This is a genomic window from Lachnotalea glycerini, assembly GCF_003201285.1.
In the GTDB taxonomy this organism is placed as follows: Bacteria; Bacillota; Clostridia; order Lachnospirales; family Lachnospiraceae; genus Lachnotalea; species Lachnotalea glycerini.
The window spans coordinates 57,672-102,322 of the sequence record NZ_QICS01000014.1 but is presented as its reverse complement, the minus strand read 5'-3'; the positions used below and the strand labels follow the sequence as shown (position 1 = coordinate 102,322).

Here is a 44,651-nt window from a genome sequence, read left to right as displayed (position 1 = left end):
ATGATAACAAGAGTTATGACAACTGCCCAGATTATAAGATAGGGAAAGGCTGCTATCAGCTCAATCATTAAGCTTCGAAATCCTTCTTTAATTGCATAAAGATTGTTGGAAAGCTTGATTTTGATTTCTCCCGCAAAGGACTTGGTTTCTGCCGGTGTTTCTCTATCTACCTCTGTGATATCAATTCTTACTGTACTATAATTCACTAAGTTATCGTAGGTACGAACTTGGGACTCATTGCTTTCAATCTCATAGCGAACCTGTGTTAACTGACTTTGAATTGCAATAACATCCTCCATTTTTGTTGCATTTTCCAACAGACCTAACAACGTTTCCTGCTCAAGTCTTAATGCTTTTAAATGACTTTCAAGATCGACATATTGCAAAGTTACATCCGTGGTTTGTTCGCTTATATGAACTACATTTCCCTTTTCTTTTACAGTTGTCACAAAGCCTTCTAATTGCTCTGCCGGAATCCTTGCAACAAGATAACCGCTGCGATCGCTTTCATATAGATAACTTCCTCCACTTACATCTGAACTTTCCACATAACCGTCAAGTTCTATAATCTGTTTGTTTAGTTCTGAGATAAATTCATCAAAGGTTTTTGTCTCTACCGACATACTGACGTCCTTAATCAGCTTTTGACCAGATACCTGGCTGGTACTGCTTGACACCTCTTGTGAACTTTCAATACCGGCTGCACCGGTCCCCGCATCAGAATTGGCTTCTATCGTAGCCGTGTCTTTGGTATTAATGCTATCTGACTCATTTAGCGCTGATTCTTCTAGCATAATATCTGATTTTGCATCTGGGGAACTGGATGTACTTTCGGTCTTTATTATTTGACTTGCATTGTCATTGCTCTGTCTATCTGTGATGAAAGCAGTCATTCCTATCCTTATTCCAAGTATTAAAATTGCTGCGCCTGCAACATAATAAATTTTTTTTCTGATACCATAAATCAACATGAACTTTTCCTTTAATTTTTCATGTCTTATCAGTACGCTCATTTTCTTTTTGAATTTTTCAGAGGGCGTATACTGTTTTTTTATTTCCTTATCACTTGGTATAAGCGCATTATCCTTTTGCATACATTCTTCCAATGCTTCTCGTAATTTATCATTGCTGTGATGCATTTTGTTCCTCCTCCTTCTTCAGAATTTCCATTAATTTCTTTTTACCTCTATAAAGTCTTACATTGACAACTTTTGGTGTGACTTTAAGAAAATGAGCAATTTCTTTATCCTTAAGCTCATAAAGATATTTATACTCAAATACAACACGATATAAATCCTCAAGCTTACCTATTGCATTTACAAGCTTCTCATGCTGCTCTTTTTGTATGTAATCCTCTAACAAGTCCTCTTTGCTTTCACCAAGTATTTCCTCCTCGAATTTTGCCGTGTTCTTATCATTCTTTCGAATCATATCAATCGCTTTACTTTTAACAATAGTTGCTACAAAATTTCTCGTTCTGCTACTAGAAACGTTATCTATTTTATCTAAATGTCTGGTAAGAGCCAAAAAAGCCTCTTGTACTGCATCCTCTGCTAAATGCTTATCCTGTAATATCTCATTTGCCACATACCACATAAAATATTGATAAATTTCATAGACTTGTATAAACTTACCTTTTTCCTCCTCTGTTTCTATCATAGAAAGATACATCTTTTTACCTCCACTCATATCTTTTATAGAACATTTTACGCTTTATTATTTATTATAATAAAGTATTTTCTTAATAAATGAAAGATTATTAGTAACTATGAAATGACTAAATAACTACGATTAATGTTATATTAATTATAACGTAAATACTTTTTAATTTACTACAACATTCACAAATAATTTGATTTTATCAAAGCAAACACTCGTTCATGAGATCCGCAGATACTTTGCATACTAAATGCTGTCACGTAGTAACATCTTCCTTATACATATCCTGCGTAGAATGCTAGTATATAAGAACCTTATGCTTAAAAGAATGTAGGATAAAATAATAGTTGCATTAAATATTATCAATCAAATTGATTAAATTTAGTACTGGAAGAATGAAATTGATTGTGTTATGATAGTTTCAACACAAAATACATTTCAACGCTATATGATAAAGGTTATGAAGAGGAGTATTACTTATTATCTGGATTGCAGAGAGTCACTGGCCGGTGTAAAGTGACAGACAGAATATAAGGAACTAGCCTTGGAACTTCTATTCGAAATTACGTTATAGTAAGAGTAGTTTTAGACGGGATCCACCGTTATATGGAACGGATATAAGCCAAATGGCCGTATCTATTAAGTGCATATGTTATTCGGTGATTCTTTTCACTGAAAGCTATGAATTAGAGTGGTACCGCGAAAGCAATAAGGTCTTTCGTCTCTATGCTGAACAATCAGCAACATGAGACGAAGGACTTTTTTATTTCATAGGAAATACCTTGCTGTTAACGTAAAAAAGTTTGATTCCTATGAAATAAAAACACAATGCGCACGAATGCAAGTGGAAATGTCACTGCGTTAACAGCATTCGACCGCTTTGTTCTTTGGTGATTTCCATAATAAGAAAAGAAAAGAGGATATCTATTATGAAAACTTGCAAAAAATATGAAAAAGGATATTTTATGCCGCCTAATATTTCCTATGACTGGGTAAAAAAAGATTCTGTTGAAAAAGCACCTATCTGGTGCAGCGTCGACTTAAGAGATGGAAATCAGGCTCTAATTGAACCAATGAGTCTGGAAGAAAAATTAGAATTTTTTCAATTATTGGTTCATATCGGCTTTAAGCAGATTGAAGTTGGCTTTCCTGCTGCTTCTGAAACAGAATATGAATTTGTCAGAGCTTTAATTGAAAGAAATATGATTCCGGATGATGTAACCATACAAGTTTTAACACAAGCCCGAGAGCACATTATAAAAAAGACCTTTGAGGCATTAGAGGGTGCTAAAAGCGCTGTTGTACATGTATATAATTCTGTTTCGGTTGCACAAAGAGAGCAGGTATTTAAAAAGTCCAAAAAAGAAGTTAAGGAAATCGCTATCAAAGGTGCCAAAATGTTAAAAAAGCTTGCCAAAGAAACGGAAGGAAATTTTCAATTTGAATATAGCCCGGAAAGCTTTCCCGGCGCTGAAGTTGATTATGCACTTGAGGTATGCAATGCAGTCCTTGATATTTGGAAACCAACCAATAATCAAAAGGCCATTATTAATATACCTACTACCGTAGAAAATGCAATGCCTCATGTCTTCGCTGGTCAAGTAGAATACATGCACAAAAATCTTAAGTACCGCGAAAATGTCATTTTGTCCCTTCATCCACATAATGACCGCGGTTGCGGAATCAGTGATGCGGAATTCGGTTTATTGGCTGGTGCAGACCGTTTAGAAGGTACCTTATTTGGAAACGGAGAAAGAACGGGCAATCTTGATATTATCACAGTTGCTATGAATATGTTCTCTCACGGCGTAGATCCAGAGCTTGATTTTAGTAATCTGCCAGAAATTGCACAGGTATATGAACGTTTAACCCGCATGCATGTATATGAAAGACAGCCCTATTCAGGAGAATTAGTATTCACAGCCTTTTCAGGCTCTCATCAGGATGCTATAGCAAAAGGCATGGCTTGTCATGAAGCTCAGGCTGATGACAAATGGAATGTTCCATATCTTCCGATCGATCCAAAGGATATTGGACGCGCTTACGACTCAGATGTCATTCGCTTCAACAGCCAGTCTGGAAAGGGTGGTGTTGGCTATATTCTGAAAAATAGTTATGGTATTGTAATGCCTGATAAGATGAAAGAAGAAGTCAGCTATCTTGCCAAAAGCGTATCAGATAAGGAGCATAAGGAATTAACGCCTCAATGGATCTACGAAATCTTTACCGATGAATATGTAGATGTTCCGTCTACCTTTGCAGTTGATGAATGTCATTTTAAACAAAAAAATGGAATTCAAACTGAAGTTACAGTCTTTCATAAGGGAAAAAAGGTCATAATAGGCGGAATTGGAAACGGCCGTCTGGATGCTGTCAGCAATGCCTTAAAGGAATACTTTGGTTTTGAATATGAATTGGCAGATTATGCAGAACATTCCTTAGCGCGTGGTTCTTCTTCTAAGGCAATCTCCTATGTGGGAATTACCGATAAAGAAAATACCTACTGGGGCGTGGGCGTAGATGATGATATTATAAAAGCTTCTGTTCAGGCTTTAATCACTGCTATTAACAGGCTTTTGGCACACACTGGAAACCATAGTATTCAGGAGGAACGTGCCCGGGAAATGCAGGAATTTATTAAAGAGCATTATAGAAATATTACCCTGCAATCTATGGCTGAGCATTTTCATTTGACTGAGCCATATTTATCTAAATATATTAAGGATAAAACAGGCGAAACATTTGGAAATCTTGTTAAGGATTGCCGATTAAACAAGGCTTGCAGTATTCTAAAAACCAGCAATATGCTTGTCGAGGATATTTCAAATATGATTGGTTATGAAAACCCCGAGCATTTTATACGAGTGTTTAAGACCAAGTATGGACTGACACCAATTCAATATAGAAAATCCAAATAATTATTTAAGACCAAAACGTAAATTGTTTCACTTAAATTTACTTTTTGGTCTTTTGTTTGTTATTTACTATATAAATGACCTATTAATAGGTTAAATCAGAATTGATATATTACTTCCAACGGTCTGGGTCTGTTCCTCTTTTTTCTTCTCTAATTTCTGTTCTTCCTTTTCCTCTTTTACTTTTTTCTCTTCTTTATCTTCTTTTTCTTCTACCTCTTTATCATCTTCAAGAGCGTTCGCTTTTTTATCCAATACTTTCATACTGTCAAATAATGCTTTGCCCTCATCACTGATTTCCAAAGTAGCACTTGTTTGTGTGCCATCGCTATCATAAACAGTTGATTCTTCAGAAGAAGAATCGTCAGAAGAAGTACTGTCCACCTTTGATTGGTAATTTTTTATCTTCTCTTGAATATCTTGTATTTTTTGTTTCAGTTCAGTTTGCTTATCGATATCACTTTCCGTTTGTAATTGAGCTTCATAGGTATCTAACTTAACCTGCAATTGATTGATTTTAGTTTCATACTGACTGCTGCCAGAACCTGAACCTGCTGATGTTTGATTGATTGATATACTCATTTTATATTCCTCCTTATCACATTGAATTATCTGAATATATTATAGTATATTTTTCCAGTTAATGTATAAACTTCACGCAACATTCAGAAAACAAACACATTTCAATCAATTAAGAGCTATTCTTTCGTATAATATTCTCTAATTTTCTGATTCAATTGTATTGCAAGGCGTTTATCGCGCTGTAGATTAACAAACCAAATTGTTGCAAAAATAACCAATATCATAACCAGTATTGCAAGCATCATATCAATTCGATACCAGTAAAACCATTCATAAAATATTCCGAATCCTATCACTATTAAATTAATATAAAAATAATGCAATACAGTTCGAATCACCAATTGCTTTTTTGACCAACTATCCTTGAAATCGTTATGTTTATTAATATAAAATAAATTACCGAAGCTGCAAAATAGAGAAACAGAAAGAATTTCCCATAAAATATCAACTGATAAGTCAGAATTTTTCCAAAATATTTTGATATATACTGCCGTTGCAAATACGACTGCTGTTGTTACATAAACAAAGGTATTTAAAATGGATTTTATTTTACTCATTCTGAAATACTTCCTTTCTTTATTGCTTCTATAAACCAAATCTTTGTTTTAAGTCAGATACATATTGTCTGGATATGATAACACGCTCTTTATTTTTTAATATTGCTTCAAAACGTCCATTAAAAGCAGGATTGATGCTTTGCACCTTAGAAAGATTAATAATGATTGATTTGGATGCCCGAAAAAAATCAGTCTGATAGAAATCTTTCTCTAGCTCATATAACTTTTTCTTTGTTTCATATACCTTTTGTTCACAATAAAGAAAAACCTTATTATCCACGGCTTCAAAATAGTAAATGTCTTTTGGCTCAATCATAGAAATTGTACCGTCTTTCATTCCTACTACTTTTCCTTTTTCTAGCTTTAGATTATAAATTAACTTTAAAAGTGATTCATCTAACTCCTTACATCGAATGAGAATCATATCCTCTTCATTCGGTTCTCTGTCTTCTATAATAATTTTCACCGATGTCTTCCTCTCTTTGGTAAAATGTTGACTATTTAATGATTCATCATAGATTTGGTTAACGTTCCTTTAGTGTACGTTTCTTTAAAAGAATGCTAGAAATACTTAACGCAATTATACCACATAATAGTAAATATGCGATTTGAAAACCTGTTGAAAAGAACTTTTCTTTATATTCTACTGTAATTCCCATATAAAGCTGATATTCACTACTAACCTCCTTTGGAAGCCCAAAGAAAGTTTTTTCTAATACGAACTTGGTACACACCCTTTGCATTAAGGATGTGCCATGTAATACAGGAAGGCATTTTAAAACATTTTGTACTGCTTTTGGCAGCATTCCCATTGGAAGATAGATTGCACCAATGAATCCAACTAAGGTTCCCATTATGGTTCCTAAGGCTGACCAAGCACTGACACTACGAACAAATAAAGCTGCCAAAAATAAAATACTGGAATAAACAAATACATTTGCAACAATGAGGCATAGAATTCTTCCAATCTGCCCTATCGTAAAAACAAATGATCCTGTTATATAAAGATAACTCTGTGCTATCAAAAGAGTTAAAATGCACATAAAGCCTGCCATAATCATAGCTGCTGTTACATAACCAATTGCTATTATACTACGATTCATTGGTGCCACGTAAAAGCTGGCAATACGGTTTTTCGCCTCATCCTCAACCATTAGCCCAATCATGGTTAAGCTTACCGTTAATGAATTAACTACTAACAATCCGCCAATTGTCCAGGCCTGAATTAAATTGGTAGCATTTTGCAAATCTAATTTTTTATCCCTTACTCCTCCATAATGGTTGAGTAAATCAACAATATTATCACGATTCATATTTCCTAAGAATAACATCATCAAACCTATTACAATCACCATAGATAATAGCGAAAAAAATACTGCTGTACGATCTCTAATATATAGTAAAATATTTCTTTTAATTAAATATCCTGTTGCTCTCATCCTATCATCCTCTCTTTCGCTAGTTTCCCGCGTTTTTCAATTCTCTGCCTGTCACATTAAGGAACACATCATCCATCGAACCTTGTATCACTTCAAACCCACTGATTCGTCCCTTTACCTGATCAAGCAGTGAAAGTGACTCTAATGTATTCGTCAGTGATATAATGATACTTTCCTCCCGCTTTTTAAATAAGATATTATTTTCTCGCAGCATTTCTTCTAAGGAGGTTCCCTGCTTTGGAATCAATCTTAAATGATCCCTTGCAAATTGCTCTTTTAAAGAAAATGGCGTACCAAATTGTTTACGCTTTCCTGCATCAATAATTGCAATGTGAGAAGCCTTTGCTGCTTCTTCCATGTAATGTGTGGTAAGAAACACGGTCATATTTCTCTCTTGTCTCAATCGTTTTATAATTTCCCATACATTTTTTCTAGTAGCGGGGTCAAGACCTGTCGTCGGCTCATCCAGAAATAATATTTCAGGCGCATGCATTAAAGCTCTTGCAATTTCACACCTTCGCTTTTGTCCTCCAGATAACTTTTCAAAGGGTCTGTTTAAAATGTCCTCTAAGGCTAAAAATGAGCTGACCTCATTTAGATTCTGCTTGAGTTTTTTTTTATTTTTTTCATATAAAGCACCCCGTATCAAAAGATTTTCTTTTACACTAAGCTTATCATCCAGACAATTATTCTGATAAACAACTCCTATCTTTTTTCGGATTTTCTCATCCTCCTTACCAAGCGTATACCCGCAGATTTTTACGGAGCCGCGTGTGGGGGGATACAATGTACAGAGCATATTAATTGTGGTTGATTTCCCCGCACCATTTACTCCAAGAAATCCAAACAATTCTCCCCTTTCCACCTTAAAACTAATGTCATCCACTGCCTTTACAGTTCCAAAATGTTTTACAATATTATCAACTTCCATAATGACTGCCATCTTACTTTTCCTCCTGTTCGTATTCATGAAGATATTCTTAATTGCAATTAACTTTCTCATAAATGATTATATGGAATATTATTTTCTTTTCAAGATAACTAACTGTAAGTTGCTTATTTGAATAGGTTAGTTGCTTATTTGCTATACATATTTCCTTTGAAGAGATCAAAAACAGCCGACTTTTAATTGTAAAAATCGACTGTTTTTTATACTCATTTATTTTATTCTTTTACTTACAGATTCGTGTACCCCATCAAATCGCAGTCTACTTCTCTTGCTGCCTCTCTGCCTTCTCTGATGGCCCAAACGACCAAAGATTGTCCTCTGTGCATATCTCCAGCCGTAAATACGTTGTCTACATTGGTCTTGTATTTCTCATTCTCAGTTGCTACATTGGTTCTTTCATTAACGTCAACTCCAAACGCCTTTGTAACATATTCCTGACTTCCCATAAAGCCTGCCGCTATTAATACAATATCGACGTCAATTGTATATTCACTGCCTTCAATTTCTGCCATATTCATGCGTCCTGTCGCTTCATCTTTTTTCCATTCAAGCTTTACTATCTTTGCCTGACATACGCATCCTGCTTCATTTACAACAAATTCCTTTACTGTGGATTGATAGATTCTTGGGTCTTGTCCAAATACTGCGATCGCTTCTTCCTGTCCATAATCGGTTTTGCAAACCTTTGGCCATTGAGGCCATGGGTTCAATTCAGCTCTTGAATCTGGAAGCTTTGGCATCATTTCTAATTGAATAACCGATACTGCTCCATGACGAATGGAAGTTCCGACACAGTCATTTCCTGTATCTCCACCGCCAATAACCAGAACCTTTTTATCCTTTGTTGTAATATAATTGCCATCTTTAAGTTCTGAGTCTAGCAGACTCTTAGTCGTTGCCTTTAAAAAATCTACCGCAAAATAAATCCCCTTTGCTTCTCTTCCTGAAACTTTTATATCTCTTGGATTTGACGCTCCGCAAGCTAGTATAACTCTGTCATAGTCCTTAAGAATCTTATTGGCTTTATAGTTTCCTCCTATATCGGCATTGACTACAAATTCAATTCCTTCCTCTTTCATAATATCAATCTTGCGATCAATAATATGTTTTTCCAACTTCATATTTGGAATCCCATACATAAGCAATCCACCAATACGGTCATTTCGTTCAAATACCGTGATCTGATGTCCTCTACGGTTTAGCTGGTCTGCTGCTGCCAGACCGGCAGGTCCTGAACCGATAACTGCAACCTTTTTACCAGTTCTTACTCTTGGTGGATTGGCCTTTGCATATCCCTTTTCATATGCACTTTCAATAATACCATATTCATTTTCCTTAACGGATACCGGTTCATCGTTCAAACCGCATGTACATGCAGCCTCACAAAGTGCCGGGCATACTCTTGCAGTAAACTCAGGAAAATTATTCGTCTTAGCTAAGCGATTATATGCTTGTCCTAAATTATCTGTATAAACTAAATCATTCCATTCCGGTATTAAGTTATTTAAAGGACACCCCGTTGTCATTCCCATTAAAGTCATACCTGATTGACAAAAAGGAACCCCGCATGCCATACATCTTGCACCTTGAATTTGCTGCTTTTCCTTGGATAGAGGAATATGGAATTCGTTAAAATTCTTAATTCTTACCTTAGGTTTTACTACTTCACTTGTCTCTCTCTTATAATCCATAAATCCTGTTGGCTTTCCCATTTCGCTATCCTCCTATCCTCTTGTATTTGCATAAAAAGCTTCTATTTGTGCCTGTTCACTGCTAAGACCCTTTTCTTCCATTTGCACAATTGTCATAAGCATACGATTGTAATCATGAGGTATAATCTTTTTAAATTTAGGAAGATACTGACCAAAGTGATCCAATACCAACTTACCTTTTTCAGAATTAGTATAAGCTACATGTTCCTTTATCATATCTTTCAATTCTAATACATCGTATTTTGAGGTAATTTCTTCAATCGAAACCATTTCCTTGTTAAGTTTTAAATACAAGTTACTTTCTTCGTCAAGAACATAAGCTATACCACCACTCATACCGGCGGCAAAGTTCTTTCCAGTCTTACCAAGCACAACTACTCGTCCGCCTGTCATATATTCACAACCATGATCTCCAACCCCTTCAACAACTGCATTGGCACCTGAATTGCGTACGCAGAAACGCTCTCCTGCCACTCCATTTATAAAAGCTTTCCCGCTTGTAGCTCCATATAAGGCAACATTACCTATTATGATATTTTCATCCGGCTTGAATTTGATTCCTCTTGGAGGATATACAACCAACTTACCGCCTGACAAGCCTTTTCCAAAATAATCGTTGCTGTCACCTGTAAGCTCCAGTGTAAGTCCTTTTGGTATGAAAGCACCAAAGCTTTGACCACCTGCACCATAACATTTAATCGTATACGTATCTTCCTCAAGTGTATCTTGATAAAGTTTTGTAATCTCCGATCCAAATATAGTACCAAAGGAACGGTCAGTATTTTTAACATCGATTTCAATACTTCTTTTTTGTTTATTCAATAAAGCTGGTTTTAGCTTTTTCATAAGAACTTTTTCATCCAATGTCTTTTCAAGTTCAAAATTAAATACTTTTTTAGGATCAAAAGTGACCTTTTGGCCTTCCACCGCATATGGATTGTTTAGAATTCTTGATAAGTCAACCTTTTTTGCTCTCTCATTCGTTACTTTATCATTTACCTTAAGCAAATCTGCCCTTCCTACCAGCTCATCTACACTACGTATGCCAAGCTTGGCCATATATTCTCTTAACTCTTGCGCTATAAATTGCATAAAGTTGATAACATACTCCGGTTTACCCTTAAAGCGCTTTCTAAGTTCCGGATTCTGAGTTGCTACGCCTACGGGACATGTATCCAAAGTGCATACTCTCATCATAATACAGCCCATTGTTACAAGTGGCGCTGTTGCAAAACCAAATTCCTCTGCACCCAGAACCGCTGCAATGGCTACATCTCGTCCGCTCATAAGCTTACCATCTGTTTCGATTGTAACCTTATTACGTAACCCATTATAAAGCAAAGTCTGATGTGTTTCTGCCAAACCAAGCTCCCACGGCAGTCCTGCATTCTGGATAGAGCTGGTAGGTGCCGCACCTGTTCCTCCGTCATATCCTGATATTAAAATAACCTGTGCTCCTGCCTTTGCTACGCCTGCTGCTACAGTACCTACTCCCGCCTCTGATACAAGCTTTACAGATATTCTGGCTTCCGTATTAGCGTTCTTGCAATCATAAATTAGCTGTGCTAAATCTTCAATGGAATAAATATCATGATGAGGAGGAGGTGAAATAAGTCCCACACCCGGGGTTGAATGCCTTGTTTTTGCAATCCAAGGATAAACCTTTCCTCCCGGAAGATGTCCTCCCTCTCCTGGTTTCGCTCCCTGCGCCATTTTAATCTGTATTTCTTTTGCACTTACTAAATATCTGGAGGTAACACCAAAACGTCCTGAAGCCACCTGTTTAATTGCTGAACATTTATTGATGCCGTCTGTTCCCTGGCTAAGTCTTTCCAGACTTTCACCGCCTTCTCCACTGTTTGACTTGCCTTGAAGCCGATTCATTGCAATTGCCAAGGTTTCATGCGCCTCCTGAGAAATAGATCCATAAGACATTGCACCTGTTTTAAAACGCTTTACGATAGATTCCGTATCTTCTACCTCATCAATTGAAATTCCTTTCTTTGGATAATTAAAATCAATGAGTCCTCTTAAGTTCACAGGTTCAGTTTCTTTATTAACAAGTGAGGTGTATTCTTTAAACAATTGATAATCCCCACGTTTCGTCGACTCCTGCAGAAGATGTATTGTTTGAGGATTATACAAATGTTCCTCTCCACCACTTCTCATTTTATGTCTGCCTACGCTGTCCAAAGTTAAATCTACTTCCAACCCTAATGGGTCGAAAGCTTGAGAATGTCTTTCATCAATGTCCTGTTCAATATCCTTTAGTGTAATACCACCGATGCGTGTTACTGTATCCGTGAAGTATTTTTCAACCACCTCATTACTTATGCCGATTGCTTCAAATATTTGTGAGCCTTGATATGATTGAATGGTTGAAATACCCATTTTCGAAGCAATCTTTATAATGCCATGCAAAACTGCATTATTATAGTCGTCAACTGCTGCGTAATAATCCTTGTCAAGCATCTTGTAATCGATTAACTGCTTAATCGTTTCCTGTGCCAGATACGGATTGATTGCACAGGCTCCATAACCTAATAAGGTGGCAAAATGGTGCACTTCTCTTGGCTCTCCACTTTCTAAAATCATAGCAACACTGGTTCTTTTCTTTGTCTTTACCAAATGCTGTTGAAGTGCCGACACAGCTAACAATGACGGAATTGCAACATGATTTTCATCCACACCACGATCAGAGAGTATTAATATATTTGCTCCTTCTCTATGTGCCCGATCCACTTCAACAAATAATCTTTCTATTGCTCTTTCCAGCTTTGTATTTTTATAATAGGAAATTGGAATAACTTCTACCTTAAAGCCTTCTACATTCATGTTCTTAATCTTTAATATATCTGTATTAGTGAGAATGGGATTATTTACCTTAAGTACATGACAGTTTGAAGCTTTTTCCTCTAAAAGGTTACCATCCTCTCCTACATAAACTGTTGTTGATGTTACAATTTCTTCTCGAATAGCATCAATTGGCGGATTCGTAACCTGTGCAAACAATTGTTTAAAGTAATTAAATAATGGCTGCTGCTTGCTTGATAATACCGGTATCGGAATATCAATTCCCATTGCAGCAATTGCTTCCGAACCATTCGCAGCCATAGGTATAATGGAATTTTTAAATTCTTCGTAAGTATACCCAAAAGCTTTCTGTAGTCTGGAGCGCTCCTCTTTCGTAAATTCAGGAACTCTTTGATTCGGTATCTTTAATGATTTTAGTGAAATAAGATTACGGTCTAACCATTCACCATATGGCTGCTTACCAGAATATTGCTCCTTTAAATCATCATCATCAATCACAACACCTTTTACCGTATCTACTAGCAGCATTTTACCAGGGCGAAGTCTTTCTTTCATCACAATTTTAGTTGGATCGATATCTAACACTCCCACCTCTGAGGAGAGAATTAAATAATCATCATCGGTAATAAAATATCTCGACGGTCTTAAACCATTTCTATCAAGTATCGCACCCATCATATCTCCATCTGAGAATAAAATAGAGGCAGGACCGTCCCATGGCTCCATCATAGTGGAATAATACTGATAGAAATCTTTCTTTGTCTGTGTCATATTCTTATTATTTGCCCAAGGCTCCGGGATTGTTATCATAACGGCAAGTGGTAAATCCATACCGCTCATTACTAGAAATTCTAATGCATTATCAAGCATGGCTGAATCCGAGCCTGAGCGATTGATAACAGGCAGTACCTTATGAAGCTCACCCTTTAAATAACCTGTCTCCATCGTTTCTTCGCGCGCAGTCATTTTATCTACATTGCCAATGATTGTATTAATTTCACCATTATGTACGATAAATCGATTCGGATGTGCTCTTTCCCAACTTGGGTTTGTATTCGTACTAAAACGGGAATGTACCGTTGCAATCGCAGATTCATACTCTTTATTTTGTAAATCTTCAAAGAACAAACGAAGCTGTCCAACCAAAAACATACCTTTATATACAATTGTACGACTTGATAAGGAAACCACATAGGTATCATCATTACTTTGTTCAAATACTCTGCGTATAATATATAGTCTTCTATCAAATTCAATTCCTTGCGCTATCTTTCTAGGTCTTTTGATAAAGCCCTGCATAATACATGGCATACACTCTAATGCTTTATGACCTAATATTTCCTTTCGAATTGGAACCTCTCTCCAGCCCAAAAATTCCAGACCTTCCTTTTCGACAATAATTTCGAACATTTTTCTTGCCTGATTTCTCTTAAGCTCATCCTGCGGAAAGAAAAACATACCGATTCCGTAATCTCTTTCTTCCCCTAAATTAATTCCAAAAGATTTCATTGCTCTCGAAAAAAACTTATGAGATATCTGCAAAAGTATTCCAACACCATCTCCGGTTTTTCCTTCGGCATCTTTACCCGCTCTATGCTCTAGATTTTCTACAATTTTCAACGCATTTTCAACTGTTTCATGTGTTTTAAGTCCTTTAATATTAACTACTGCACCAATACCACAATTATCATGTTCAAATCTAGAATCATATAATCCGGCTTTTTGGCATTTGGGACATGCTCTGTGATTATCCATTGTCATACCTCGTCTTTTCCTCAAAATTCTACTGCATTTTTGTTTTTACTAATATACTACATTTTTTTTGAGTTGTAAATAATAAATTTTTGTCAATTGTCAGATTATTTGATAATTTAATACTCATGCATATAATTATCTGTCTATTAAAACTTTCTATATGATTTTAGTCTTAATTTGCAAACAATTTTCTATGTGATTTTATCTTCAATTTTTATTTAAAACGCATTAAAAAAGCACGTTTAGCGTGCTTTTTATGAATGACAGTATTTTTTAATAAATATTTTTCAATATTATTGAAAAGACTCTATTTCCTTTTCTTCCTTCGCTTTCTCTGTACGAAAAACCTTTGTTTGAATCACGATAACCATAACAATACAAATTATAATTTCAATCACAGTACTCAAATATATGTTTAAATTATTGACATAAAGAAAGTCAAAAATTCCTGTCTCTACTGAAAGAATAGATACTAAATTAGCAAACATATGAGCAAGAATTGGTGCAAGCAGTGTTTTATATTTATCATAAATAAAAACAAATAGCAAACCTACTGAAAATGCATAGATTCCCTGCAATACATTACCATGATAAATTCCAAAAAATAAGCTAGACAGCAGCATAGCTGGCATCTTACCCACATACACGTACAGCCTTTTAAATACCATACCTCGAAATAAAAGTTCTTCAATAATCGGTGCCAAGATAACTGCAGCCAGTATCTCCATGACTATATTGCCTCCATACAAAACCTCCTGTACCTTAAGAAATCCCGGAAATATCTCATCCAGTTTTGTAATTGAAAGCAACTGATTGCATCCTAAACAAGCACTGGCTGCAGCAATGAAAATAAAACCATACAATCCAACACTGCCTTTTTCATACTGAACGTTTTCCTTTGTCCTGTCTTTTTTAAACAAAATATAAATAATTGGTATTGTTATTGCTGCTGATAATGCAGTGAGCATCATAGAATTTCTATAAAACAAAGTTATCACTTTTTCCTGCATTCTTACATTGCTTACGACTTCACCACTGTTTACCATTTTAATTCCCATTAGGAATGCAGCTACAGCCATAAATACGAAAGTAACTACATTTGTAATAAGAAAATATATCCCTACAGGATAAATTACTTTCCATAACTTTATAAAAATATTTTCTTTCTTCACTTCTTTTCCTCCATCTTTCATCCATTCTACTAACCTCACGTTTATTATATACTTTCATGCTTAAAAAGCCAAATCTAATTTGTTTTATACAAGCAATATCATTCCTATATGTTTAAGAGTTATCAAAACAAGTATAGAAATAATATGCAATAGCTTGTATAATCTTTTATAAACAAATGAATACTTAAATTAAATTATTTTGATACAGGAAAAAGGAGATTACGTATGTTGAAAATAGGTTCTCATGTGAGTATGAGTGGAAAAGATATGCTTCTGGGTTCAGCCAAAGAGGCTATTTCCTATAACGCCAATACTTTTATGGTTTATACAGGTGCACCACAGAATACACGCAGAAAAAATGTAGAAGATTTAAATATTGAAGCTGCAAAAACCTACATGACGGAGCATAATATAGATGAATTTATCATTCACGCCCCTTATATCATTAACCTTGCAAATAGCATTAATCCGGATATCTTTGAGTTAGCCGTTAATTTTTTATCTCTAGAGCTTAACCGTACCGCTTTAATGGGCAGCCATATTCTTGTTCTTCACCCAGGCTCACATGTCGGAGCCGGCAACGAGGTGGGAATCAAACAAATTGTCTCTGGCTTGAATGAAGTCCTATCTTCAGACAAAAGCTGCTATATTGCGCTTGAAACAATGTCTGGAAAAGGTTCTGAGTTAGGCCGCTCTTTTGAAGATCTCGCGCAAATATATGACGGAGTGAAACAAAATGACAGGCTTCGTGTTTGTTTTGATACTTGCCATGTACACGATGCCGGCTATGACATAGTTCATGATTTAGATGGGGTACTAGAGCAATTTGACAGGCTAATTGGTAAGGGTCAAATTGCAGTGTTTCATATTAACGATAGCAAAAATCCTAAAGGAGCCAGAAAAGACAGACATGAAAACATTGGCTTTGGCCATATAGGCTTTGAGGCACTTTCAAAAGTGGTACATCACGAGGCCTTTTACCATGTGCCAAAAATTCTGGAAACACCTTATATCCCGCTTTCCGATAATTCCAAAAAATCATTTCCTCCATATAAGCATGAAATAGAAATGTTACTAAACAAACGATTCAATCCTAATCTGAAAGAAAATATTATTACAGATTATTTATCAATCAAATGATTTGCTTTTTGTAAATGAAAATACGTGCAAAGATAAATATAATAGCAAAATAAACAGCGCTGCTTACCACTGCCATTGTATACTGGCTGACATCCTGACCCATATTCAGGCCGGTAATGGCGTTGACAATTCCATATAAAATAAAATCAAATGGCAGCTTAAAAATCTCAACCAACTTATAGATAATAAAACTATCTATAAACATATAATACAAAAAACCAAACAGCAGACCCGCAATGGTATTATTGACAGCAATGGTAACACAAGATACTCCCATTGAATATACCGATAGAAGTAAAATCTGGCATAAAATATACCATATTGTGTGGCTGTTTGCTCCCAGCCTTGCATTATCATACAGAATGAAATCAGCAATAAAGACTGAAATAATTATAAATATAATCGATATGGTATAAAATAAAATCGAACAAACCAAATGAGCCAGATATATTGTATTATGCTTAGACAACACCCCTGACAGATTTTTAATATAACCATTTTTAACATATTGATTGGATAAAATAACAATTTGCAAAACGCCAATCAACAAAATATTCCCGTTTTGGATGCTTATTATAATATTATCCATTACACTGTTTGTTGCCCTTATATCGTCAAAGGGAATTTCTAAAACAACTGATAATAAAATAACCAGTAAAAATAAAATCCAAGTACTCCTACTCTTAAAGCTTCGATATATATCCATTTTAATCAAACTAAGCATACTTTTCTCCGATCAATTCCAAAAATAAATTTTCATAAGAGACTTCTCCATATTTTATACCATCTATTGGTATACATTTTTCAGCGAGCATTTTATTTAAAGCTCTGACTTCTAAGGTTTTATCCCTGATAACCACCTGATTAGTATGTATATCATAATCATTGAGCTTCAATTGATTCAGTAGTTCAATGACATCTTCCACTTGGTCTGTCTCAACTTCAATGCAACGCTCCATGCGCTTTTGTAATTCCTCTTTCGTTGCCTCCAAGACTATTTTACCATTATTGATAATTGCGTATTTATCGCCTATCTTAAATAATTCATCCAAAATATGACTTGAAACCATAATGGTTTTGTTAAATTCGTTTTTTAGCTTCAAAATTAGTTTTCTTACCTCTACGATTCCTTGTGGATCCAATCCATTGATTGGCTCATCTAAAATTAAGATTTGAGGGTTTCCCACCAATGCAAGCCCGATACCTAGTCTTTGTTTCATCCCCAATGAAAAATTTTTTACTTTCACCCTTTTACTACCAGATAAACCTACTAGATTTAATATATTATGTAATTGTACATCATCTGAAAGTCCGAAAGCCAGACTTTTTAGTTTAAGATTTTCAAAACCCGTCATATCATAACATAAGCCAGGTTCCTCAATCAGGGTACCTATCGAATTTATTTTATCATATTGTATATTGATATCACCCGAAGTCGCTTTTATAAGTCCTGATATTATTTTCAGCAATGTAGTTTTTCCTGCACCATTCTTACCGATCACTCCATAAACCGTACCTGCCTCAACCTGAATACTCACACTGTCTAATGCTTTAAACTTCTTATACTGCTTTGTTATATTATTTGTTATGATTGTATTTTCCATAGTAACTCCTTTTCTAAAATCGGCTCTTTATAAACATAAACACAACACCAACAATAAGAAAAATAATTACCTCTTTTATCATCTTAAGAATCTTTTCCTTGTTATTCATTTTACTACCTCCCTATCCCACTCCATGGACGATACATATGTACGTAAGTTTCATAATATATGATTTAATCTCTATTACAATATTTATTACATTTAAATTGATAGAGGATGAAGCTAATACATCCAACCAGCGCGAAAAGTCCACACTTGAATAAAATGTTAATACTTAATGTATATATAATACTAAATATTGCTACAAGAAATGCAGTTTCCAAAATTAAGTTTATTATAACTTTCGTTAGTACTCTAAATCGTTTAAAAAAGTCTTCCTCGTACCAACATATTAAATTAAAAAATGTTATTCTAAATGAAAAAATATATAAACAATTCACTAATATAGCTAATAAAGCCAAGCACAGCTCAATGCTTTCAATTACAGTCAATGGATTAAAGATCAAAATAATAGTTCCATATATAAAGGTTAAAACTGATGTATTAAATAGTGAAAACCAATATTTATGATTAATAAAAGCTGATTTTGTAATACCTGAAAGATAAAAAATTTCTTTTTTTTCTTTTTCTGCTGAAATATTTTCTATTGTAATTTGTAAACCCGAAATTAATATAAATGTTAAAAGAAGAATATAAACTGAATTAGCACCTACTTTATTTTTGCTGGACAAAACAGAAATTATATATATGATAATAGTAATCAAAATATACTTCAGTCTGTCGAAATCTCTTAAAAAGACTTTTTCATCTTTCCATAGCCAGAACCAACGCATGTTATGAGGCTGCCATACTCTATTAAACATTCGCTTAGTATTCTTATATCCAACTCCATTTACATAGTAAGTACATCGAAACAAATAATATGCAAGCATATATGAAAATAAAAAAATCAATAAAACGCAATTGCATTTTACTAATGTATAGCCGGTAATTAAGCTATCAAATTGAATACTTTGTAACCATGAAGTATTCCCTTGTAATAAGCTTCCTATAATAAAAAAAATAATAATTTCCTGTATTCCAATGCCGAGCAAAATAACTTGATAAACATTGTTCTTCATTAAAATATACAAAACAAGTTCAAATAAAATATAAACGATATTAAAACAAACAAGTAACATAAATACTCCGAAAAAATAGCTAAAACCTGAAATCTTCAAAATTCTTATGGTGGGTATAAAAATGGTTAATATTGCGATAACGGGTAAAACAGTACGCGCAATTTGTTTTAAAAAATTCCAAGCAAAACACTCGAATAATGAAATTGGTGCTAAAAATAAAATATCAAACTCCTTATTAAAAATAAAGTATTGATATACCCTTAGCGGTAAATATGTTATGCAATAAAATATTAAAATAAAAAAAATAATTCTAGAAAAAAACAGTTGCGAAAAGTCAATAAATTTTTCGCTTATATAAGTCATACCACAGATAGAAATAGCATATAGAAAGGCAGCTAAAATAATGCAAATAGAACCCCATTTTCCGGTCAGTCTTTTAAATTTGCCCTTTAATATTATAAATTGTGTTTTAATAAGCACTATCATATTTTGATACATCCTGTTCTATACTTTCAAAATAGAGCTGCTCCAATTGTCTTTGCTCACCCTTTAGTTCAGAAAAAGTTTGTATAATATTTCCTTTTCGCATTATAATTGCATCTGTGCAAATAGTATTTGCTGCATCCAAATCATGCGTTGAAAAAAGTACCAAACGCTCTTCTTTTTTCACAAACTCATTAAGATATTTCTTGAATTTTTTTATTATTCCGGGGTCAAGAGCTGTGAAAGGTTCATCAAGAATCAGAATTAGAGGATTATGCACCAACGCACATATAATTGATATTTTCTGCTTCATACCCTTTGAATATTTGACAATGATTTGATCCTTATCCTCATAAATTCCAAATAAATCTAGTAATTCATAAATATACTCGTTCTCTACTCTTCCATATAGACCAGATATAAACTGAATTTGCTCAAACCCGGTCAGGCTTTCATAAAGATTTGGAACATCTGAAACATATCCCAGTTTTTTTTTGAGCAGAACATTTTTATTAAGTTCAATTCCATCATATAGAATTCGTCCACATGAGGGTTTAAGCAGACCCAAGGTCATTCGTATTGCGGTAGTCTTACCTGCACCATTTTCCCCTAAAAAAGCATAAATATGATTGGCATCCAGTCTCAAATCCCGAATAACCACTTCAAAATTCTTATCATATCTTTTATGTACATTATCATAGACTATCACTTGAGTAACTCCTCTTCTTGATTATTATGAAATAGCTGTGAATAACTTTGTGAATAAGTGTCTCACATTTATGTCAATCACGATGCAGTCTGCTTAATTAAATAATATACCTGGAGCATCGACTAAGGTCAAATGCCCCAAGTATATATTAACAAGATGCATCTATTATGTAGATAATTTTAGTAGCCTAACAGTTGTAAAATATACTGAATTGCCTGCCAAAGTCCCATTTCTGCAATATATTTAGCTACTGTAGTCCAGTTTTCTTTCACATATGTTGTAAGTGCAGCAAGTGCCTTAGCGCCATACTGTGCAAGAACCTGTAATGCTTTTTTAAGAATTTCTTTTATTACTGTTGCCATTAATATCTCCCCTCTCTAATTAATGTACGTTATTCCATTATATAATTACAAAATTCAAAAAATTTCGTAATTATAAATGTTATATGTATTAATTAATACTATTATATGGCCATAAATACATGATACTCTTTTTATTTTGATAAATCAATATATTTTTTGTATTTTTATGTTTTTTTTATAAATTATTTAAATTATATTTTTTATTAGTTAATTAATGTATATTATTTGACATTTTAACTTATTATTCGATATTTTTACTTAATTTTAAAATTATAAAATAATTTCATTGCATAAAATGTTGTAACTAATGCATCATTCTATAGGAAAAACAAAGCGGACAAGTCCGCATCAGCTTTTAATCCCTCACTCATGAGCGACTTGACCGCTTTGCCGCGCCGAATGCTGTTACGCAGTGACATTTTCCTCTTGCATTCGTGCGCATTGTGTTTTTATTTCATAGGAATCAAAGCTTTTATACGTTACCACAATAAGGTCATTCCTATGAAAAAACAAAGCAGACAAGTCCGCATCAGCTTTTAATCCCTCACTCATGAGCGACTTGACCGCTTTGCCGCGCCGAATGCTGTTACGCAGTGACATTTTCCTCTTGCATTCGTGCGCATTGTGTTTTTATTTCATAGGATTCAAAGCTTTTATACGTTACCACAATAAGGTCATTCCTATGAAATAAAAATTGCTATCTATAATAGTTACCTATAGTAATATTATAAATAGCAATTCTACCTTAAAATTTATTAGATAGAAGCAATATCAATTAATGAAAGCTCCTGCTCATTGGCATGCTCTAAGCTAGTCAAAAGAGCATTAGCTGTATCCAATGAAGTCAGGCAATGAACTCCTGTTTCAATTGCATTTCTTCTGATTAAAAATCCGTCGTTGCTCTTCGCCGACCCTTGCGTGGGGGTGTCGATCACAAGGTCAATCTTGTGCTCTAATATTAAGTCTAGAAGATTTGGAGATTCCTGCTCTATTTTATTAATCTTAATAGCAGAAATTCCGTTTTCATTCAATATCTGGCAGGTACTTCTTGTAGCATAGATTTTATAGCCTAACGCTTCAAAACGACGTCCTACTTCAATTGCTTCTATTTTATCTGAATCCTTTACCGTAAGAATAATTTGTTTATGTTTTGGCAAAATAATGCCCGCTCCAATAAAGGCTTTATATAAGGCTTCATTAAATGTCTTGGCAATTCCCAAGACCTCACCGGTTGATTTCATTTCAGGTCCAAGGCTAATTTCTGCTCCCCGTATTTTTTCAAAGGAGAATACCGGCATCTTTATAGCAAAGTAGTCTGCTTCCGGCTGTAATCCGGATTGATAGCCCAGTCCTTTAATGGTATCTCCAATAATTACTTTCGTAGCAAGCTTAACAATCGGAATACCTGTAACCTTGCTGATATAAGGTACCGTACGGCTGGAGCGAGGATTTACTTCGATTACATAAACTTCATCATTACTAACAATAAACTGAATATTAATCAAACCTCGTACATGTAAGGAACGAGCCAGACGCCTTGTGTATTCCTCAATTACCATTTTAATTTTCTTGCTTAGGCTCTGTGCAGGATATACCGAAATACTGTCTCCAGAATGTATGCCGGCCCGTTCAATGTGCTCCATTATTCCCGGTATTACTATATCCTCTCCATCACATACTGCGTCTACCTCGATTTCCTTTCCTACCAAATATTTATCCACTAATACAGGGTGCTCTTGAACAGTTCTATTAATTATTGTCATAAACTCTCTTATGTCATCATCACTGATAGCAATTTGCATACCTTGACCACCAAGCACATAAGATGGACGAATCAATACCGGATATCCCAATTCATTGGCAGCTTTCAAAGCCTCTTCTATTGTAAATACCGTTTTACCTGCAGGTCTTGGAATACAGCACTCCTCCAAAATCTTATCAAATAATTCTCTATCCTCTGCTGCATCCACATCTTCTGCAGAAGTTCCAAGTATCGGAACACCCATTTTCATTAATGCTTCGGTAAGCTTAATCGCAGTTTGTCCGCCAAATTGAACCACTGCTCCGTCAGGATTTTCAAGATTAACGATATTTTCCACATCTTCAGGTGTTAATGGTTCAAAATAAAGCTTATCTGCAATATCAAAGTCTGTACTCACTGTCTCTGGATTGTTATTAACAATAATTGTTTCATAGCCCTCTTCTTTGAACGCCCAAGTACAATGAACTGAGCAGAAATCAAATTCAATACCCTGCCCAATTCGAATTGGGCCAGAACCAAGTACAAGTACTTTTTTCTTCTTTTCCTTGTCCTTAATCACTTCATTTTCACTTCCAAATACAGAATAATAATATGGCGTGGTTGCTTCAAACTCTGCGGCGCAGGTATCAACCATCTTAAATACCGCTATAATATCATTGTCATATCTTAATTTCTTAATTTCTTCCACATCTTTACCAGCCAATTTTGCAATAACCGTATCCGGAAATTCCAGTCGTTTTGCCTCTTTCAAGATATCAACTGTAAGTTCATCACTGCCAAGCTTTCCCTCCATCTCAACCAATATTGCAATCTTATCAATGAACCAATTATCAAACTTTGTGATCTCATGAATTTTTTCATAGTGAAATCCACGTCTAACTGCTTCGGCAATTACAAAAATTCTTCTATCATCAACAACTGAAAGCAGCTCTTCAATCTTGTCGTCTGACAATGTTGCATATTCCTCGCAAATCAAGCTGTCTACATGCTGTTCCAAGGAGCGTATCGCTTTCATTAATGCACCTTCGAAATTATTGCAGATGCTCATAACTTCTCCAGTTGCTTTCATTTGGGTGGTAAGGGTTCTTTTTGCATGGATGAATTTATCAAACGGAAGTCTTGGAATTTTTACTACACAATAATCCAGTGTCGGTTCAAAGCTTGCATAAGTCTTTCCAGTAATGGCATTCTTGATTTCATCTAAAGTATATCCTAACGCAATTTTTGCGGCAACCTTTGCAATTGGATATCCTGTTGCCTTAGAGGCTAAGGCGGAAGAACGGCTCACACGCGGATTAACCTCTATTACACAATACTCAAAGGTATCAGGATTTAGTGCATATTGCACATTACAGCCTCCAGTTATTTTTAATTCGCTAATGATATTGAGAGCCGATGTTCGAAGCATCTGGTATTCTTTATCACCCAAGGTCTGCGATGGAGCCACTACAATACTGTCACCGGTATGAACTCCAACCGGATCAATATTTTCCATATTACAAACTGTAATGCAGTTTCCTAACCCATCTCGCATTACTTCATATTCAATTTCTTTCCAACCTGCAATGCAGCGTTCAACCAAAACCTGTCCTACACGGCTTAATCTAAGTCCATTTGTTAAAATATCAATTAACTCTTCTTCATTATCAGCGATACCACCGCCGCTGCCTCCCAATGTATAGGCCGGACGAAGAACAATTGGATACCCAATTGTGTTGGTGAAGGCAATCCCATCTTCTACATTATTTACTACCATAGAAGCAGCACAAGGTTCTTTGATTTTTTCCATTGTTTCCTTGAATTCTTCTCTATCCTCTGCCTTTTTGATTGTTTCTGGCGTAGTTCCAATTAATTTAATATTATGTTTTTCAAGAAAACCAGATTCTGCAAGCTCCATTGCCAGGTTAAGTGCAGCTTGTCCTCCAAGAGTTGGCAACACACTGTCTGGTCTTTCCTTTAATATAATCCCCTCAACTACTTCTATCGTTAATGGTTCAATATAAACCATGTCTGCAATGTCTTTATCTGTCATAATGGTTGCAGGATTAGAGTTAACAAGTATAACACTGACCCCTTCTTCTCTGAGCGAACGGCAGGCCTGCGTTCCGGCATAGTCAAATTCTGCTGCCTGTCCGATTATAATCGGTCCCGAACCAATTACGAGTACTTTTTTAATATCTGGATTCTTAGGCATCTTTCTTAACCTCCATCATCTTAATAAACTTGTCAAACAGGAAAGAAGAATCCTGTGGCCCTGGACACGCTTCTGGGTGAAACTGTACCGTAAATATATTTTTGTTAAGATATTCAAGTCCTTCTATCGTTTTGTCGTTTACGTTTACAAAGCTTATATTAGCAATACCTTCCGGCATCTTATCTACGTCTACTACATAACCGTGATTTTGTGAAGAAATATAAACCCGTCCTGTGCTTAAATCTTTCACCGGATGGTTTCCTCCTCTGTGACCATATTTCATTTTATGTGTATCTCCGCCAGTAGCCAATGCCATAAGCTGATGTCCTAAACAAATTGCAAAAATTGGGATATTGGAATTATATAATTCTTTTATTTCCTGAATGATGCTTTCGCAGTCCTTTGGATCACCTGGTCCATTTGATAACATAATTCCATCTGGATTAGCTTTGATAATTTCAGCGGCTTTTGTTAATGCTGGATATATCGTGACTTCACAGCCTCTGTCATTTAAAGATTGAGCGATATTATTCTTTGCACCTAAATCCAAAAGTGCTACTTTCTTGCCTTTCGCTTTTAATACTGATTTTTGATTGCAAGTAACTTTTTCAACCACTTTACCTGCCTTATATCTTTTCAGTTTCTCCACTATTTCGTCTATATTATAACTTTGGTTGGTGGTAATGCAGCCATTCATAGTGCCCTTTTCTCTTAATATCTTTGTAAGAGCTCTCGTATCAATTCCTGCAATTCCAGAAATATCCTGTTCCTTCAAGAAATTCTCAATACTGTCTTCGCTTCTGAAATTACTTGGCAATCTCGATAATTCACGAACAATATATCCATCCGGCCAAGCTCTTTTCGACTCCATGTCCTCTCGGCATATACCATAATTTCCAATTAGAGGATATGTCATAACCACTGCCTGTCCTGCATAGGAGGGATCAGTTAACACTTCCAAATATCCGGTCATTGATGTATTGAACACGATCTCACTTATCACTTCTTTGGTCGCCCCGATAGACTGCCCCTCAAACACGGTTTTGTCTTCTAGTATTAGAAAAGCTTTCATTAATACCACCCTTAATCCTTTCTTATTTGCGAAAGCATATTTATACATTTTAATGCATATTATGCATTTATACAAAAAAAAAATACCGTTTTTAACGCATTTCTTTTTCATATTTTCGCTAATTATACAATTTCACTCAAAGCTGACAAATTCAGCCAGCTCTCTCAACAATCCTATTTTACATCTGAAAAGCACTGTTTATGCACTGTTGAGTAATTCTTGACTCTGCATATCTTGTTATACTGCAAAACCTCAAATTTTTAAAATTCTATCACATTAGCAAACTTTTTTCAACCTTTTTTATAAATATTTTTTTCTACTTCAAGTAAAAACTATTTTTTTAATAGCACACCCTGTAAAAATATTCTTTTTTCACAAAGCGTACTATTAAATTTCTTAGTCTTTGAAGTTCATCTTATTACATTGATTTATGTGTCAAACTAATTCTGCAATTCTTGATACGCCTACATAAATTTCAGATATTTTATACCACGTTGGATAATCTACAATACCATTTGGAGGTAATCCAAATACGCCTTGAAAGGCCTTAACCGCATCATCCGTTTTGGGTCCAAATATTCCATCAACGGGTATGGTTGGAAGGGAAGGATATGTTCCTGCAATCGTATTTAGAAATTCCTGCATTTGTCTTACACTGTCTCCACTTGAACCCACCTGCAAATTATATCCGGGCCATGAGGATGGAACCCCTGATATTTCCTCTGCACTGTTAATATACATATTATCACCATAATAGTATCTTAAAATATCGATTGGCATATAACCTTGACTGCCCAAATCCTTAGACCCCCACTGTGATAGCCAATTCGGACAGGTTACCCTGTTTCCGTCACAATATTGAGTCAGAATTGGCTGCTTTACGTTAGGTCTTGATAAATAATTACTAAATAAACTATCAACTGCCATTGATATCTCATTAAATATATTTCTTCCTCTCATCCACTTATGATCAAATGCCGTAGAGGAGGTAATGGTGAAATCAAATCCTTTGTTTCGATACCATTCCGTATATACTCTGTTTAATGTAAACGACATGATTGCCAGCACGTTTGCTTCAATCGTCGAAGTCGGCCATGTTGCATAAATTTCACTGCTAGCCACATTTTTAATGTAATCCTTGTATTTTACATAGTAGTTTGCTGCCGTAGGATCAGTCGGAACACCATCATGTACAATTACATATTCAGGTATTACTACTTTGCTTAAAACTATTTCACCACTTTCATTCACCGGCTTTATCTCCGCTTCTGCTATTTTAGGAGGATATTCACCATATAAAGTATGTGCCGGTATCACTATATTGTCCTCCATATTTTTAGGTTCAAGAGGCCGTAACCTAATCTCTTGTATGGCATTTGTGTCCGCAAGTATTTGTGTTCCTGATACTACAATTGATTCAAATCCTTTTGCTTCAACCTGTAAAGTATACTCAGAATATGGCTGCATTGCAGAAGGTTCTAAACTATAATCGATTGGTGGGGCGTCTAATGAGACAGTATCACTTTGCCCCGAGTCATTCGTATTCAGCTGTTCTATGGTACCGGTTGGATTACCCGTATAAGATATTTTAATAACTGCATCTTTTATTGGCCTAAGTCCAGTTTGAGCTGTTACTATTACCTTCAATGTTCCTTTATCAGTGGCTGTATCTTGTGCTATTCTTAAGGATTTATTCCTCATAAATTCTCCATTTGCCTAAATACTGGCACAATAATATTTAGCATTATTATATGTTGCAGTCTTGATTTTGACAATACTCATTACTTGTTTTATTGTAGACTTCCACATTACTTGCACGTGCATTCAGCTTCATGGCATAAATCACTCCTGTTACTATGACAGCAATAATTGCAATGAGTAATATAACTATATTTATTTTATTTCTAGGATTTTCTATTTCACCAAATTCGTTTTTCTTCATAAAAGCACCTCAAAAAGCATTTTCTATTTCATTCTACGATTTCAAACTGAATTTTAACATTAATTTGTGTATTTTTTTTTAAAACCATTATATGATTTTATTACGATTTAATTAAGATACGATACAGAAAACACTTTTCTCTACAGAATCTCCATTTACTTTTCTTCACAAATGTTTCTTATGATAAAACAAGAAAATTATCATAGGAATATTGAAGGAATTAATATGCTAGAATATAAAAATTCGCAAAAGTCTGTAAAGACCTTTGCGAACCTTCTATAGTTATTAAATCTATTTATTTTACTTCCATTGTCCAGTGCAGTGTATCTTCAATCTCGCCAAGTTGAATACCTGTAACAGTATCATATAGCTTTTGGCTTAATGCTCCAATACCGCCGTCCTTTATTTTCATAATATGTTCCTGCCATCTAAGCTCACCAACCGGTGAAATGACTGCTGCTGTTCCGGTTCCCCAAACTTCTTCAAGAGTACCACTTTGAGCTGCTTCATACACTTCATCAATTGATATTTTTCTTTCTTCCAAAGGCAGTCCCCATTTTTTGCAAAGAGCGATACATGAATTTCTAGTTACACCTGGTAAAATACTTCCATTTAACATCGGAGTTACTACAATTCCGTTTATTTTAAAGAAAATATTCATAGCACCAACTTCTTCAATATATTTACGATAAACTCCATCCAACCATAGCACCTGCGAATAGCCTGCATCATGTGCTTTCACTTGTGAGGCCAAGCTTGCCACATAATTACCACCTGTTTTTGCTTCACCGATACCACCCTTAACAGCTCTGACATAATCATCCTCAATCCAAATTTTAACTGGGTTTAGTCCTTCTTTATAATATGGTCCAACTGGTGATAAAATAATTATGAATTTATAGGTATTGGAGGGTCTTACACCTAAATATGGGTCCGTAGCAATGATAAATGGTCTGATATAAAGCGATGTTCCTGGTTTTGTAGGAATCCATTTTCTATCTGCCGACACGATTGCCTGAATTGCTTGCAGAAAATCTTCTTTTGGTATTTCCGGTATACAAATTCTACGATTTGTATTATTGGCTCTTTCTATATTTTTATCTGGACGAAACAAAAGAATTCTTTCATCTTGCGTTTTATACGCCTTTAGGCCTTCAAACATTTCCTGACCATAATGGAATACCATAGCAGAGGGTTCCAAAGAAATTGGAGCATATTCCGTTACTCTGGCACTATGCCATCCCTTGCCTGTCTCATAGTCCATTACAAACATATGATCTGTAAATATTGTTCCAAATACCAGCGGATTGTTTTCATCCGGAATAGGTTTTAGATTTTTCGATTTCTCAAATTTAATATCCAACATGATGTTTCATCCTTCCGTTTATTCAAACGCCGAAAAGCATAGCACTCGAACTTTTCATTGTTCCAAATTATAATTCTTTTTCATTATTATACTTTTTTACGTTAATGTCAATAAGTGTTTGTGAAATGAATCACCTTTTCTACCCATGCATATAAGTCTGACTCACAGATAACTAAGTCCTCCGGAATCAATTACGCTTTCTTTTATATTGAACAAATGTATACTCTAAATCAAAGTAAGTTTGCTCTTCACTTACAGCGTTAATTTCCCACTCTTTGCTTTTCTCCAGATTAGGAAAATATGCGTCAGCCACGTATTCATGATTGATTTTAGTAATATGTGCCACATCACAATATGGGAGCATTTCGTTATATATGCTCTCTCCTCCGATGATATACACATCTTCACTTTTGTATTGCTTCAGCTTTTGAAGTAATTCATCAATTGAATGTACAACTATCGCATCCTTTACTCTATAATCTTTATTTTTAGAAAGGATAATATTGGTTCTGTTGTTTAACGGAATACCATTTGGAAATGTCTCAAGTGTCTTTCTTCCCAATACAACTACTTTTCCTGTCGTCTCTTCCCGAAACATCTTATGATCATTTGGTATTCTGACAAGCAATTGTCCTTTGCATCCAATTGCCCAATTTCCATCAACTGCTGCTATCAAATTCATATTCTCACTCCTCTACACTGCGATTGGTATATTTTTCACTTGCGGTCCTGTAACATAATTCTCAAGCCTTATGTCTTCCACAGTAAAATCATAAAAATTTTTAATTTCCGGATTTAGCCAAAAATTGGGGGCATCATACACAGGTCTATTAATTAGATCCTGAACAATTGGTATATGACGGTCATAAATATGTGCATCCGCAATAACGTGTACCAATTCACCAACCTGCATATCACAAGTTTGTGCCAGCATATGCATCAGCACCGCATATTGACATACATTCCAATTATTTGCTGCCAGTACGTCTTGAGAGCGCTGATTTAAAATGGCATTTAGTTTAAGTTTTTCGCTTCCCTTTTCCTTTGTAACATTAAAGGTCATGCTATATGCACAAGGATACAAATTCATTTCATGTAAGTCCTGATGCACATATATATTAGTCATAATTCTTCTGCTGTAAGGATTATTCTTTAAATCATAAATTACTCTATCAACCTGATCCATCATTCCTTCCTTATAGCAATGCTTTACCGCAAGCTGATAGCCATATGCCTTACCAATAAAACCATCTTTGTCTGCCCAACTATCCCAAATATGACTATGCAATTCATTGATATTATTGGACTTTTTCTGCCAAATCCAAAGCATCTCATCTGTACAGCTTTTGATTGCAGTTTTTCTTAATGTTAAGGCAGGAAATTCTTTGGACAGGTCGTATCGATTCACAACTCCAAAACGTTTGATGGTATAGGCAAAATCTCCGTCCTCCCATTTGGGTCGAACCTTTTCACCCTCAGTACTAACACCTGCTTGCAATATATCTTTACACATATCTATAAATATATGATCTGCTAAACTCACGTTTTCAACCTCCTAATTTGTTATAAATCACAAACTTATCCTCACATTATAATTCACGTTATAAGAAATGTCTAGCAAATTGCTTTACACAATAATTCTTTAATAACAAAGTACCATTGCGAAATTTGTAATATTATGGTAGAATTTTTATGTAAAAAAATTTTATAAAAGGGGAAAGAGTTATGACAAAATTTTCATTCAAGAAAATAGTTTCTGCTATCGCAATAAGTATGTCTTTAGCATTAACTGTACCATCAGTATTACCTATCGTTACATCTGTTACTACAGTTGAGGCTGCTTCACCGTCTCTAAACACTACCTCTACAACCTTACGTGCTGGTGAAGTAATTAAGCTAAAGGTTAGAAATAAGGGAAAGAAATCCGTTACATGGTCCACGAACAAAAAAAAGGTGGTTACTGTTAAGAACGGACTAGTTACAGCCGTTGGAAAAGGAAGTGCCGTTATTACTGCGAAAGTAGGTAATAAAAAACTTAAATGTAGAATTACTGTAACTGAAAATTCTTACTCTATTGATGCGAATGCTATTAACAATAAGTTAAATTCTGGTTATGTTTATTTTATACCAAAAAACGTATATTACAAAAACGGAAAGCTTTATTGCAAAACTGTATTGTATAATAGAAAGTTTACTTCCAATATAAAAAGAATTTTAGACAAAAAGGGGAATACTATTTCTAAACTAAATGTATCCTTAACAGCAACTACATTTGCTACATCTTACAACACAAATGATGTCAATACAGTAATTGCATCAGGAAAGGTTAAGAATACCTTACCCAAAAATATCGGTTACAATAAATCAAAAACCTTTACTATTGAATTTTCAGCATCTCAGATTAAGAAAAAAGGCTTTGACTTAAGTAAAACTGATTTCATTACATTAAATATTAAGAATGATTTATATGCATATTAATTAGAGCAAAAGGAACCAATAAAGTTTTTGACTTATTGGTTCCTTTTATTTAATTATACTACTTTACTTCATCCAGTGCAATTTTAGCTAACTGGATACATCCCATAATTCCCTGATTATCGTTTAAGCTTGCTGGAATAATATAGTGATCCATATCTTTAATTTCTTTCGTGTTCAAATATCCGTTCAATAGCCGTTCAACTTCTTTTCTAATTAAAGGAAAAAGCTGCATTTGGTGCATAACTCCACCGCCAAGTATAATTCTTCTGGGAGCCAATGTTAGAATATAATTCATAAGCGCCTGTGCAATATAATATGCCTCTATTTCCCATACAATATCATTATCCTTTAATTCAACAGCCTTTTTGCCCCATCTCTTTTCTATCGCAGGGCCTGAAGCCATTCCTTCTAGGCATGTACCATGATATGGACAATTACCGTCAAACGTATCTTTTGGATGCTTTTTCAATAAAATATGACCAGCCTCGGGATGAAGCATTCCATGTAGCAACTTTCCATTTATACTGGCTCCTACTCCTACTCCTGTTCCAATTGTTATATATATAACTGAATCAAGTCCTTTCGAGTTTCCAAATGTCATTTCTCCCAAGCAGGAACCATTTACATCGGTATCTAATCCAATTGGAATACTCAATTCTTTTTGAATGCTGCCTACCAAATCGAAATACTTCCACGCTGTTTTTGGCGTATCCAATATATGACCATAGGTATCTGATGATTGATTCACATCTACTGGTCCAAATGAACCAATACCCAAAGCACCAATCTCCTTCCCTCTAAAATATTTGACTACCAATGGTATTGTTTCTTTCGGAGTTGTGGTAGGAATTGAAACCTGTTCTAATATTGTCCCATCCTCTCTGCCTAAGGCACAAACCATCTTAGTTCCACCCGCTTCTAATGCACCAAAAATCATTCAAAAATCCCTCCATTTCATTCCTATTTGACATTTATTTATCAAATCTGAATCTATTTTAACCAGATACGATAAAAATATCAAGTAGTATCCGTGATATTAGGCAAATTTCTAGTAATTATAACAATTAGGTATCATTTTGAACAGATCGGTTTCATATAACTTATAATATAATTGATTATAACTCAGTTTAATTAGAAGAACGTTACACACTCTATAATTAATTTTTGATATAAATGTTTTTTATTCATTGATGTAAATGTATTTTTATTCTTGACAATTATTAAAAATCATAGTATATTATATCTTGTGTTTATCAGTTAAATACATGTTAAATGCGATAGTAGTACAGTTGGTAGTACGCCACCTTGCCAAGGTGGAGGTCGCGAGTTCGAGTCTCGTCTGTCGCTCTTTATAAGACTTTATGTTGATCATAGAGTCTTATTTTTTACTTAGTGTATCAATTGCCTATTCTTTAAGTTCTTACACTTAAACAGGTATTATGTACTATTGTATATAGGAAAAGTCCTATCTTTATAAAGGTAATGTTGACTTTTTTCTATAAAGTTGATGTTTTAGAAAGGATTATGAAAATGTACAATAATTTATTAAAACTTGGACCTGTTACCGTTCATAGCTATGGCTTATTAATTGGAATCGGGTTCATGGCAGCATTATTCATTGCCGACTATCGGTCAAAGAAGAAAAACCTAGACACTGATTTTGTATTTAACTTAGCCTTTGTCTGCATCATATTTGGCATGTTAGGCGCAAAAGTTCTATATCTACTCACTGAAATAAAAACCATCCTTAATAATCCTGTTAGTATTTTGGACATGATGAACGGATTTGTAGTTTACGGTGGAATCATAGCTGGTACACTAGCGGCTTATCTCTATTGTAAAATAAAAAAGAAGCACTTTTTAACCTACTTCGATCTTTTAATGCCTTCTGTTGCTATTGCACAGGGATTTGGGCGTATTGGCTGTTTTTTTGCCGGCTGCTGCTATGGATTGGAAACTAGTTCACATTTTAGTGTTGTGTTTAAAAATTCTCAATATGCACCAAATCATGTACATTTGATACCCACGCAATTAATATCAAGTGGTGGTGATTTTCTTATTGGAATTTTGCTTATATTTTTAGCTAAAAGAAATCCGAAATCTGGAATTGTGGCTAGCGCATATTTAATTTTGTATGGCATTGGCCGTTTTGCAGTTGAATTTCTTCGAGGTGATCTTATCAGAGGTAGTGTTGGTCCATTGTCTACTTCTCAATTTATCTCCATCTTTATTGTGGCTGCAGGCTTTATTTTGGGCATTATCTCAAATAATCGAACCGAGTAACCTTGAAGATAACATACATAAAAGGTAATATTTTTTTAAATGTTATACTTTGCAACACCAATATACTCTTTTAGCAAAGTAATTATAATGTTGATGATTTCATTTTTTCTATTTACATTACCATCGGAAAAGCATATTCTTTGCTTGAAATATTGCGTAACAATCAAGGGAGCTGTCGCACTAAGTAAATAGTGCGCAGCCCCCTTTTCTAATGCAACCTTATAAATAACGAGCCTATTAATTTCTAACAAATAATCATTACATCTCTACTTAGAAGGTATCATTTTAATGATTCTTCCTGCAAATTCATTAAAATTCTGCGTTTGTAATAAGACCTTACCTGGTCCTGTTAGCTTAGTAAGAAACAGACCTTCTCCTCCTAAGAAAATATTCTTAATGCCTTTCACCGTTTCAATCTCATAGCTTACAGACTTATCAAAAGCTACAACGTTTCCGGTATCTACCTTAATCACTTCACCAGGAGCTAATTCCTTTTCGATTAAATTACCGTCGATTTCCAGAAATACCATTCCACTTCCTGCCATTTCCTGTAGAATAAATCCTTCTCCGCCAAATAAGCCAGCAGAAACTTTTTTAGTAAAAGTGACTGATACATTTACACTTGGCTGAGCGCAGAGAAACGCACCTTTTTGGCAAATAATGCTGCCTTTTCGGCTCAAATCAACCGGTACAATTTCGCCTGGTACCGTTGAAGCAAAGGCGATTGTAACATCCGATTTGTCAGCAGTGTAGGTAGCCATAAATAGAGATTCACCAGCAAACATTCTTCCAATCCCTTTCATTAAGCCCCCTTTCAAATTTGTATCCATAGAAATACCTTCTGTCATCCATGCCATACCGCCTGACTGTGTAAACATTGACTCTCCTTTATCCATTGTTACTTCTACTGCTGGCATAGTGCTTCCTAAAACTTCATATCTCATACCCATTCCTCCATTTATTAATTTAATTTTTATTTTAATTAATCATAACTAAAATCATATTGAGCTACATAATATATTTTACTAATTGAGGTTAAATCAAAATCTTTTTCTAAAACTTCACTTCCTGTAAATACAAAATCATAAGTAACATATTTACCCGGATTTAACTTCATATTACTATTTAAAACCGTCAAATCAATACTACTCTCTATTTTTTCTGCAATCAGCAACCCCTCATCTGATCCATCTGGAACTGTTACTGCTAATTTAATATTTGATACACTTGATATACGAAACGGCTTTCGATTATAAATTCTTGCTACATAATGTAAAGCTCCATTGCTATAATAGACTTTCATCGGATAGAAATGAATCAGCCCGCTCTCCAGCTTTTTAAGTGCCGGCGCATTTTGCTTATACTGATTATTTATTACCTTTACTGTACATTTATATGTTTTTTTATTCACTTTAGCATATATTTTTACCGTTCCACTCTTGAGTGAAGTTACTACACCGCTTGAAGATACCGTAGCTACTTTTGAATTAGATGATTTCCATGTTACTTTTTTCTTGGAGGATATTCCTCTCATCTTAAGTTTCAATGTTTTGCCAACTAAAATAGTAGCACTGGATTTATTAAGTTTTACCGCCGCTTCAACTATAGTAACTGATGTAACAGCCGGTAGTGCCGAAGGTATAGTTAGCGCCATTATCAAACTAATTGTAAATGCCTTAATAAACCTGCTTATACTCTTCCATATCATCTTACTCCACTCTCCTTCTATTCATTTCTAATTGCTGCCAAAGGACTCAATTTCATTGCTCTAAGCGCAGGGAAAAAACCTGCAAGCATACCAACCAATATTGCAAATACCAAAGCAACCAAAGGTAACCATAGCGGAATATAGGATAATGTTTGTGTATCTGTATAGCCATACATACCTGCTAGAAATTTATTTATGATAAAGGATATCAGATAACTAAGTATTAATCCAAAAAATCCTCCAATAAAACCTATAAATGCTGCTTCTGCCAAAAACATAGTTCTAATATTACTCAGTCCGCAACCCAATACCTTGATAATACCTATTTCTTTTGTTCTCTCATAAATTGACATCATCATTGTATTTGCAATACCAATTGCTGCTACAAAAAGAGAAACTGCTCCAATACCTCCTAGTACTGCCTGAATAGACCGATACTGTTTTTGCATTGTCTTTAAATATTCTGCGTTACTTGTAGCTTCAAACCCCATTTCCTTGATTTGTTTTTGTACTGTCAAAACATTATTCATCTCATCTACTTTAACATAGGCCTGTGAGTATTCAAATTTACCATAAGATTTACCACTTTTTGTTGAAGGTTGTCCGGGTATTGCCTTTCCTTTAAAGACTTTCTTCAATTGGGTCTTGAGTGCCTCAATATCAACATAGGTATTATATGAAAAATCATTATATTCCTCCATGTCTCCCTCTACTAATGCACTGCCATTAACAATATATTTTTTAGGTGAAGCACCTTCTCCATTTTGAGCGCTATAATAAGCATCCGTATCAAAGATAACAAATAAAGATGTATTAACTAAATCTACGTCAGGCAATTCTCCTGTCTCCCAATAGCCCTCCTCTGTTTTCCTATTATAAAAATCTCCTATTACCTGATTTCCAAATACAAACTTTAGTTCATCTCCCTTTTGAGGTAATGTTCCTGATATCAGAGGTATATTCATCTGTTCCAAAGCCTCAACAGTCATTCCAACAAGATTTAAATATCCCTCGTAAATCCCTTGTCTTGCTACTGCTGAAAAGTTAAGTATTGGAGAAGCAACTACCACATGCTCCAATTTACCAATCTCTTCCACTGCTTCATCATCTAGCTGTAATGAATCTGAGGATGTGTTCGCATTGATATCTGTTGCATTAAGAGCATCACTTGAGCTTGAAGTACTGGTAGATGAACTTTCTCCATCATAAGTCACACTTATTGTTGTTAAGCCTCCTGATTCTTTAATCTGCTCCATTGCAGATTTATCCAGACCAAAGCCAAGAGACAGCATGACTACAATGGATGCCGTTCCAATTACAACTCCTAATACGGTCAGCACGGTTCTTAGCTTTCTTCTCCACAGATTCATTACACTCATTTGCAATAAATCAAGAAATCTCATCATCGTCACCCTCTTTCTGAGGCGATTCTTTTGTTTGACTTTGTGTTGCTTCGTCGTTCTCAGGCATTTGGTCACTTTCAATTGCTTCATCATCAGCTTCATAAACACTATCTATATCATCTTCATACACATCATCTATTTCAGACATCAAATCGTTTTCTATCTCTGCAGCTTTTTTCTTCTTTCTTAACTTTAAAAAGACTACTGTTCCTGCACTAAAAGCAACGATTAATATAATCACTATGATGATACCAATGGGTGATTTATTTGTATCATATTCCTCTTCTCCCATTAAATCTTCATCAAAATCATCCTCTGTACTTGTATCCACCTCGGTTACAGTAAGATTCAAGGTTTTCTCGACCGTAGTTGGATTTCCTGATTCATCTTCATAAGTAATTAAAACCTTTACTGTTCCATCATCCGTTGAAGGAGCCTGGGCTGTTACCATAGCATCCACATTACCCGTTTCGCCTGTTTGTATTTTGCCAACATAAGTATCTCCACCGCTGATTGAATCCGCTTCAAATTTAACGCTGACATTATACATAATTGTTTTTCCTGTATTATAAATACTAAACATAATATTGGATTCCGAACCAACTTGTACACTTGCAGGCATAACTTCAGGATCACTGATGTCAAATCTTGCTGCCTGTAGCACCGGAATAGAGACATTAGCCTCAGAAGTAAACTGATTACAAGATTCATCTTCATACTCCATCTTAACATTAAGTACATATGGCTTTTGTGTTAAACTTGCTTTTGCATTCATGTCAATTGAGATGTCTTGAGTTGAACCCTTTGTTACGTTTTCAATAAAAATCGTACTTGAGCCCTGCTTTGGTAAAAATGCCTGAGTTACTGCATTTTCATCCGTTCCGTCTGCTGTTGCCTCTAAATCACATTTTATATTCGACACATCAGTATTTGTTGATGTATTCTTTACATGCAAAGTTAATGTAAAATCTTCTCCTGCCTGTACGTTTTCTGGATTTGTTTCAAATCCTGTGATAATTATTCTTGGAACAGATGTGTTATTTGAGCTTCCTGAACCCTTTTTCCCTACTGTTTTGACATAAGTAGTTATTGTTGCTGTTTCCTGCGTTCCATTGACATTTGTAAATATAGCATCAAAATTCAATGCATAATAACCGGTTGTAATATCATCTCTTGCCTTAAATGTATAGGTTACCTCCTGACGCCTTTCCAACGGATCTTCATTATAATTACTACCTAATAATTCCGTCAACTGGGCTACATATCCCGTCTTTTCTATTTCAAAAGGAAAAGAGGATGTCTCAGTTGATATTTCAGGAGTTATGATAACATTGGTAATGTCATACTTGTCCATATTAACCAGAGGTAATACAATATTTACAGTCTGACCATATGTTACAGTTGGAATCTGCCAGTTATCACAGAGCATTATTTTGGAATTCACATCTGTTGTAGTGTCATCACTATCGCTTGAGGTACTGTCTGTATCACTGCTGTCTGTATCACTAGTGCTGTCTGTATCACTGCTGCTATCTGTATCACTGCTGCTGTCTGTATCACTGCTGCTATCTGTATTGCTAGAGGTACTGGTATCTTCATTTATAGAGTTCGATGAATTTGTTTCAGTACTGGTAGCAGACGTTGCATAAGCTGATATAGGAGATAACATAATACAACATAACAAGATCAATAATAATTTACTTAACTTTTTCATTCTCCCTGTTCCTCCATACATTTCACTTTCTCCTCAATTTTAACTATTTTGCCATCTCTTATATGAAAAATTCGATCCGCAAAACCTGCCAAATGATTATCATGTGTAACCATAACTAATGTTCGGTTTTGCTCCTTGACAATTTTTCTCATTAGCTCCATCATCTCAGCGGATGTATTGGAATCTAAATTACCGGTTGGCTCGTCAGCAAAAATAATTTCAGGTTCTACCACTAATGCTCTGGCAACACCCACTCTTTGCTGCTGCCCCCCTGACATTTGCATCGGCTTGTGCTTCTTATGCTCTGATAATCCTACTAAATCAAGCATAGTCTCTGCCTTTTTTAACCTCCACTTTTTGTCAGTCCCTCTAAACGTAAGAGGTAATGCAACATTTTCCTGTGCATTCATCGTTGGTAATAAATTAAAGGATTGAAAAATAAATCCTACTCTTTCTCTTCTGAATTTAACCAGTTGATTTTCATTCAGCTTCTCAATATGGCTTCCAGCTATTACAATCTTTCCTTTCGTTGGCTTTTCCAGTCCTGCAAGCATATTAAGCAGTGTAGATTTACCGGAACCGGAGGTACCCACGATCGAACAAAACTCACCGCGATAAATATTTAAATCAACTCCGTTTAGTGCAAATACTTTATTTTGACCAATCGAATATACTTTAAACAAATTTCTTACCTGAATGACCGGCTGTTTTTTTTTCACTGGTTTCTTTTTTATTTTCACTTGATTTGTTTCCAATCAGCACCCTACTTCCTTTACATTTATTCTTCCCCTATGCTGCTTAACAATAGCTCAGGTACTCTTATTTATATTTCTATATTTTATTATACATCTGGACTTTGCGGAAGTATCCATTCATCCAAAAGTCTTGCATATTCTTCTTCTAACGAATAATTTCCAAGAATCCGATAAACTTCTGTTAATCGTTTTAATGGATAATCCCCTGCATAATGTATATTTAATTCACATTCAGTTTCAAATGCAGCATTATAAAACCAAATCGCCGCTTCAATATAATCCTCTACTTCATAAAAGTATTCACCGATTTCATAGCACACTTCAGCACTCGCTTTACCATCGGCAATATTTTTAAGGCTGTTTTTCAATATCATATTATAATCCTTGGTTAGCCTCGCGCACTTAGTTAGTACACACTGAGCCGCCTTTAATTCCTCTACACCTTTTGTCTCTTCCTCAAGGGAACATTCAAAGTAATTTTTAGCATTTAGAAAATCCTGATCACTTCCTGCTATAAATAATTCCTTAGCATACATAATAAACAGCTTCTTAGAAAGCTTTCTTCCACTTTCTATTATCTTTAAAATGTTGCTGAAATCTCTCGTTGCATGAGATTTAACCGGCATATGAATCACTTCGATATCACTGTCAAAAATAATTGGCTCTAGATTAACGGTTTCGTGAATTGGATTTATCCATACAAATTCCCGAAGCCTTTTAAAAAGCTTCGGTCGGTATTCCGTTTCGTAATTATATGTAGTTCCATATTGAAGCTGATTCGTATATTTCATTTGTACAATTTCTATCTCTAAAAGCATTGCTCTTTTTAAGGTTAGAAATCTTTCTATATTTACTCGATCAAGATATTCATCCGCATCAGCAGTATAAATGTATTCCATTTGAGCCTTTGAAAAGGAATAATTTCTTGCATGAGCAAAATCATTCTGCCACTCATAATCATAAATTTTATCTGTATAGCGCGCAGCTATTTCTTTCGTCTTATCTGTGGAACCTGTATCAACAATAACAATCTCGTCTGCTATAGGCAACAAAGATTCTAAACATCTTTCCAATACAGCTCCCTCGTTTTTCACTATCATACATACACTTATTGTTATCATTAGTTATACTCCTGTCCTTAAAGCTTTTTCAACAAGTTTAATGTCTAAAACGATTTTTCTCTATAGAAAACCTAAGTTTTCTATAGAAAATTAAAAACCGCACTCTCCCCATATATCTAATTTATTTTATAATAACGGATATTTATCTGTCAGTTCTTTTACTAAGGTTTTTGCCCGATCACAATTTGCTTGTCCATCTAAAATCATGAGTGAAATCGCCTCAGCAATAACATCCATATCTTTTGTATTTAACCCACGTGAGGTAACTGCTGGTGTTCCAAGTCTGATACCACTTGTAACAAAAGGTGACTGAGGATCATTTGGAATTGTATTTTTATTACATGTTATGTTAGCTAAATCTAAGAGTTTTTCTACTTCTTTACCTGTTAAGCTGGTATTTGTCAAATCCACAAGCATTAAGTGATTATCGGTACCACCCGAAACAATCTTGATTCCTCTGCTCATTAATCCTTTGCAAAGGGACTGCGCATTATCAATTATATTTTGCTGATATATCTTAAAGCTGTCTTCTAACGCTTCTTTAAAACAAACTGCTTTTCCTGCTATCACATGCATCAATGGTCCTCCCTGAATACCTGGGAAAATTGCTTTATTAAAGTTGAATTGCTTATTAACCTCTTCACTAGATAAAATCAGTCCACCTCTAGGACCACGCAATGTCTTATGTGTTGTTGATGTTACTACATGAGCATATGGAATTGGGCTTGGATGAAGACCAGTTGCAACTAAACCGGCTATATGAGCCATATCAACCATTAAATAAGCGCCAACCTCATCTGCAACCTCTCTAAATTTTTTGAAATCTATCGTACGTGCATAGGCACTAGCTCCAGCAATAATCATTTTGGGCTTTGCTTCCAATGCAATCTCTCTTAACTTATCATAATCGATAAAGCCTTCGTCATTTACCCCATAAGGAACTATTTTAAAGTAGCTGCCTGACATATTAACAGGGCTTCCGTGTGTCAAATGTCCGCCATGATCCAGGTTCATTCCCATAACCGTGTCACCAGGCCTTAGCATTGCAAAAAATACTGCCATATTAGCCTGTGCGCCTGAATGAGCCTGAACATTAGCATACTCACAGTTAAATAACTTTTTCGCTCTTTCAATCGCAAGTGTTTCTACTATATCGACACATTCACATCCGCCATAATATCTCTTTCCCGGATATCCTTCTGCATATTTATTGGTCAACGGACTTCCCATTGCCGCCATAACAGCTTTGCTTACCCAGTTTTCTGAAGCGATTAATTCAATATGACTGTTTTGTCTCTCCATTTCAGCACTAATCGCATTAGCAACTTCTGTATCTGTATTTTTTATTTCATCAAAAGAATACATTTACTTACCTCCTTAGATTTTACGTTATGAATTATTATACTCTATAACTTTGTTCTTGACAACGATAAAGTTGTCAGTTAAACGTGAGTTGCAAAGCAAAAAAAGACAGAAATTTCTGCCTTTTTGTCAAATTATTCACATCTTTCAATTATGACACCATGTGCAATTCCAGGTACGCTTTGTCCTTCGTTAAAACTTACGGTTGACAAAAGTGCTCCGGTCGGCACAAACAATATCCTTTTCAAGTTACCCATTTCTATTTCCTTTAGAAGGTACGCGCTCAGTGTAGCTGCCGAGCAGCCACAGCCGCTGCCACCAGCATGAGTATCCTGTGTTTTCTGATCAAATATTTTTTTCCCGCAATCCATATGCTGTATGGAAATATCAAAACCTTTTTCCTTTAATAAGTCAATTAAAATGTCACTTCCAATGTAACCCAAATCGCCCGTAACAATTTTATCATAATCCTCCGGTTGAAAGCTAAAATCCATTAAATTTTGATATATTGTATCACAGGCAGCAGGTGCCATTGCTGCTCCCATATTCATAGAATCTTTAATTCCATAATCAATGATTTTTCCTGTTGTAATACCTGATATTTTAATCTTTCCCTGTTTGCTGCTTACAATAAATGCTCCGCTTCCAGTCACTGTCCAACTTGCCGCAAGTGGTCTTTGATTTCCATATTCCAACGGATATCGAAATTGTTTTTCTGCGCTTGCAAAATGACTGGATGTTACAGCAAGTACATTTTCTGCATAGCCCGCTGCAACAGTCATTGCTGCTAGTGAAAGTGATTCTCCTGCCGTGGAGCACGCTCCATATAATCCAAAGAGCGGAACATTAAAATTCAAAAGTCCAAACGAAGTTGCGATTGTCTGTCCCAGTAAATCTCCGGCAAAAATATATCTTATTTGATCTTTGGTTAATTTTGCATTGTCAATTGCCCAACTAGCTGCCTTATTCTGCATACTACTCTCTGCTTCTTCCCAAGTTTCTTCTCCAAACAAATCATCTTCCCCTACTACATCAAACAGTTTTCCTAATGGGCCCTCTCCTTCCTTTTTCCCAACTATATTAGCCGTTCCTATAATATAGGGAGGGACTTCAAACTTTAAGCTTTGCTTTCCAAGAATATTTGACATGAACTCACTATCCCTTCTTAATTCAAATATAAATCACCTTTTTATCCACACTTCATAAATTCATAGACTAAAGCCTAGATATTATATAATAAACGAATCCTAACAACGACGACGTACAGATTCCATATAAAATTACCGGCCCTGCAATAGTAAATATTTTGCAGCCAATTCCAAATACTTGTCCTTCTTTTTTAAATTCAATCGCTGGCGAAGCAACTGAATTGGCAAATCCTGTAATCGGAACCAATGCTCCGGCACCTCCAAACTTTGCAATCTGAGGAAATATATTAAATCCGGTTAGTACGACACTGGCAAATATTAATAGTAATGTAGTCCATGACCCTGACGTTTGTTCATCCATATTATGTGCCATGCAAAAATTGATAATTGCCTGACCAATTGTGCATATAATTCCTCCTGTAATAAATGCTTTTACCATATTTAACACCAAATTATGTTTTGGAGTTATCTCATTGACATATTGATTGTATTGTTTCTTTTTTGCTTCATCCATATTCTTTCTCCTACCATCCATATAAAAATTGCAGCCATGAGCCTGTTATTTTACCAAGTGCTATTGAAATTATAATAAAGCTTAAACCTTTTGCCAGCTTTACTCTTCTAGTAAAAATCGGGATAACATTTAATATCTCTGCTAATGCCATTACCATACAACCTACAAAAATACCGGAACAATAACCAAATACCGCTAATGTTATTACTTTTCCGGGAATTCTAATATGATAAATATAGATTATATTTCCAATGATTCCACCCAAAATGGCACTGTTTTCATACCATAACAGATACTTAGCAGTGTGCGTTCTATCTGCAAATCTAGGAATTACACCAATTCCGGCAATTGCTGCGAAAGTGCCTGCTGAAACCGCAATACCGCTTCCTAGTCCATACAAGATCAGCATGAGCTGCTTAGCTAACATCAATACGCTTATCCTCTCTTGTGTAATTTTTAATTAAAGCTGTATTAACTTCATCTTCATATATTCTCATTTCAACTTGAATCGGAGTTGGATCAGTCGTCAACTTTCTTCCTCCTATGTGATTATAAAAAACCAGTATCCCTGCTCCAAGTCCAATTGAATAGCTCATTTCAAGAATTGTAAAACCTGAAGTTTTTTCATTCATAATGATACTGTAAACCTGTGCAAACAATCGTTCTACCGCTACATCATTATTAAAAGTCATAATTGTAAATGCTGCTCCGGTAAATACAATAAGACAAATAAGCAAAACTTCAATATATTCAAGCAGTAGATTCTTTTTTTGTTGTACATATTCAATCACAAAATCCATTTCACCCACATTGTTGATTTCAAGCTCTGGATATATGCCGTGAATCAGCTCAATAA

General features: G+C 35.0%; 40 protein-coding genes, 1 tRNA gene and 1 other annotated feature (1 of these 42 only partly in view). Of the genes, 5 read left to right on the top strand and 36 right to left on the bottom strand.

The window, feature by feature from the left end; translation table 11 throughout:
- Positions 1 to 1,139: DUF4349 domain-containing protein (locus C8E03_RS18875; RefSeq protein ID WP_110291833.1), on the bottom strand; the 1,139-nt coding region annotated here is incomplete at its 3' end.
- Positions 1,123 to 1,671 (bottom strand): RNA polymerase sigma factor, encoded by a 549-nt coding sequence (locus C8E03_RS18870; protein WP_170123069.1) that lies wholly within the window; start codon positions 1,669 to 1,671, stop codon positions 1,123 to 1,125. The genes C8E03_RS18870 and C8E03_RS18875, both read right to left, overlap by 17 nt.
- A 439-nt stretch (positions 1,672 to 2,110) precedes the next feature.
- Positions 2,111 to 2,388, top strand: a binding site (T-box leader).
- Between the two features lie 200 nt (positions 2,389 to 2,588).
- Between C8E03_RS18870 and C8E03_RS18865 the strand changes: the two genes are divergently transcribed.
- On the top strand, positions 2,589 to 4,577 hold the full coding sequence (locus C8E03_RS18865) for a 2-isopropylmalate synthase (protein ID WP_110291831.1): 1,989 nt from the start codon (positions 2,589 to 2,591) through the stop codon (positions 4,575 to 4,577).
- A gap of 90 nt (positions 4,578 to 4,667) precedes the next feature.
- On the opposite strand, the gene C8E03_RS18860 is transcribed toward C8E03_RS18865, so the two are convergent.
- From C8E03_RS18860 to C8E03_RS18825, 8 genes are all read right to left on the bottom strand, one after another.
- Positions 4,668 to 5,156 (bottom strand): hypothetical protein, encoded by a 489-nt coding sequence (locus C8E03_RS18860; protein WP_094376493.1) that lies wholly within the window; start codon positions 5,154 to 5,156, stop codon positions 4,668 to 4,670.
- A gap of 116 nt (positions 5,157 to 5,272) precedes the next feature.
- The gene (locus C8E03_RS18855) at positions 5,273 to 5,713 is read right to left on the bottom strand and encodes a DUF3021 family protein (protein ID WP_094376492.1); all 441 of its coding nucleotides are present in this window, start codon (positions 5,711 to 5,713) and stop codon (positions 5,273 to 5,275) included.
- Between the two features lie 28 nt (positions 5,714 to 5,741).
- The gene (locus C8E03_RS18850) at positions 5,742 to 6,179 is read right to left on the bottom strand and encodes a LytTR family DNA-binding domain-containing protein (RefSeq protein ID WP_181899270.1); all 438 of its coding nucleotides are present in this window, start codon (positions 6,177 to 6,179) and stop codon (positions 5,742 to 5,744) included.
- A gap of 58 nt (positions 6,180 to 6,237) precedes the next feature.
- Positions 6,238 to 7,152, bottom strand: coding sequence for an ABC transporter permease (locus C8E03_RS18845; RefSeq protein WP_094376491.1), 915 nt, complete (start codon positions 7,150 to 7,152; stop codon positions 6,238 to 6,240).
- A 19-nt stretch (positions 7,153 to 7,171) separates the two neighbouring features.
- On the bottom strand, positions 7,172 to 8,095 hold the full coding sequence (locus tag C8E03_RS18840) for an ABC transporter ATP-binding protein (protein ID WP_094376490.1): 924 nt from the start codon (positions 8,093 to 8,095) through the stop codon (positions 7,172 to 7,174).
- Between the two features lie 233 nt (positions 8,096 to 8,328).
- Entirely contained in the window at positions 8,329 to 9,813 is a 1,485-nt protein-coding gene (locus tag C8E03_RS18835) for a glutamate synthase subunit beta (protein WP_094376489.1), read from the bottom strand.
- Between the two features lie 12 nt (positions 9,814 to 9,825).
- Entirely contained in the window at positions 9,826 to 14,382 is a 4,557-nt protein-coding gene (gene gltB / locus C8E03_RS18830; RefSeq protein WP_094376488.1) for a glutamate synthase large subunit, read from the bottom strand.
- Between the two features lie 293 nt (positions 14,383 to 14,675).
- Complete coding sequence (locus tag C8E03_RS18825; protein WP_170123068.1) at positions 14,676 to 15,554, bottom strand: CPBP family intramembrane glutamic endopeptidase; 879 nt, start codon at positions 15,552 to 15,554, stop codon at positions 14,676 to 14,678.
- Between the two features lie 225 nt (positions 15,555 to 15,779).
- Between C8E03_RS18825 and C8E03_RS18820 the strand changes: the two genes are divergently transcribed.
- Positions 15,780 to 16,694, top strand: a complete 915-nt coding sequence (locus C8E03_RS18820; RefSeq protein WP_181899268.1) for a deoxyribonuclease IV — start codon at positions 15,780 to 15,782, stop codon at positions 16,692 to 16,694.
- On the opposite strand, the gene C8E03_RS18815 is transcribed toward C8E03_RS18820, so the two are convergent.
- The 13 genes from C8E03_RS18815 to thyA all read right to left on the bottom strand — a co-directional run bounded on the left by C8E03_RS18815 (position 16,687) and on the right by thyA (position 30,852).
- Positions 16,687 to 17,418: a hypothetical protein gene (locus tag C8E03_RS18815; RefSeq protein ID WP_094376486.1), complete on the bottom strand. Its 732-nt coding sequence runs from the start codon at positions 17,416 to 17,418 to the stop codon at positions 16,687 to 16,689. The two genes, C8E03_RS18820 and C8E03_RS18815, sit on opposite strands and share 8 nt — an antisense overlap.
- Positions 17,411 to 18,298 (bottom strand): ABC transporter ATP-binding protein, encoded by an 888-nt coding sequence (locus C8E03_RS18810; RefSeq protein ID WP_094376485.1) that lies wholly within the window; start codon positions 18,296 to 18,298, stop codon positions 17,411 to 17,413. The genes C8E03_RS18815 and C8E03_RS18810 overlap by 8 nt, the downstream gene beginning before the upstream one ends.
- A 173-nt stretch (positions 18,299 to 18,471) precedes the next feature.
- Positions 18,472 to 19,905: a hypothetical protein gene (locus C8E03_RS18805; protein WP_110291829.1), complete on the bottom strand. Its 1,434-nt coding sequence runs from the start codon at positions 19,903 to 19,905 to the stop codon at positions 18,472 to 18,474.
- The gene (locus tag C8E03_RS18800) at positions 19,889 to 20,611 is read right to left on the bottom strand and encodes an ABC transporter ATP-binding protein (protein WP_094376483.1); all 723 of its coding nucleotides are present in this window, start codon (positions 20,609 to 20,611) and stop codon (positions 19,889 to 19,891) included. The genes C8E03_RS18805 and C8E03_RS18800 overlap by 17 nt, the downstream gene beginning before the upstream one ends.
- A gap of 179 nt (positions 20,612 to 20,790) precedes the next feature.
- Complete coding sequence (locus C8E03_RS18795; protein WP_094376482.1) at positions 20,791 to 20,973, bottom strand: hypothetical protein; 183 nt, start codon at positions 20,971 to 20,973, stop codon at positions 20,791 to 20,793.
- Positions 20,974 to 21,378: 405 nt separating this feature from the next.
- On the bottom strand, positions 21,379 to 21,573 hold the full coding sequence (locus tag C8E03_RS18790) for a hypothetical protein (RefSeq protein WP_110291828.1): 195 nt from the start codon (positions 21,571 to 21,573) through the stop codon (positions 21,379 to 21,381).
- A gap of 155 nt (positions 21,574 to 21,728) precedes the next feature.
- Positions 21,729 to 24,929, bottom strand: coding sequence for a carbamoyl-phosphate synthase large subunit (carB, locus tag C8E03_RS18785; protein ID WP_094376527.1), 3,201 nt, complete (start codon positions 24,927 to 24,929; stop codon positions 21,729 to 21,731).
- Positions 24,922 to 26,001, bottom strand: a complete 1,080-nt coding sequence (locus C8E03_RS18780; RefSeq protein WP_094376528.1) for a carbamoyl phosphate synthase small subunit — start codon at positions 25,999 to 26,001, stop codon at positions 24,922 to 24,924. Before C8E03_RS18780 ends, carB begins: the two co-directional genes overlap by 8 nt.
- 435 nt (positions 26,002 to 26,436) lie before the next feature.
- Positions 26,437 to 27,702, bottom strand: coding sequence for a peptidoglycan-binding protein (locus C8E03_RS18775; RefSeq protein WP_110291827.1), 1,266 nt, complete (start codon positions 27,700 to 27,702; stop codon positions 26,437 to 26,439).
- 46 nt (positions 27,703 to 27,748) lie between these two features.
- Positions 27,749 to 27,943, bottom strand: coding sequence for a hypothetical protein (locus C8E03_RS18770; protein WP_094376530.1), 195 nt, complete (start codon positions 27,941 to 27,943; stop codon positions 27,749 to 27,751).
- A gap of 295 nt (positions 27,944 to 28,238) precedes the next feature.
- Positions 28,239 to 29,309, bottom strand: a complete 1,071-nt coding sequence (locus tag C8E03_RS18765; protein ID WP_094376531.1) for a branched-chain amino acid aminotransferase — start codon at positions 29,307 to 29,309, stop codon at positions 28,239 to 28,241.
- 187 nt (positions 29,310 to 29,496) lie between these two features.
- Positions 29,497 to 29,991, bottom strand: coding sequence for a dihydrofolate reductase (locus tag C8E03_RS18760; RefSeq protein ID WP_094376532.1), 495 nt, complete (start codon positions 29,989 to 29,991; stop codon positions 29,497 to 29,499).
- Between the two features lie 12 nt (positions 29,992 to 30,003).
- The gene (gene thyA / locus C8E03_RS18755) at positions 30,004 to 30,852 is read right to left on the bottom strand and encodes a thymidylate synthase (RefSeq protein ID WP_110291826.1); all 849 of its coding nucleotides are present in this window, start codon (positions 30,850 to 30,852) and stop codon (positions 30,004 to 30,006) included.
- Positions 30,853 to 31,034: 182 nt separating this feature from the next.
- Between thyA and C8E03_RS18750 the strand changes: the two genes are divergently transcribed.
- Positions 31,035 to 31,787, top strand: a complete 753-nt coding sequence (locus C8E03_RS18750; RefSeq protein WP_094376534.1) for an Ig-like domain-containing protein — start codon at positions 31,035 to 31,037, stop codon at positions 31,785 to 31,787.
- A gap of 58 nt (positions 31,788 to 31,845) precedes the next feature.
- On the opposite strand, the gene C8E03_RS18745 is transcribed toward C8E03_RS18750, so the two are convergent.
- Positions 31,846 to 32,724 (bottom strand): ROK family protein, encoded by an 879-nt coding sequence (locus tag C8E03_RS18745; RefSeq protein ID WP_094376535.1) that lies wholly within the window; start codon positions 32,722 to 32,724, stop codon positions 31,846 to 31,848.
- A 337-nt stretch (positions 32,725 to 33,061) separates the two neighbouring features.
- Between C8E03_RS18745 and C8E03_RS18740 the strand changes: the two genes are divergently transcribed.
- Both C8E03_RS18740 and C8E03_RS18735 read left to right on the top strand, forming a co-directional pair.
- A tRNA-Gly gene (locus C8E03_RS18740) sits at positions 33,062 to 33,134 on the top strand.
- Between the two features lie 177 nt (positions 33,135 to 33,311).
- Complete coding sequence (locus C8E03_RS18735; RefSeq protein ID WP_330410869.1) at positions 33,312 to 34,070, top strand: prolipoprotein diacylglyceryl transferase; 759 nt, start codon at positions 33,312 to 33,314, stop codon at positions 34,068 to 34,070.
- Positions 34,071 to 34,105: 35 nt separating this feature from the next.
- On the opposite strand, the gene C8E03_RS18730 is transcribed toward C8E03_RS18735, so the two are convergent.
- The 12 genes from C8E03_RS18730 to C8E03_RS18675 all read right to left on the bottom strand — a co-directional run.
- Positions 34,106 to 34,321 carry a hypothetical protein gene (locus C8E03_RS18730; RefSeq protein ID WP_094376536.1) on the bottom strand — a complete coding sequence of 72 codons (216 nt, stop codon included), beginning with the start codon at positions 34,319 to 34,321 and terminating at the stop codon, positions 34,106 to 34,108.
- 15 nt (positions 34,322 to 34,336) lie between these two features.
- Positions 34,337 to 35,014 carry a TIGR00266 family protein gene (locus C8E03_RS18725; RefSeq protein ID WP_110291825.1) on the bottom strand — a complete coding sequence of 226 codons (678 nt, stop codon included), beginning with the start codon at positions 35,012 to 35,014 and terminating at the stop codon, positions 34,337 to 34,339.
- A 38-nt stretch (positions 35,015 to 35,052) separates the two neighbouring features.
- Positions 35,053 to 35,778, bottom strand: coding sequence for an Ig-like domain-containing protein (locus C8E03_RS18720; protein WP_110291824.1), 726 nt, complete (start codon positions 35,776 to 35,778; stop codon positions 35,053 to 35,055).
- A 17-nt stretch (positions 35,779 to 35,795) separates the two neighbouring features.
- Positions 35,796 to 37,181 carry an ABC transporter permease gene (locus C8E03_RS18715; RefSeq protein ID WP_110291835.1) on the bottom strand — a complete coding sequence of 462 codons (1,386 nt, stop codon included), beginning with the start codon at positions 37,179 to 37,181 and terminating at the stop codon, positions 35,796 to 35,798.
- Positions 37,168 to 38,895 (bottom strand): COG1361 S-layer family protein, encoded by a 1,728-nt coding sequence (locus tag C8E03_RS18710; RefSeq protein ID WP_170123067.1) that lies wholly within the window; start codon positions 38,893 to 38,895, stop codon positions 37,168 to 37,170. The genes C8E03_RS18715 and C8E03_RS18710 overlap by 14 nt, the downstream gene beginning before the upstream one ends.
- Complete coding sequence (locus C8E03_RS18705; protein WP_242993649.1) at positions 38,892 to 39,650, bottom strand: ABC transporter ATP-binding protein; 759 nt, start codon at positions 39,648 to 39,650, stop codon at positions 38,892 to 38,894. The genes C8E03_RS18710 and C8E03_RS18705 overlap by 4 nt, the downstream gene beginning before the upstream one ends.
- 86 nt (positions 39,651 to 39,736) lie before the next feature.
- Positions 39,737 to 40,771: a glycosyltransferase family 2 protein gene (locus tag C8E03_RS18700; RefSeq protein ID WP_110291822.1), complete on the bottom strand. Its 1,035-nt coding sequence runs from the start codon at positions 40,769 to 40,771 to the stop codon at positions 39,737 to 39,739.
- A 126-nt stretch (positions 40,772 to 40,897) separates the two neighbouring features.
- Entirely contained in the window at positions 40,898 to 42,136 is a 1,239-nt protein-coding gene (glyA, locus tag C8E03_RS18695) for a serine hydroxymethyltransferase (protein WP_110291821.1), read from the bottom strand.
- 131 nt (positions 42,137 to 42,267) lie between these two features.
- Positions 42,268 to 43,281, bottom strand: a complete 1,014-nt coding sequence (spoVAD, locus tag C8E03_RS18690; protein ID WP_094376542.1) for a stage V sporulation protein AD — start codon at positions 43,279 to 43,281, stop codon at positions 42,268 to 42,270.
- A gap of 67 nt (positions 43,282 to 43,348) precedes the next feature.
- Positions 43,349 to 43,795, bottom strand: coding sequence for a SpoVA/SpoVAEb family sporulation membrane protein (locus C8E03_RS18685; RefSeq protein WP_094376543.1), 447 nt, complete (start codon positions 43,793 to 43,795; stop codon positions 43,349 to 43,351).
- Positions 43,796 to 43,805: 10 nt separating this feature from the next.
- Entirely contained in the window at positions 43,806 to 44,222 is a 417-nt protein-coding gene (locus tag C8E03_RS18680) for a stage V sporulation protein AB (protein WP_110291820.1), read from the bottom strand.
- Positions 44,212 to 44,651, bottom strand: the 3' portion of a protein-coding gene (locus C8E03_RS18675; protein ID WP_094376545.1) for a stage V sporulation protein AA. The gene runs 184 nt beyond the window's last position; 440 of the gene's 624 nt are visible here — the last part of the coding sequence; its start codon lies off the right edge, out of view; its stop codon occupies positions 44,212 to 44,214. Before C8E03_RS18675 ends, C8E03_RS18680 begins: the two co-directional genes overlap by 11 nt.

Coding starts and splice junctions, on each gene's coding strand:
- C8E03_RS18715 (WP_110291835.1), bottom strand. CDS start 37,181: ATGAGATTTCTTGATTTATTGCAAATGAGTGTAATGAATCTGTGGAGA.
- C8E03_RS18685 (WP_094376543.1), bottom strand. CDS start 43,795: ATGGATGAAGCAAAAAAGAAACAATACAATCAATATGTCAATGAGATA.
- C8E03_RS18720 (WP_110291824.1), bottom strand. CDS start 35,778: ATGATATGGAAGAGTATAAGCAGGTTTATTAAGGCATTTACAATTAGT.
- C8E03_RS18700 (WP_110291822.1), bottom strand. CDS start 40,771: ATGATAACAATAAGTGTATGTATGATAGTGAAAAACGAGGGAGCTGTA.
- C8E03_RS18855 (WP_094376492.1), bottom strand. CDS start 5,713: ATGAGTAAAATAAAATCCATTTTAAATACCTTTGTTTATGTAACAACA.
- C8E03_RS18870 (WP_170123069.1), bottom strand. CDS start 1,671: ATGTATCTTTCTATGATAGAAACAGAGGAGGAAAAAGGTAAGTTTATA.
- C8E03_RS18815 (WP_094376486.1), bottom strand. CDS start 17,418: ATGCTTAGTTTGATTAAAATGGATATATATCGAAGCTTTAAGAGTAGG.
- C8E03_RS18750 (WP_094376534.1), top strand. CDS start 31,035: ATGACAAAATTTTCATTCAAGAAAATAGTTTCTGCTATCGCAATAAGT.
- carB (WP_094376527.1), bottom strand. CDS start 24,929: ATGCCTAAGAATCCAGATATTAAAAAAGTACTCGTAATTGGTTCGGGA.
- C8E03_RS18795 (WP_094376482.1), bottom strand. CDS start 20,973: ATGGCAACAGTAATAAAAGAAATTCTTAAAAAAGCATTACAGGTTCTT.
- C8E03_RS18680 (WP_110291820.1), bottom strand. CDS start 44,222: ATGTTAGCTAAGCAGCTCATGCTGATCTTGTATGGACTAGGAAGCGGT.
- C8E03_RS18865 (WP_110291831.1), top strand. CDS start 2,589: ATGAAAACTTGCAAAAAATATGAAAAAGGATATTTTATGCCGCCTAAT.
- C8E03_RS18760 (WP_094376532.1), bottom strand. CDS start 29,991: ATGAATTTGATAGCAGCAGTTGATGGAAATTGGGCAATTGGATGCAAA.
- C8E03_RS18810 (WP_094376485.1), bottom strand. CDS start 18,298: ATGGAAAATACAATCATAACAAATAATATAACAAAGCAGTATAAGAAG.
- gltB (WP_094376488.1), bottom strand. CDS start 14,382: ATGGATAATCACAGAGCATGTCCCAAATGCCAAAAAGCCGGATTATAT.
- C8E03_RS18790 (WP_110291828.1), bottom strand. CDS start 21,573: ATGTCACTGCGTAACAGCATTCGGCGCGGCAAAGCGGTCAAGTCGCTC.
- C8E03_RS18775 (WP_110291827.1), bottom strand. CDS start 27,702: ATGAGGAATAAATCCTTAAGAATAGCACAAGATACAGCCACTGATAAA.
- C8E03_RS18745 (WP_094376535.1), bottom strand. CDS start 32,724: ATGATTTTTGGTGCATTAGAAGCGGGTGGAACTAAGATGGTTTGTGCC.
- C8E03_RS18860 (WP_094376493.1), bottom strand. CDS start 5,156: ATGAGTATATCAATCAATCAAACATCAGCAGGTTCAGGTTCTGGCAGC.
- C8E03_RS18835 (WP_094376489.1), bottom strand. CDS start 9,813: ATGGGAAAGCCAACAGGATTTATGGATTATAAGAGAGAGACAAGTGAA.
- C8E03_RS18845 (WP_094376491.1), bottom strand. CDS start 7,152: ATGAGAGCAACAGGATATTTAATTAAAAGAAATATTTTACTATATATT.
- C8E03_RS18780 (WP_094376528.1), bottom strand. CDS start 26,001: ATGAAAGCTTTTCTAATACTAGAAGACAAAACCGTGTTTGAGGGGCAG.
- C8E03_RS18840 (WP_094376490.1), bottom strand. CDS start 8,095: ATGGCAGTCATTATGGAAGTTGATAATATTGTAAAACATTTTGGAACT.
- C8E03_RS18805 (WP_110291829.1), bottom strand. CDS start 19,905: ATGATAGTGCTTATTAAAACACAATTTATAATATTAAAGGGCAAATTT.
- C8E03_RS18735 (WP_330410869.1), top strand. CDS start 33,312: ATGAAAATGTACAATAATTTATTAAAACTTGGACCTGTTACCGTTCAT.
- C8E03_RS18770 (WP_094376530.1), bottom strand. CDS start 27,943: ATGAAGAAAAACGAATTTGGTGAAATAGAAAATCCTAGAAATAAAATA.
- glyA (WP_110291821.1), bottom strand. CDS start 42,136: ATGTATTCTTTTGATGAAATAAAAAATACAGATACAGAAGTTGCTAAT.
- C8E03_RS18820 (WP_181899268.1), top strand. CDS start 15,780: ATGTTGAAAATAGGTTCTCATGTGAGTATGAGTGGAAAAGATATGCTT.
- C8E03_RS18765 (WP_094376531.1), bottom strand. CDS start 29,309: ATGTTGGATATTAAATTTGAGAAATCGAAAAATCTAAAACCTATTCCG.
- C8E03_RS18710 (WP_170123067.1), bottom strand. CDS start 38,895: ATGAAAAAGTTAAGTAAATTATTATTGATCTTGTTATGTTGTATTATG.
- C8E03_RS18725 (WP_110291825.1), bottom strand. CDS start 35,014: ATGAGATATGAAGTTTTAGGAAGCACTATGCCAGCAGTAGAAGTAACA.
- spoVAD (WP_094376542.1), bottom strand. CDS start 43,281: ATGTCAAATATTCTTGGAAAGCAAAGCTTAAAGTTTGAAGTCCCTCCC.